56 protein-coding genes (1 of these 56 cut by a window edge) are annotated in these 57445 nt (G+C 58.3%); 10 read left to right on the top strand and 46 right to left on the bottom strand.

Annotated elements, in window-relative coordinates:
- Positions 1 to 64: the final stretch of a 30S ribosomal protein S20 gene (gene rpsT / locus VEG30_04415; protein HXZ79150.1), read on the top strand. The gene continues 206 nt to the left of window position 1, outside the view; 64 of the gene's 270 nt are visible here — the last part of the coding sequence; its start codon lies off the left edge, out of view; its stop codon occupies positions 62 to 64.
- A 179-nt stretch (positions 65 to 243) separates the two neighbouring features.
- On the opposite strand, the gene VEG30_04410 is transcribed toward rpsT, so the two are convergent.
- The 19 genes from VEG30_04410 to hemW all read right to left on the bottom strand — a co-directional run bounded on the left by VEG30_04410 (position 244) and on the right by hemW (position 15262).
- On the bottom strand, positions 244 to 1005 hold the full coding sequence (locus tag VEG30_04410) for an arylamine N-acetyltransferase (protein HXZ79149.1): 762 nt from the start codon (positions 1003 to 1005) through the stop codon (positions 244 to 246).
- A 45-nt stretch (positions 1006 to 1050) separates the two neighbouring features.
- Positions 1051 to 1563: a GNAT family N-acetyltransferase gene (locus tag VEG30_04405; GenBank protein ID HXZ79148.1), complete on the bottom strand. Its 513-nt coding sequence runs from the start codon at positions 1561 to 1563 to the stop codon at positions 1051 to 1053.
- Positions 1564 to 1824 carry a DUF1778 domain-containing protein gene (locus tag VEG30_04400; GenBank protein HXZ79147.1) on the bottom strand — a complete coding sequence of 87 codons (261 nt, stop codon included), beginning with the start codon at positions 1822 to 1824 and terminating at the stop codon, positions 1564 to 1566.
- 283 nt (positions 1825 to 2107) lie between these two features.
- A complete protein-coding gene (gene holA / locus VEG30_04395) occupies positions 2108 to 3241 on the bottom strand; it encodes a DNA polymerase III subunit delta (GenBank protein HXZ79146.1) in 1134 nt (377 codons plus the stop codon).
- The gene (locus VEG30_04390; GenBank protein HXZ79145.1) at positions 3242 to 3793 is read right to left on the bottom strand and encodes an LptE family protein; all 552 of its coding nucleotides are present in this window, start codon (positions 3791 to 3793) and stop codon (positions 3242 to 3244) included.
- The gene (locus VEG30_04385) at positions 3790 to 4866 is read right to left on the bottom strand and encodes an Asd/ArgC dimerization domain-containing protein (GenBank protein ID HXZ79144.1); all 1077 of its coding nucleotides are present in this window, start codon (positions 4864 to 4866) and stop codon (positions 3790 to 3792) included. The genes VEG30_04390 and VEG30_04385 overlap by 4 nt, the downstream gene beginning before the upstream one ends.
- The gene (locus VEG30_04380; GenBank protein ID HXZ79143.1) at positions 4863 to 5747 is read right to left on the bottom strand and encodes a phosphatidylcholine/phosphatidylserine synthase; all 885 of its coding nucleotides are present in this window, start codon (positions 5745 to 5747) and stop codon (positions 4863 to 4865) included. The genes VEG30_04385 and VEG30_04380 overlap by 4 nt, the downstream gene beginning before the upstream one ends.
- Entirely contained in the window at positions 5747 to 6430 is a 684-nt protein-coding gene (locus VEG30_04375; protein HXZ79142.1) for a phosphatidylserine decarboxylase, read from the bottom strand. Before VEG30_04375 ends, VEG30_04380 begins: the two co-directional genes overlap by 1 nt.
- Before the next feature lie 192 nt (positions 6431 to 6622).
- Positions 6623 to 6853: a DUF465 domain-containing protein gene (locus VEG30_04370; GenBank protein HXZ79141.1), complete on the bottom strand. Its 231-nt coding sequence runs from the start codon at positions 6851 to 6853 to the stop codon at positions 6623 to 6625.
- Between the two features lie 70 nt (positions 6854 to 6923).
- On the bottom strand, positions 6924 to 7637 hold the full coding sequence (locus VEG30_04365) for a GNAT family N-acetyltransferase (GenBank protein HXZ79140.1): 714 nt from the start codon (positions 7635 to 7637) through the stop codon (positions 6924 to 6926).
- 114 nt (positions 7638 to 7751) lie between these two features.
- Positions 7752 to 8495 carry a tRNA (adenosine(37)-N6)-threonylcarbamoyltransferase complex dimerization subunit type 1 TsaB gene (tsaB, locus tag VEG30_04360; GenBank protein ID HXZ79139.1) on the bottom strand — a complete coding sequence of 248 codons (744 nt, stop codon included), beginning with the start codon at positions 8493 to 8495 and terminating at the stop codon, positions 7752 to 7754.
- A complete protein-coding gene (gene mce / locus VEG30_04355) occupies positions 8495 to 8905 on the bottom strand; it encodes a methylmalonyl-CoA epimerase (protein ID HXZ79138.1) in 411 nt (136 codons plus the stop codon). Before mce ends, tsaB begins: the two co-directional genes overlap by 1 nt.
- Complete coding sequence (meaB, locus tag VEG30_04350; GenBank protein ID HXZ79137.1) at positions 8905 to 9897, bottom strand: methylmalonyl Co-A mutase-associated GTPase MeaB; 993 nt, start codon at positions 9895 to 9897, stop codon at positions 8905 to 8907. The genes mce and meaB overlap by 1 nt, the downstream gene beginning before the upstream one ends.
- A gap of 73 nt (positions 9898 to 9970) precedes the next feature.
- Positions 9971 to 11113 (bottom strand): acyl-CoA dehydrogenase, encoded by a 1143-nt coding sequence (locus VEG30_04345; GenBank protein HXZ79136.1) that lies wholly within the window; start codon positions 11111 to 11113, stop codon positions 9971 to 9973.
- 169 nt (positions 11114 to 11282) lie between these two features.
- On the bottom strand, positions 11283 to 11735 hold the full coding sequence (locus VEG30_04340) for an ester cyclase (GenBank protein HXZ79135.1): 453 nt from the start codon (positions 11733 to 11735) through the stop codon (positions 11283 to 11285).
- A gap of 85 nt (positions 11736 to 11820) precedes the next feature.
- Entirely contained in the window at positions 11821 to 11997 is a 177-nt protein-coding gene (locus tag VEG30_04335) for an Rdx family protein (protein ID HXZ79134.1), read from the bottom strand.
- 189 nt (positions 11998 to 12186) lie between these two features.
- Entirely contained in the window at positions 12187 to 12645 is a 459-nt protein-coding gene (locus VEG30_04330) for an SRPBCC family protein (GenBank protein HXZ79133.1), read from the bottom strand.
- 92 nt (positions 12646 to 12737) lie between these two features.
- Positions 12738 to 13844 carry a threonine aldolase family protein gene (locus VEG30_04325; GenBank protein HXZ79132.1) on the bottom strand — a complete coding sequence of 369 codons (1107 nt, stop codon included), beginning with the start codon at positions 13842 to 13844 and terminating at the stop codon, positions 12738 to 12740.
- A gap of 203 nt (positions 13845 to 14047) precedes the next feature.
- Complete coding sequence (gene hemW, locus VEG30_04320; GenBank protein ID HXZ79131.1) at positions 14048 to 15262, bottom strand: radical SAM family heme chaperone HemW; 1215 nt, start codon at positions 15260 to 15262, stop codon at positions 14048 to 14050.
- Positions 15263 to 15376: 114 nt separating this feature from the next.
- Between hemW and VEG30_04315 the strand changes: the two genes are divergently transcribed.
- The gene (locus VEG30_04315) at positions 15377 to 17326 is read left to right on the top strand and encodes an ABC transporter ATP-binding protein (protein ID HXZ79130.1); all 1950 of its coding nucleotides are present in this window, start codon (positions 15377 to 15379) and stop codon (positions 17324 to 17326) included.
- An 89-nt stretch (positions 17327 to 17415) separates the two neighbouring features.
- Here the strand turns inward: VEG30_04315 and VEG30_04310 are convergent, their stop codons facing one another.
- Positions 17416 to 18141 carry an SDR family oxidoreductase gene (locus tag VEG30_04310; GenBank protein HXZ79129.1) on the bottom strand — a complete coding sequence of 242 codons (726 nt, stop codon included), beginning with the start codon at positions 18139 to 18141 and terminating at the stop codon, positions 17416 to 17418.
- A 168-nt stretch (positions 18142 to 18309) separates the two neighbouring features.
- Here VEG30_04310 and lpxB point away from each other — a divergent pair, with 168 nt between their 5' ends.
- Both lpxB and VEG30_04300 read left to right on the top strand, forming a co-directional pair.
- On the top strand, positions 18310 to 19647 hold the full coding sequence (gene lpxB / locus VEG30_04305) for a lipid-A-disaccharide synthase (GenBank protein HXZ79128.1): 1338 nt from the start codon (positions 18310 to 18312) through the stop codon (positions 19645 to 19647).
- 63 nt (positions 19648 to 19710) lie between these two features.
- Complete coding sequence (locus VEG30_04300; protein HXZ79127.1) at positions 19711 to 21870, top strand: M1 family aminopeptidase; 2160 nt, start codon at positions 19711 to 19713, stop codon at positions 21868 to 21870.
- A 139-nt stretch (positions 21871 to 22009) separates the two neighbouring features.
- Here VEG30_04300 and VEG30_04295 read toward each other — a convergent pair whose 3' ends face one another.
- The 6 genes from VEG30_04295 to VEG30_04270 all read right to left on the bottom strand — a co-directional run bounded on the left by VEG30_04295 (position 22010) and on the right by VEG30_04270 (position 27402).
- The gene (locus tag VEG30_04295; GenBank protein HXZ79126.1) at positions 22010 to 23194 is read right to left on the bottom strand and encodes an SAM-dependent methyltransferase; all 1185 of its coding nucleotides are present in this window, start codon (positions 23192 to 23194) and stop codon (positions 22010 to 22012) included.
- 15 nt (positions 23195 to 23209) lie between these two features.
- Entirely contained in the window at positions 23210 to 23494 is a 285-nt protein-coding gene (locus VEG30_04290; protein ID HXZ79125.1) for a hypothetical protein, read from the bottom strand.
- 177 nt (positions 23495 to 23671) lie between these two features.
- Positions 23672 to 24913, bottom strand: a complete 1242-nt coding sequence (locus VEG30_04285; GenBank protein HXZ79124.1) for an ABC transporter permease — start codon at positions 24911 to 24913, stop codon at positions 23672 to 23674.
- Positions 24914 to 24940: 27 nt separating this feature from the next.
- Entirely contained in the window at positions 24941 to 26188 is a 1248-nt protein-coding gene (locus VEG30_04280) for an ABC transporter permease (protein HXZ79123.1), read from the bottom strand.
- 104 nt (positions 26189 to 26292) lie between these two features.
- A complete protein-coding gene (locus VEG30_04275; GenBank protein ID HXZ79122.1) occupies positions 26293 to 27216 on the bottom strand; it encodes a 3-hydroxyacyl-CoA dehydrogenase NAD-binding domain-containing protein in 924 nt (307 codons plus the stop codon).
- Entirely contained in the window at positions 27217 to 27402 is a 186-nt protein-coding gene (locus tag VEG30_04270; GenBank protein ID HXZ79121.1) for a hypothetical protein, read from the bottom strand. It abuts the gene before it with no gap.
- 142 nt (positions 27403 to 27544) lie between these two features.
- On the opposite strand from VEG30_04270, the gene VEG30_04265 reads away from it, so the two are divergent.
- Positions 27545 to 28039 carry a hemerythrin domain-containing protein gene (locus VEG30_04265; protein ID HXZ79120.1) on the top strand — a complete coding sequence of 165 codons (495 nt, stop codon included), beginning with the start codon at positions 27545 to 27547 and terminating at the stop codon, positions 28037 to 28039.
- A 3-nt stretch (positions 28040 to 28042) separates the two neighbouring features.
- Here VEG30_04265 and malQ read toward each other — a convergent pair whose 3' ends face one another.
- From malQ to cofG, 9 genes are all read right to left on the bottom strand, one after another.
- Entirely contained in the window at positions 28043 to 29593 is a 1551-nt protein-coding gene (gene malQ / locus VEG30_04260; protein HXZ79119.1) for a 4-alpha-glucanotransferase, read from the bottom strand.
- Between the two features lie 92 nt (positions 29594 to 29685).
- Complete coding sequence (locus VEG30_04255) at positions 29686 to 31671, bottom strand: peptidyl-prolyl cis-trans isomerase (protein ID HXZ79118.1); 1986 nt, start codon at positions 31669 to 31671, stop codon at positions 29686 to 29688.
- A 145-nt stretch (positions 31672 to 31816) separates the two neighbouring features.
- Positions 31817 to 32743 carry a diguanylate cyclase gene (locus VEG30_04250; protein ID HXZ79117.1) on the bottom strand — a complete coding sequence of 309 codons (927 nt, stop codon included), beginning with the start codon at positions 32741 to 32743 and terminating at the stop codon, positions 31817 to 31819.
- A 202-nt stretch (positions 32744 to 32945) separates the two neighbouring features.
- Positions 32946 to 33608, bottom strand: coding sequence for an NADPH-dependent F420 reductase (npdG, locus tag VEG30_04245; protein HXZ79116.1), 663 nt, complete (start codon positions 33606 to 33608; stop codon positions 32946 to 32948).
- Positions 33605 to 34831, bottom strand: coding sequence for a 5-amino-6-(D-ribitylamino)uracil--L-tyrosine 4-hydroxyphenyl transferase CofH (gene cofH / locus VEG30_04240; GenBank protein ID HXZ79115.1), 1227 nt, complete (start codon positions 34829 to 34831; stop codon positions 33605 to 33607). Before cofH ends, npdG begins: the two co-directional genes overlap by 4 nt.
- A gap of 6 nt (positions 34832 to 34837) precedes the next feature.
- Positions 34838 to 35590, bottom strand: a complete 753-nt coding sequence (gene cofE / locus VEG30_04235) for a coenzyme F420-0:L-glutamate ligase (protein HXZ79114.1) — start codon at positions 35588 to 35590, stop codon at positions 34838 to 34840.
- Positions 35583 to 36254, bottom strand: coding sequence for a 2-phospho-L-lactate guanylyltransferase (gene cofC / locus VEG30_04230; GenBank protein HXZ79113.1), 672 nt, complete (start codon positions 36252 to 36254; stop codon positions 35583 to 35585). The genes cofE and cofC overlap by 8 nt, the downstream gene beginning before the upstream one ends.
- Before the next feature lie 4 nt (positions 36255 to 36258).
- On the bottom strand, positions 36259 to 37215 hold the full coding sequence (gene cofD / locus VEG30_04225) for a 2-phospho-L-lactate transferase (GenBank protein ID HXZ79112.1): 957 nt from the start codon (positions 37213 to 37215) through the stop codon (positions 36259 to 36261).
- Entirely contained in the window at positions 37212 to 38498 is a 1287-nt protein-coding gene (cofG, locus tag VEG30_04220; protein HXZ79111.1) for a 7,8-didemethyl-8-hydroxy-5-deazariboflavin synthase CofG, read from the bottom strand. The genes cofD and cofG overlap by 4 nt, the downstream gene beginning before the upstream one ends.
- A 109-nt stretch (positions 38499 to 38607) precedes the next feature.
- On the opposite strand from cofG, the gene VEG30_04215 reads away from it, so the two are divergent.
- Positions 38608 to 39480, top strand: coding sequence for an XdhC/CoxI family protein (locus tag VEG30_04215; GenBank protein HXZ79110.1), 873 nt, complete (start codon positions 38608 to 38610; stop codon positions 39478 to 39480).
- A gap of 123 nt (positions 39481 to 39603) precedes the next feature.
- On the opposite strand, the gene VEG30_04210 is transcribed toward VEG30_04215, so the two are convergent.
- Together VEG30_04210 and VEG30_04205 are read right to left on the bottom strand one after the other, a co-directional pair.
- Complete coding sequence (locus VEG30_04210; protein HXZ79109.1) at positions 39604 to 40845, bottom strand: ABC transporter permease; 1242 nt, start codon at positions 40843 to 40845, stop codon at positions 39604 to 39606.
- Between the two features lies 1 nt (position 40846).
- Positions 40847 to 42094, bottom strand: coding sequence for an ABC transporter permease (locus tag VEG30_04205; protein ID HXZ79108.1), 1248 nt, complete (start codon positions 42092 to 42094; stop codon positions 40847 to 40849).
- Between the two features lie 355 nt (positions 42095 to 42449).
- Here VEG30_04205 and VEG30_04200 point away from each other — a divergent pair, with 355 nt between their 5' ends.
- Positions 42450 to 44372, top strand: coding sequence for a YCF48-related protein (locus tag VEG30_04200; protein HXZ79107.1), 1923 nt, complete (start codon positions 42450 to 42452; stop codon positions 44370 to 44372).
- Positions 44373 to 44452: 80 nt separating this feature from the next.
- A complete protein-coding gene (locus tag VEG30_04195) occupies positions 44453 to 44821 on the top strand; it encodes a PilZ domain-containing protein (GenBank protein ID HXZ79106.1) in 369 nt (122 codons plus the stop codon).
- A 71-nt stretch (positions 44822 to 44892) separates the two neighbouring features.
- Here the strand turns inward: VEG30_04195 and VEG30_04190 are convergent, their stop codons facing one another.
- The 3 genes from VEG30_04190 to VEG30_04180 form a co-directional block, all read right to left on the bottom strand.
- On the bottom strand, positions 44893 to 45474 hold the full coding sequence (locus VEG30_04190) for an elongation factor P (protein ID HXZ79105.1): 582 nt from the start codon (positions 45472 to 45474) through the stop codon (positions 44893 to 44895).
- A 25-nt stretch (positions 45475 to 45499) separates the two neighbouring features.
- Entirely contained in the window at positions 45500 to 46033 is a 534-nt protein-coding gene (locus tag VEG30_04185; protein ID HXZ79104.1) for a BON domain-containing protein, read from the bottom strand.
- 488 nt (positions 46034 to 46521) lie between these two features.
- The gene (locus VEG30_04180; protein HXZ79103.1) at positions 46522 to 48486 is read right to left on the bottom strand and encodes a sigma 54-interacting transcriptional regulator; all 1965 of its coding nucleotides are present in this window, start codon (positions 48484 to 48486) and stop codon (positions 46522 to 46524) included.
- Positions 48487 to 48865: 379 nt separating this feature from the next.
- Between VEG30_04180 and VEG30_04175 the strand changes: the two genes are divergently transcribed.
- Entirely contained in the window at positions 48866 to 49294 is a 429-nt protein-coding gene (locus tag VEG30_04175) for a hypothetical protein (GenBank protein ID HXZ79102.1), read from the top strand.
- A 159-nt stretch (positions 49295 to 49453) separates the two neighbouring features.
- On the opposite strand, the gene VEG30_04170 is transcribed toward VEG30_04175, so the two are convergent.
- Complete coding sequence (locus VEG30_04170) at positions 49454 to 51136, bottom strand: carboxypeptidase-like regulatory domain-containing protein (GenBank protein HXZ79101.1); 1683 nt, start codon at positions 51134 to 51136, stop codon at positions 49454 to 49456.
- Positions 51133 to 52767 carry a carboxypeptidase-like regulatory domain-containing protein gene (locus VEG30_04165; protein HXZ79100.1) on the bottom strand — a complete coding sequence of 545 codons (1635 nt, stop codon included), beginning with the start codon at positions 52765 to 52767 and terminating at the stop codon, positions 51133 to 51135. The genes VEG30_04170 and VEG30_04165 overlap by 4 nt, the downstream gene beginning before the upstream one ends.
- A 351-nt stretch (positions 52768 to 53118) precedes the next feature.
- On the opposite strand from VEG30_04165, the gene VEG30_04160 reads away from it, so the two are divergent.
- Positions 53119 to 55191: a TolC family protein gene (locus VEG30_04160; GenBank protein ID HXZ79099.1), complete on the top strand. Its 2073-nt coding sequence runs from the start codon at positions 53119 to 53121 to the stop codon at positions 55189 to 55191.
- A 47-nt stretch (positions 55192 to 55238) separates the two neighbouring features.
- On the opposite strand, the gene VEG30_04155 is transcribed toward VEG30_04160, so the two are convergent.
- The 4 genes from VEG30_04155 to VEG30_04140 form a co-directional block, all read right to left on the bottom strand.
- Complete coding sequence (locus VEG30_04155; protein ID HXZ79098.1) at positions 55239 to 55970, bottom strand: MIP/aquaporin family protein; 732 nt, start codon at positions 55968 to 55970, stop codon at positions 55239 to 55241.
- 148 nt (positions 55971 to 56118) lie between these two features.
- Positions 56119 to 56274 carry a hypothetical protein gene (locus VEG30_04150; GenBank protein ID HXZ79097.1) on the bottom strand — a complete coding sequence of 52 codons (156 nt, stop codon included), beginning with the start codon at positions 56272 to 56274 and terminating at the stop codon, positions 56119 to 56121.
- Between the two features lie 86 nt (positions 56275 to 56360).
- Positions 56361 to 56735 (bottom strand): hypothetical protein, encoded by a 375-nt coding sequence (locus VEG30_04145; protein ID HXZ79096.1) that lies wholly within the window; start codon positions 56733 to 56735, stop codon positions 56361 to 56363.
- 292 nt (positions 56736 to 57027) lie between these two features.
- Positions 57028 to 57445, bottom strand: a 418-nt coding sequence (locus tag VEG30_04140) for an aldo/keto reductase (protein ID HXZ79095.1), incomplete at its 5' end; no start/stop codon positions are given.

The raw sequence follows: 57445 nt of genomic DNA, 5'->3' as shown, positions 1-57445 counted from the left end.
AAATACCGCCTCGCGTTACAAGTCGCGCCTGAGCACTCGCCTCGCCGCCATGGCTGCCAAGTAGTTTTCTCGAACCAACTCTTCAAAAGAACGGAAGGCGAGCTACGAATCTTGAGGGTGCCCCACTCTGGCCATCTTTTGGCTAGGGTGGGAAGGTCGAGGCGCAGCCTCGACCTTCCGCAACTGTGTCTTAGTTGCTTCTCGGAAGGTCCTTCGGTTTCCGCATAAGCGACCAGAGGCGACTCAGTCTGGTTCTCTCAACTCAATCCCGAAGTGCTCCTTCAGCGCTCGCCGGTACTCCGCTTCCCCCGCCAATTCAGTTTCCGTACGCCTGCCCTTGGCAGTCACAATGAATCGAAGGTCCGAAAGAGTAACGCGGCCGTCCGGGGTCGCTCGCGAGCAGATCCGCTGACGCGTAAAGTGCGACTCAGGCGAAGTCTGCTGGTAGTGGCACATCGGGATGTACTCAGACAATTGCCGCGGGGTAAGGGTGAATTTGTACAGGCTTTTCCACTCTGCGTTCTCCTCCCTTCGCTGCAACAGCCAGTGTTCTCCGATCTGAAATGATCGATAACCAAACCCCTGCTGATGAAACTCGACATCGGGCACCAGCGGCAGAGGTTCCAGGAAGCAGTCGCCAAAGCCTACGTCGCAAAGCCAGGGCTCCGGCGTCTCGACCAGCAGCGTCATATGGTCGAAATCAGGACCAAAGCTGCCGTCCGCGCGCCCTACGCCCGCGGAAAGCTGGGTGACATGGAAATCCAGGCTGCGGAGCAGCGCGGAAAAACCGCCGTTCAGTTCGTAACAAAAGCCCCCACGATGCTGGCCCACGATTTTGTCGAGGATGCGCTCTTCATCAAGCACGATCGGGCGCTTGAGGTGGATATCGAGACTCTCGAAGGGAACGGTGAACAGGTGCGCGCGATGGATTTGGCGAAGGACATCGGGAGTAGGGTCGCGTGGGCCGTCGTAAGCGATTCGGTGGAGATAAGCGGACGGGTCCACGAAATTATTTTCTCATTCAGGACGCGCAAGGGCGCCATGGCTGCGTCAAGCCTGGAAATTCCGCTCGATTGTTTTCATGGGCAGGAACAGGCGATTGCCGCGCAATGGCAGGAAGCCGAACTTCTTATAGAAAGCGATTACATGTTCGCCCTTAGCATCCACTACTACCGCGTAAGACATGACCATTTTGCTGGCTTCCAGGCTGCGACGCAGCGCATCAACCAGGAGAAATGCCCCTAGTTTCTTACCGTGATGTTCCTTTGAGACCGCCAGTCGTCCAAGCAACGTCGCACCAATGCGCTTGTATCTTCCTGTCCGCTTCTTCAACTCCTCTGGAAACTCGCCAGCATCGATTTCCTGCGGCGACAAACTGTAGTAGCCGATGACCACGTCTGGTTCAGCTTCCGTCACCAGAATAAAGACCGCCGACAGCTTTTCTCTCACATCGCGAGATGCGCGCTCATGAAAGTAGGAGTCGAGTTCCTTATCCCCACAATAAAAAGCCGCTCGGTTTTCCTTCCCCAGCGGCTTTACGATGTATCTGGGAGTTTCGACCAATTAGGAAGCAACCATCTGTTTGTAACGCTTGGTGGCCAACTGCAGTGCTTCATTCGGGGCAGGGGGATTCAACAAAGCTTCAACAAAAATCTTCCGCTCGCTGATACCGAGGGTCAACACTTTATGTTCTTCAATGGTCTTCATGGCAGCTTCTCGCATCGAGTTAATCATGAACTCTGTCAGGCTCACGCCGCGGAGTGATGCTGCCCGCTTGAAAAATAGCTTCTGTTCCGCTGACACACGGGCCTCCAACCGCTCCATTGAAGCCGGCGCTACTCGCTGCTTCCGTAACTTTCGACGACTGTTTACCATGTAGTTCCTATTGTACGGCTGATAGCCGTACAAGTCAAAAAGAAGCTGGCACCGCTAATTAAGCGCTACCCAATTGCTCGCCTGCAGACCACGCGGACTAATATCCGCCTGTGATGACAATAACAACCGCAAGGTCCTTCGACTCGGACGGGGATCGGTGTACCCCGTCCTCGCTCAGGATGACACCCTAGGATGGATGTCACTATAGTGGGAACTGTTGTGGAGAAGCGCGTTACACCCCCAGCTCCTGCTGCTGGGAAGGTGACGCGCTTACTTCTACGGCCTGGGGCTCAGACGCCAGGTCCAGCACCAGGCGCTCCAGCACCAGGCGCTTGCTGGGAGGGCTCGAGCGCAGCGCCAGATCGGCGCGGGCGATCAGGCGCAACGCGCGCGTGAGTTCGCGCCGCGAGCGGTAGCGGCGCGCCTGCCGGATGATGTCTTCCGCCGCAAACGGCGGAACCCGAAACCCTTGCCACAGCGCTTGCCACAGCGCGCGTGAATCGCGCACTCGCTTTTCAAAAATCACCAGCATCTGGCGGAAGGTCTTGGCCAGCATATAGAGGTGACCAATCGCGGCCTCCTCGCCATCGCCGGTGGAGAGAATCGCATCCAGGATCTCCAGAGCGCGCAGCCGGTCCTTGGAAGAAATTGCATCCGTCAGTTCGTACAGTGTCCGCTGTTTGGCTGCAAGTACCGTTGTCTCCACGTCCCCCAGAGTGATTCGCTTTTTCTCCCCGGTGTAGAGAATCAATTTTTCCAGCTCGCTCGAAACCAGCATCATGTCGGCGCCCAGCGAATCGATGAGCTCATGCGCGGCATCGGGCTCAATGGTCACGCCCTCGGCAGCTGCGGTTTCCTTGGCCCAGCGCACGGCGTCGTCTTCCTGCACGCGCGCCAGCTCGACAATCGCGCAGTAGTCGCCCAGGGTGTCGCGAATTCGTTCGTACCGCTCGCGATCGACCATATCCATGCGCCGGGCATCCGCCGGAATGCTGATGTGGTCGGCTACAAAAACCAGCATGGCATCGGGATTGGGATTGGCGAAGTATTGCTTGATAGCCTCGAACTCGCTCTCATGTGAGCCGCGAGTGTAAAGCTGTTTAATGCTGCGGATGAAGAACACCTGGAACGGCGCCATCAGCGAAGGGGTGCGCGCGCGATCCAGAATTTCCACCAGCTCAGTTTCTGCCAGATCGAGATCATACAAGCTGAACTCGCGCAGATCGGAAGGGATCAGGTGACGAAGAATCGCATCGCGGCACCGTTTGCGAAAAAAAGCCTCGTCGCCGACGAACAGATAGCCGGGCTTGAGCTTGCGTTCTTTGATCTCGGCGACGAAGTGATCAGTTTGGGCGAAGGCTCTCACCTAGAAGGCCTCCAGGACATTGCTGATCAGGGTGCGGGCAAAATCGCGAGCGAGCCGGTCCATGGCCGGAGTTTCTTCGTCGAAGAAGCTGGAAAGCTCGCGCGACACCTGGTACTGCTCGCGAAACACGTAGTTGGGATTGTCGTAGAGCACACTGCCTTTGCGATCCACCAGCGAAACCCGCAGCGCAACCGTCACAATAGCGCTGGAAGCACGACCGGTCTGCGAGTCATAAGTCAAAGGCGCAGCCTGGGTCTGGATAACCGTGCCCCGAAGTGTGGCGTCCGCAGCGTCGCTGGTCTGGCTGAGCACGCGATAGCGCGTGCGGGTGTTGAATTCGCGGACCACCGCGGCTGTCAGGATCTGCTCCACCCGATACGACTGGCTCTGATTGACGAAAGCAGGAATGGCGATCGTGTGCACATCGGTCGGAAGGCGATCGCTGTGAGTGGTTGTGTGATAGCCGCAGCCCCCGAGAATGATGAACGTGCCTGCAAGTGCGCTCAGGACAAACCGGCAGAATTCTTTGCCCAAGGGGCGCCCAATCTTCACTGCACCTTCCCTCGAGGGCGTGAGCTGGCTAGCTGTTCGGCGCAGGCAACTGCGTTGAGCGCCGTTACCCGAAGATTGTCGGCCGCGGCCCATATCCAAACGCCATGATCGCGCAGTGGATCACGGCGCAGCGAAATCAGGATATCGTCCTGCCCGGCGGCGGTCACGCTGCTGGGGGCATCCTCCGCCGTGCGTGTCACCGAGACATGCTCTCCTGACAACGCTTGCGTGAAGTCCCCCAAGGCCAGCGGCTTCTCCAGTTCCAGATACAACGAGAAGGCGTAGGCATGGAAGATGGGGGCTTGCAGCAGCATGATCGAGGGCACTAGCACGCGCTCGCGGGTGATGCGGCGGAAGTGATCGAGCATACGGCGCTCCGCCGATTCCAGAGAGGCCACTGCCTTCTCCCCGTAACGCGAAACCGCGTTGAATGCTACCTGTACGTCAAAGACATCCTTAGGCAGCTGCTGGAAGGAGAGAATGCTCACGGTCTGGCCGTGTAGCTCATCCAGTCCGGGACGCCCACGTTCCGAAGCGGGCTCAAAAACCGTGACTACCGCCGTGCGCACGGGCACTGCTTTTTGCGCACGAAGCATCAGCAATCCCAGCACTGTGGCCGCAGGATGCGCCACTACCACCGGTGCCGGCTGCAGCTCTGGCGCCTGCACTTCACCCAGTTCGCGATCGATCCAGGGAGCGCGAACACTGGATCCCGCTTCCCCTTCCAGACCATATGAAAGATCGATGATCGCGCTTCCCGCCTGCCGGGCCATCTGCCAGTGACGCCGGGTGAATTTCTCTTCCGAAGCAAAGAAGGCGAAGTCCACGCTATCAAAATTGTCGCGGGTGACAGTCTGGAAGAAGGTCATTTCGTCGCCAACGGCTTCCAGTTGGCCGAGCGACTCGTCATCATCAAGCAGCTTGACGTCAACCGTAGGAATGTTGGTCTCGGGAAGGATCTCCGCCAGTTCCTTGCCCTTCAAGGTGCCGGCCCCAACGATGGCTACGCGATAGAGCCCCTGCGTAGCAGCCGCAGAACGCCCGGTCGCGGGTTTAGATTCGCGCCCGTTCATTGCGCCTCCGGCGCTTGCTTGTACTCTGGGGTCTTGTGATGACGAAGCAGGTACATCATACGAATGATCACGCCGGAAAGCATGTAGCCCACCGATAACACCAGCAGCAGCGGACGCGAGAAATACCAGATTCCAGCGACCAGAAGCCCAACCAGAATCACCACGCGGAATGGGTGAGGACTTCGCAGGTCAATATCTTTAAAGCTGTAGAAACGCCAGGTGCTTACCATCAGCAAAGCCGCACTGAAAACATAAATCGCCCACAGCATGGCGATCCACCAGGTGTCGATGGGGTCTCCTTCCCCGAAATGTACTACAGCCGCAATGCACCCCGCAGCAGCCGGTATCGGCAGGCCCACAAAGTAACGTTTGCCCGGGCGGCCAGGATTGGACGGCTGGGGGTTGCTCTGAATGTTGAATCGCGCTAACCGAGCAGCTCCTGCGATCAGGAAAGCAAAAGTCAGAATCGCACCGATCTGTGCGGTACGAGCAGCGATATCGTGACCCGTTATTGGACCTAGCTGCCGAAATCCCCACACCCAGGCAAGCATGGCGGGCGCCACGCCAAACGTAATGACGTCGGCCAAAGAATCCAGCTCACGGCCGAAATCGCTTGTGGTATTCGTCATGCGGGCGATGCGGCCATCGAGCCCATCCAGCACCACCGCGAAACCGATGGCCTTGGCGGCATTGTCATAGTGCCACGGTTCAGCCGGAGAACCGATAAAGGTGTGCCAGAGCGCATAGTAGCCGAAAGCGATGTTAAACGTAGTTGCCAACGATGGCAGGATGTAGATGCCTTTGCGGAAGCGACGTGGGCGGCGAAAGTCACTCTCCCGGCGGAACATCTCGGCCTGGCGCTCCGGCTGCTCCGACTCCATCACTTACCTCCACTGACGGGCGTAGCAACGGGGACCGGCGCGGAACCTGTAGCTCCCATGCCGCCCTCGCTGACCGGCGCCAGGGCAAGAATGGTTGAGCCTCCACGGACGCGATCCCCCAGCTTCACCTGGGGCGCGATTTGCGAGTCGAAGATCACGTCCACCCGCGAACCAAACTTGATCAGCCCAACCCGCTCTCCTCGTGCCACCACGTCTCCTTGCTTCTTGGTGAACACAATTCGCCGCGCGATCAAGCCGGCGATCTGCTTGAACGTGACCGTCTGACTCTCGCCTTCGACCGTAACGACATTCTGCTCATTGAACTCTGCCGATTCGCCCGCCAGGGCATTGCCAAATTTGCCCTGCCGATACTCGATGTACTTGATCGTGCCCGCAATCGGCGAGCGGTTGACGTGCACATCGAAAACATTCAGGAAGATGCTGATCCGGGTCTGGTTACGTCCTCCGGCCAGAAATGGGACAATGTCAGTGACCTTGCCATCCCCAGGGGACACAATCGCCCCCGCGACGGCGGGTATGATCCGCTCCGGATCTCGGAAAAACCACAGGCAAAATATCCCTGACAGCAGAGGCAGCAGGCTGAGCCACGGCGTGGTGAAGAAAACGAGCAGGACAGCCACTACCAGTGCCGCCGCCGCGTAATAAATGCCGTCTCGAACCATAGGGGAGCGCCCTGGAAATTATATCGCCGCAGCAAGTCGAGTCCGGGAGTATTTCGAGGAAAGGGCAAGGAAGATCAACAGCTTCGGCGAAACAAACTGCCTCAGCCATATTCTGCGAAAAGCACGCTTTCACGAGGTAGGCTTTACCCTCAGCCGCTTGAAGGCGTGCCAATTGAGAAGAAGACTAACTTACTACGCGACCATCCCGTGATCGCGACGAAACTTCTGTTCGATGCGCTCCATCTCGTCTTTCAGGCGCAACTTCAACTTCTTCAGACGTACCTCTTCCAGCTTCTCATCTTCTGAGAGGTAGCGTTTCTGAATCAGGGAATCCAGGCGCTGTGCGTACTGTTGGTGCTCTTGGACGAGACGGCGAAATTCGTCACTAGACTGAACTAGTTGCTCGCGTAGCTGAGCTGCCATCCAACCGACCTCCTAATTGGGTGAGAATTCAAAGCTACCACCCCTCGTGGGCGAGCTTCAACGGATTTTTTTAACCTGACTGTAACAGTCGAATAACGTAGGTAATTGCATCCTCTTCCGGCCGCCGGTAATAGGCTTTGCGGCGTCCGTTTTCCACAGCCCCGCAGCTCACATATAGCCGGCGGGCCGGGGCATTTGACTCCCGCACTTCCAGATGGACTGCGGCCGCACCCTGCCCCGCCGCTTCGGCGAGAAAATGGCGGAGCAGAGCGCTGCCGAGGCCGCGCCGTCTTGCACGCGGCGAAATCACGATGTTTTCAATTTCCCATTCTGGGCCAACTGGACGGGCAACCAGGAAGCCAACCACGCTTTCAGGGGACTGTTCAGAACCAAACTCACCAGCCGCACTGATAATCCAGACCCTCCGGACAGCGGCTCCGGGCTGGAATAGCTTCTGATACTCCGCCGCACTCCAATGAGCTGCAGTCTCCGATTCCTGTTCCAACTGTTGCAGCACGGGAACATCTTCTGCCCTGGCGGCACGAATAAGGATGTCGGCGGACGGAGGCAGGTTGCTCATCGGCTTAGAGGAGTGATAGGAGATCGGGATGGATTCTACTGCACCCTTTTCGGCGTGAGCGAGAGCTTCTAAGAGTGATTGGACGGGTGGCATATCCTTCCCGCAACCCGCGACACTGTGGGTGCCCCATCCTGAGCGCAGCGAAGGGTGGGTGGCAATCCTGTCCGTACCGCCCACCTTTGCGCCATGGAGTTTCCACACCACGCCCGTACTGCTCGTGATTGTCCCACCAGCAGCTGCACTTCAGGCAGAAAAGTAAATCCGTTACGAATCGCGGAACAATTCGGGGAAGGCGTTTGTTGCAGTTCTAGACCCCGTCTACCGCGATAATTTCGGCAGGGAGAATATCTCCGCATCCGAGGCGCGAATGTAGTTCGCTTCCAGCCGCTCCGGGCTGACGGTTTCTCCGCGCAGAATTTTCTCCAGTCCGATGCGGGCATAGAGGTCCGCTTTCGGCGCACAGACCAGCTGAAGAGCGCAGCCCCGTGCGGCGGCCACGGCCACGACATTTTCGTCCGGCGTAACGAATAAAGAGCCGTGCCTTCGCACCTCCGCGCCGGAATCCGAAACATTACCGATCCATTGCTCCAGCGGTACAAGCGACTCGCGCTTTTCGAGCGGCGAATAGTCATCGCCGAACTCATATTCGCCGACAAAAACCTGCGAGCGCCCGGCATCGAGCACTGAAACGACCCGGCCCACTCTCCCTGCCATGCGCGCAATCGCTTCCAGCACCGATACGGCCGCAATCGGCTTGTGCAGAATTTCCGCCAACCCTTTCACGGTCGAGAGCCCTACCCGCAACCCGGTAAACGATCCCGGTCCGGATGCTGCTACCAGCGCATCCAACGCATGCTTCTCGAGTTGCCGCCGCCCCAGTGCAGCCGTAAGTTGTGGGATGAGTTCGGCGGAATACATCCGCCCCGTGAGCGCGACCAGCTCAAGCAGATCGGATTTTTGCAGAATGGCCAGTCCGCCGGGCTCTGGGGAGGGGGCCAATTCCGCGTGAGCCAGCGCCAGGCTCCCCTCGCGCCCCGAGGTATCGATCGCGAGAACGAGCATCAGCCGACCCCGAGTGGCTCGTCCTGCACCAGCTCGAGCAGCACCCCGCCCGCGCTCGAGGGATGCACGAAAACGTAAAGGTGTCCGCCGGCCCCGATCTTGATATCTTCCGAAATCAGCCGCGTGCCGTTCTTCTTAAGCCTCTCTACGGTCGCTTCCAGATTGTCGACATGCAGCGCCACGTGGTGCAGACCTTCGCCGCGCTTGGCAAGGAACTTGGCAATTGTCGAGTCTTCCGAGGTGGGCTCCAGCAGCTCGATTCGGCTCTCGCCCACCGGCACCATCGCCACTCGCACCTTCTCCTGCGGCACGATTTCTTCGTCAAGCACTTCCAGGCCAAGACCGCGGTAGAACTGCGTGGCCTGCGCCAGCGATTTCACTGCAATTCCAAGATGATCGATGCTGAACATCACTTCTCCACTGTGCTGGTTGAATTGGAACTGAAGTCGGCCACGATCTGCTCCACCAAAGAGTAGGGATCGCGCTTGTGCTGGGCAACATCGGAGGCATAGCCGGCGATGGCATCCTCGCCGACATGGTCGAGAACCACGCGTTCGAGCAGCGAATCACGCAGCATTTCTACCAGGCGTCCCCGCCAGTTCTGCTCTTTCTTGCGATCTCCGGCGCCGCTCTCTGCGAGATATCCGACATACCGATTGATCGCTTCCGCCAGTTCGCCGATTCCGATGCCTTCGCTGGCAATCGTCTTTACGATGGGTGGAACCCAATCGTCGTGGCGCACGGCCAGTGCCTGCATGGCGCGGATCTCACGCTCCACGCGCTCGGCGCCTTCGCGATCGCTCTTGTTGATTACGAAAACATCGGCGATCTCCATGATGCCGGCCTTGATCGTCTGCACATCGTCGCCCATACCCGGCACCAGGATCACGATGGTGACATCGGCAAGGCGCACGATATCCACCTCGTCCTGGCCGACGCCAACGGTTTCGATCAACAGAATGTCGCGCCCGGCGGCATCGAGAACCGATGCTACATCCGCGGTTGTGCGAGCCAGGCCGCCAAGTGATCCACGTGTGGCCATGCTGCGGATGTAAATGCCGGGATCGGCATGGTGCGCCTGCATGCGAATCCGGTCGCCGAGGATCGCGCCGCCAGTATAGGGGCTGGTGGGATCGACAGCGATGATGCCGACCGTCTTTCCCTGTTTGCGATATTCGCGAGCCAATTGATCAACGAGCGTGCTCTTGCCCGACCCGGGAGCACCCGTCAGCCCGACGACCAGAGCCTTGCCCGTGTACGGAAAAAGCGCCTTCAGCAGAGCGGCGGAGTCGGAGTTGCGGTTTTCGACGGAGGTGATCGCGCGCGCCAGCGCCCGCGGACTACCCGCGCGGATCTGCTCAACGAGTGCCTGGAGCTGCGAGCTTTGAAGCTGCGAGTTCAAACTGTAAGTATCGGGCGGCGGGGATTGCTCTGGCAAGAAGGACCGTGTAGGACAGGCGATCTCGCCTGTCCCGCTAATCCTTCAGGATCTGCCGGGCGATCACCAGCCGCTGGATTTCGCTGGTGCCTTCGCCGATGGTGCACAGTTTGACGTCGCGGTAGAACTTTTCCGCCGGGTAGTCCTTGATGAAGCCGTAGCCGCCGTGGATCTGCAGGCCCTCGTTGGCGCAGCGCACCGCTACTTCGCTGGTGTAGAGCTTGGCCATGGAGGATTCCAGGGTGCTCTTCATGCCGTTGTCCTTCATCCAGGCAGCACGCATGGTGAGCATGCGGGCAGCCTCGATTTCAGTCGCCATGTCAGCCAGCTTCCACTGGATAGCCTGAAACTCGCTGATCGCTTTCCCAAACTGCTTGCGTTGCTTGGAATACTTCAGCGCCGCCTCGTAGGCTCCCTGGGCCATGCCCAGGCCGAGAGCGGCGATCGAGATGCGGCCCCCATCGAGCACGCGCATGGCATCGATGAAGCCGTCCCCTTCTTTGCCGAGAAGATTATCCAGGGGAATTTCGCAGTCTTCGAAGATCAGCTCCGCGGTGTCGCTGGCCCGCAAGCCCAGCTTGTTTTCCTTCTTGCCCGCGCGGAAGCCCTTCGTGCCCCTCTCGACAATGAACGCCGACAATCCATGGGTGTGGGCCGTCTTATCCGTCACCGCGATCACCACCACCACATCGGCATAGTGACCATTGGTACAAAAGGTCTTGGTGCCGTTGAGCACCCACTTGTTGCCCTTGCGAACCGCGGAGCAGCGCGCGCCACCCGCGTCGGAACCGCTGCCCGGCTCGGTGAGTCCCCAGGCGCCGATGAATTCGCCGGATGCCAGCTTCGGGATGTACTTGCGGCGTTGCTCCTCAGTCCCCGCTACAAAGATGTGATTGCTGCACAGCGAGGTATGCGCTGCCAGAATGATCCCTACCGAACCGTCAACCCGCGAAAGCTCTTCGATGGCGATCACGTACTCGATGTATCCCGCGCCGGCGCCACCGTACTCGACGGGGAAGATGGTCCCCATCAGGCCGAGGTGCCCCAGTTCCTTAATGGTTTGCAGGGGGAAGCACGATTGCTCGTCCCATTGCATGACGTGCGGGAGGATTTCGCTTTCGGCAAAATCGCGTACGGTGTTCCTTAAGTGCAACTGCTCATCGGTAAACTGAAAATCCAAGTCGAAGCCTCCAGGACTCTTGCCAGCTAGAGCCCCGGCCCTTGGCCCGAGAGCACTGCTCGCATCTGAGGAATACTTATATATAACATAAACTTTGGGGAGAGCAAAGAGGCGGTTATGCGGAGCCGCACACTGGTGTAATGCGGATCAGTTACGGGGGGAGAGCGCGCTAGGCCGCGCCCTTGACTAGCACCACTCCCGGCGAATTAAGCGCGCCGATGATCTGCATCATCGAGAGCTGATCCCAGTTGTCCCAGCCCTGGACTATGCGCCCGTTCTCGATGCGCACGATAGTGATCCCCGTAATATGGACTCGCTCACCGCTGGCAGGCACGCCCAGGTGATCGCCGCGGTGTGTCATATCGGCAGACCAGCGAACCGCCACCTTGTCGCCGGAGCCGAAGATATCCTCGACGTTGACCTTGAGGTCGGGGAAGGCGCCGCGAATCCGCTGCATGAAGGGAATGAAGTCGGCGGGCCCGTGAATCAGGGCATCGGGCTCACCCTGGCCCATGCCGACCGCATCGGGAGCAAGCAGTTCTTTCACCGCCGCCAGCGAACCCTGATTCCAGACTTCTTCAAACCATCGCCGCATCAGGGCAACGTTTTCGCGCTCTGCCATAAGTTGGACCTCGCTGTGGAAGGCCAGTCTGACATTTCTGAAGCCGCTGTCAATAGTTCGCGAAACGGTTTCGCCGACGGGCAAGTCAGCTTTGCAGTGATCGAACCAGGCCAAACATCTCCTGCGAACTGGGAAGACGTCCGCCCGGGCCCTTGGAATAAATCTTCCGGCCATCGACGTAAACATCCAGCGCGCCCGGCTTGCCGAGGCGCAGCCGCGTCTGGGTATGAAACTCGCGGTCGAGATCTTGTTTCAGGCTCACGGCCTGGGCCTTGATCTCGGCTCAGAAGAAACACCGCTTGATGTCGATTCGCATGGACCTGCCTGGCTGCCATTGTTTCACAACTTCCTAAAAAACCCCCCAACCTCGCCCTGCCGGCTCGATATCCCGAAACTAGAATCGGCGGAAGCAGGGCGGGGTTGAACCGGGCACCCTCAAGACTATCGGAAGTTAGCTCCGCGCATATTCTTCGCGAGCAATCTTCTCCGCCTCAGCTTTCAGCGAGTTGAGCCAATCCGCGTGCATATCGGTCAGCGATTTCCTGCGGCCCTCTCCCCACAAAAATGTCAGCAGACCCGAATCCTCTTCCCAGGTGTGCAGCAGGGTGTTGCCATCCGGCTGCGCCTTAAAGTCAAAGAAATGCTTGCCAGTGAAGCCGGGGACGCTACCCACCCAGGCAATTCTGCCGGGAGGCGCGGATTCGATAATCACCGGCTTGAAAGTCACCTTGACCGGGCGCACGATCTCCATCAGGAACTGGCTGTCGTTCTTCCAGGGTTCGCCCTTTAGCCAGGCAGTCTTTCCTACCACCGGGTTCCACCAGGCCCATTCCTCAAGCTTCGCGAACCTCTGCCAGACATGCTCAGGACGGCACTTGGCCGTCGTGGAGTATTCCAGCTTGATTGCCATCTAGCTTCTTATCCTCGCTCGTTAGAATTACACTTCTTCGATTCGTCAGAAAAAATATCGATTCGAACTCCCAAGCCTTCGAATATCCCTCCTCACGCTTGTGTGTCACCCTTCCCGCACACCTGGCTCACGACTTCCGCTGCACGCTCGCAGGCCGACCGGTCGACATCCATATGCGTCACAAAGCGCACGGTTTCGGGATTTACGCCACCTGCCAAAACATTGTGCTCGGCCAATTTGCGGCAGAACTCTGACGAGTTCATCCCCGTACCTTTGATATCGACCACCAGAATGTTCGTCTGAACCTTCGCCGGATCGATCTTGACCCCGGGAATTCGGGCCAGCCTCTCGGCGAGCAGGCGAGCATTGGCATGGTCCTCGCCCAGTCGAGCCGGCATCTTCTCCAACGCGATCAGCCCGGCTGCGGCCAGAATTCCCGCCTGCCGCATGCCTCCGCCCAGCGCCTTCCGGTATCTGCGTGCCTGATCGATGAACGCGCGGCTGCCCACCAGCATCGAGCCCACCGGAGCAGCAAGGGCTTTCGACAGGCAGAACATCACCGAATCAAATTTCCGTGTGAGCTCGGCCACCGGGCGGTTCAGGAACGCGCCGGCGTTGAAAATGCGCGCGCCATCCAGGTGAACAGGCAGACCGGCCTCATGAGCGCGATCGCAAATCTCTTCGGCCACAGCCGGCGGATACACCGTGCCTCCCCCCATGTTGTGCGTGTTTTCGAGCGAGATTAAGCCGGTCTGCGCTCGGTAGTAGATTTGGGGAGCGATGGCTTTACGGATTTCGTCCCAGCGCAGAATTCCGTCCTCGGCAACAATCGGCCGGACCAGGCAGCCGCTGAAGCTCGCCAGCGTGGCCATTTCATAGTTGAAGATGTGGCCGCGCGATTCGCAGATGATCTCCTGCCCATGCCGGGTGTGAACCTTGATGGCGATTGCGTTACCCATCGTCCCGCTGGGCACAAAGATGGCTGCCTCGCGCTGAAAAATCTCTGCCGCGCGTTGCTCCAGGCGGTTGACCGTGGGATCTTCGCCATAAACATCGTCGCCGACCTCTGCTTCAGCCATGGCACGGCGCATTTCCGGCGTCGGCTGCGTGACCGTGTCGCTGCGCAGATCAACCGTGGTCACGCGGCGTTGCGCCGTATTTTTCTCGTCAACTTCCTGAGACGTAGAAGTGCCGTACATATTTCGTGCTCCCCGATAGAAATCGGCCTTCGCCCACTCATCAATGAAAAACTATAGAGCAGGTGCCCCACCCTTCCGCCGTCTTTTGGCGGCGGGTGCGATCGGGAAAGGGCCGGATGCTCCCCCTGATCTTGCCATCACGAGCAGCCGCAGCCCGCGATGGGTCACGATAGCGCAAGCCCTCGCTTCATGCGGCAAGCCCGTCACAAAAGTGTAAATGATCTCCCCGATGGCGAGTCTGCCTCTGTCCTCAGGAACCTAGCGAACACCTCATTGGACAGCAGTCTGCCTCGGGGCGTGAGCCGTAGCCGTCCATCGATCAGCTCCAGCAAATTCTCGCTGCAAAGCTCGGCAATCTCCTCGCGAAACACCGAAGTGGCGCCGGTGCCGTAGCGCTCTGCTAGTTCGGCCAGGTCAATCCCCGCCGTCAAACGCAGTCCCAGAAAGAATGCTTCTTCCAATGCGGACGACCAACTCACGGGTGTGCGGGAGAGTGCCGCGCCCCACGAATACTGCTCCAGCGAGTCCGGCGTTGAAAAGCGGACGGATTCCAGTTCAGATCCGATGGGAGCCGGCAACATGGAATGCGCATCCACACCGAACCCAATATACGGCTGGCGCGTCCAGTACTTTAAATTATGCCGGGAGGCGTAGCCGGGCCGCGCCAAGTTGGATATCTCGTATTGCGAGATTCCGGCAGCCTCGAGGCGTTCGCCAGCGTGCAGATAGAGATCGGCAGTCAGGTCTTCGTCAGGAACAAAGTGGGCATGGTAGCGGGTGCCGCCTGCGATCAATTCCCGCCCCAGGCGCGAATCCTCGTCCACTTCCAGCATATAAACGCTGACGTGAGGCACGCCGCTGTCGATCGCCTGCTGAAGCGACTCCTCCCAAGTCGATTCCGTCTGGTGAGGAAGGCCGGCGATCAAATCAATATTGATGTTGTCGATCCCCGCCGCACGCAGCTGCTTGATGTCGCCCAGAACCGTCTGCCGGTTGTGCAGGCGGGCGACGCTGGCCGCCTCTTCATCCACAAACGATTGCACCCCGAGACTGACGCGGTTTACTCCGCAATCAACCAGCGTCTCCAGCGTGGCGGACTTGAGCGTTCCCGGGGCGCACTCCACAGTGACCTCCGCCCCCGCCCAGACCCGGAAACTGTTTCGCAGGCTCTGGAAGATTCGCTCCAGTTGCTCGCCCCCGAGCAGCGTGGGTGTTCCGCCACCCAGATAAATCGAATCAACTTCCGCCTCCAGCACGCCACCCATCCCGGCTGCAATTTCAACCGCGCCCTCGATATCGGCGCACAGCCGGTCCACATAGCGGCCGAATAGAGCTTTCGAAAACACCCCCGATGAAAAATTGCAGTAGCTGCACTTGCTGCGGCAGAACGGAACCGAGATGTAAATCCCCAGAGGCATTTGGATTCATTATGTACCATCCGCGCCCATTCCCAGGCAGCGTCAAAAGCCGCGACAAATAGAGATTTTCAATCCCGCCGCCGGTACAAATCGTCTGATAATCTGAAGCAAACCATGGCCGCCCAAGAGGAAGAGGTACTAGGTAAGGCATATGACAGCCGGCTGATGAAGCGCCTGCTGGGCTACCTGTCACCCTACAAGTGGCAGGTAGTGATCGCCCTGGGCGCCATCGTCTTGAAATCTGTTGCTGATGTCCTCGGCCCCTACCTCACGAAGGTGGCCATCGATAAATACCTGGTCCGTTCGCCGCAGGCCCGATCCCTTGGCCTGCTCGATCGCTGGTTGAGCCCGCAGCCGCTTACCGGTATCGCGCAAATCGCCTCGCTATACGTGGCCCTGCTCGGCTTCAGTTTCTTTCTGGAATTCCTGCAGACCTACTTCATGCAATGGACTGGGCAGAAGGTGATGTTCGACCTGCGCAGTCAGATCTTCCGCCACCTGCAGCACATGCACGTGGGATTCTTCGACAAGAATCCTGTCGGCCGGCTGGTTACGCGCGTGACCACCGACGTGGATGCGCTGAACGAGATGTTCACCGCAGGCGTGGTCTCGATCTTTGAAGATGTCTTCGTCCTGGCTGGAATCGTGGCCATCATGCTGCGCATGGATTGGCGGCTGGCGCTGATCACCTTCGCGGTCCTGCCACTGATCTTCGTCGCCACCATGGTCTTCCGCAAACGGGTTCGCGATTCCTACCGGCGGATCCGGGTGGCGATCGCCCGTATCAACGCCTACCTGCAGGAACACGTCAGCGGCATGGTGGTGCTGCAGCTCTTCAACCGCGAGAAGCGCGCTTACGAGCGTTTCAAGGAAATCAATGCCACGCACATGCGCGCCTTCAAAGACGCCATCCTGGCCTACGCACTCTACTACCCAGTAGTGGAAATTCTGTCGGCAGCGGCGATCGCTTGCGTAATCTGGTTCGGTGGCCACCACGTGTTGGCCAGCATAACCACCCTGGGCGTGCTGGTCGCGTTCATGCAATATGCCCAGCGCTTTTTCCGCCCTATCCAGGATTTGAGCGAGAAGTACAACATCCTGCAGTCGGCGATGGCCGCCAGCGAGCGCATTTTCAAGCTGCTGGATACCCCGGCGGAAATCACTTCACCACAGCAACCGGTGAGAGCCGAAGGGCCGGGGCGCATCGAATTCGACCACGTCTGGTTTGCCTATCGGACTGTTCCCGTCGATGGTGAAGAGAAAACCGCTCACCCTGGAAAGGCTAGCCCTGGTCGAGATGGCGGAGGTCCCGCTGAGCCGGATTGGGTGTTGCGCGATGTTTCCTTCACCGTCGATCCTGGCGAGACCGTGGCCATCGTCGGTCACACTGGGGCGGGCAAGACTACGCTGATGTCACTGCTCATGCGCTTTTACGATGTTCGAAAAGGGGCCATCATGCTTGATGGCGTGGACATTCGCGCCATGAATCTCAACCACCTGCGACGCCGCTTCGGCGTAGTGATGCAGGATCCATTTCTGTTCACTGGAACCGTGGATCACAACATACGGCTGGGATCCGATTGGATCAGCGACGAGGCGGTAGAGCAGGCTGCCGAAGACGTGAATATCGCCGATTTCATCCGCAGCCTGCCGAACCAATTCAAAGAGGCTGTTCATGAACGCGGCAGCACGCTCTCGACCGGGCAGAAGCAACTTATCTCATTCGCGCGCGCCTTGGCACATGACCCGAAAATCCTGATTCTCGACGAAGCCACCTCCAGCGTGGACACGGAAACAGAATTGCGAGTGCGCCAGGCACTCACCAAGCTCGTCGAGGGCAGAACCTCGCTGGTGATCGCGCACCGGCTGTCCACCATTCAACGCGCGGACAAGATCGTAGTTATGCATAAAGGCCGGGTGCGCGAAATGGGGACGCACCAGCAACTGCTGGCGCAACGAGGGATTTACTACAAGCTGTACCAGTTGCAATACAAAGATCAGGAAGTCCCTGCCCCCTCTTCGATCTCGGCTTCCTCCCAGGTCCCAGCCGCGGGTGACGACTAACAGGTTGGTAAGAAAGTCGCTTCTCCGGACACACAAGCTTCCCTCAGCCGCGCAGCCGGCACATTTTTTCGGCACTCATGGCTCGGCCATTAGTATCGCGCTCGGCCGCCTGACATGTCGAACACAGCCCCAGTGTTGAAGGTGCTCGCAGCGGAGCAAAGCCATAACACCATTCCTGCGACCTCATCCACGTTTCCCAGACGCTTCAGCGGGCTCGCTGCGATCATTCCATTCACCACCTCGGCTCCTAATCTTCGAATTAGCTCGGTATCGATAGGACCGGGTGCAACGCAGTTTACCCGAATGTCGGCATCACAGACCTCGCGAGAGAGGGCTTTTGTAAACGCGATTACGCCTGCGCTTGCAGCCGAGTATGCTGCGAGGTTTGGTAAACCTTCCTTGCCTGCGAGTGACCCCATGTTGACTATCCTTCCACGTCCAGCACGACGCATCATGGGGAGAACTTGGCGGGTGACCTCGAACACACCAATCAGGTTTACACGAAGGATGCGTTCCCATTCCTCTCTGTCAAATTGCTCGAAAGGGAGGTAGCTGCCGAGATACCCGGCATTGTTGACAAGGATGTTGATACGCGGTGACTGACTGACGACATTCTCGAGGGCTTTTGTGATCTGGTCGGCCTTAGTGACATCGACCTTCAGTGATTGCGCACCGCTGAGCTTGATCGGATCCACATCCCAAATCCAGACCTGAGCGCCAGATCGCGCGAACTGTGCTGCGATGGCCCTGCCAATGCCGCGGGAACCACCTGTGACGATGGCTGTTTGGCCAGCAAAATCGAATGAGACTGACATGAGCCTTCCCGTTCAGTTGCTTAGCGAAACCTGCAGACTTAACTACCCAATACCCGAAAAATGTCGCTGCCGATCTTAACTCTGTTGATAAGCCGGGGCCATCCAGCTCATCCTGGTTGTCAAAACCAGTTCCGAGAGACCCTCGTCTTTCGCGGCTACAATGTCTCCGTGCCCCTCAAATTCCTGATCTCCTCCGGCGAAGCGTCCGGCGAGTTCTACGGCGCGCAACTCATTGAGGCGCTCCGCCGCCGCATGCCTGGGGCGGAATTCTTCGGCGTGGGCGGAGACAAGATGCGCGCCGCCGGATGCGACACCGTAGTCGACGCGCATGAGATCGCGGTGGTGGGACTGGCCGAGGTGGTCCGTCATCTGCCGAGAATCTACGGCGAGTTCCAAAAGCTGCTGCGAGTTGTGGATGCGCGGCAGCCGGACGCGGCCATCCTCATCGACTTTCCCGACTTCAACCTCCGACTTGCGAAACAGCTCCACCAGCGCGGAATTCCGGTGATCTACTACGTGAGTCCGCAGCTCTGGGCATGGCGGTCCGGCCGGGTGAAGCAAGTCCGAAAGCACGTACGCAAGATGTTGGTCATCTTCCCGTTCGAAGAGGCGTTTTATCGCAGCCAGGAAGTTGAAGTGGAGTATGTCGGGCATCCTCTGGCGGAGATGTCCACTCCCGAGATCTCACGGGCAGACTTTGCAAAAGCTCACGGACTTGACCCGTCAAAGACGTGGATTGCTCTGCTGCCTGGCAGCCGCAAGAAGGAAGTCGAGCTGAATCTGCGGGCGATGTTGGGTGCCGCTAAGCGTCTCACGCTGCCGCACCTCGGAGCAGCGTCGCCGCGAGTTCGCCCTCTTCCGGGCGACTCGCTCGCAACCCTCGAGACGGCCGTTGCGGCCGAAGCAGCTATCAGTCGGGAAATCGGAAAACGCGATCTGCTGGAAGTCCTGGATTCTGCCGCAGCCGCAGGCTCATATCAGTTCCTGCTGCCAGTAGCCTCCAGCCTGTCGTCCCAATGGCTGGAAGCAGAGGTTTCACGCTATGGCTTAAATGTAGTCCTGACCCCCGATGCTCGCGCTACGCTAGTCCATAGTCGCGCTGCAGTGGTGGCAAGCGGTACTGCCACCCTGGAGGCAGCCCTGATTGGAACACCTTTCGTCATGGTGTACCGGGTGGCCGCGCTCACCTGGATTCTGGGCAAGCCTTTGGTCAGGGTGAAACATTACGCCATGCCGAACCTGATCGCCGCCCAACAGATTGTCCCCGAGTTGGTGCAGGCAGACTTCACTGCGGAAAACGTTGCCGCCAAGCTCCGCGAAATCATTGCCGAAGGCCCCATTCGAGACAAGATGTTGGCCGGGCTGGCGCAAGTGAGGCGCATACTGGCGTGCGAACCCGGCACTGCGGGAACCGCCGCCGAGCGTGCAGCCGCCGCAGTTCTGGGGACCATCGGCAGTGAACGTCGAGATAGACCAGAGCCCAGGCAAAAGAGTGTAAGCTATTGAAGGTACGCATCCATTGATGTCAATCTGACATCCAAACAAGTATTGCCTCTCTGGAGATCGGTGATGCGATCTGTACGACGTCCGCTGCGGCAGGCTGCGGCGATATTCTGTCTCCTCCTGGCCCTTCCCGCACTGGCGGCCGAAAAGACCCGCATTCATGTGGACGATTACCAGATCGAAGCTGAAATTGTTCCCCGCTGGCACCGGCTGATCGGCAAAGCGCGAATCAAATTCACAGCCCTGGAAGACGTCAGCCTGGTGTCATTCGAACTGCACAACGGGTTGCGTCCAACCAAGGTCGTCGATGACAGTGGGCGCGCGCTCTCCGCCGAGCGCGTAACCCAGGATTCCAGTGTCCGCGTAGTACTGCCGAATGGCCTTTCCAAAGGCGCTAGCATGACTTTGACGATCGACTATGACGGCACCCTGCAATCGGCTGACGACAGCCCAGTACAGGGACTAAAGCTGGCTTCCATCGGCGAGGATGAAGCCTACCTGCTGTATGCGGGACGTTGGTTCCCGATGGTAGGGTACGGAACCAACCGCTTCACGGCGACTATGAATATCACGGTTCCCGCTAACTGGATCGTGATCGGCTCTGGCCGCGAAAGCACGGGTGTAGGCGTGGCCATGGCCTCGGCAGCCGAACCTCCGCAGCGAGCCGAAAGCAGCAACGAACCTCCGCCGCTGAAACGAACCCCTGGTGCTGTAACACCGCCGCGTGCAGCTACGCGGCCCGCCCCGAAGCCCACCAAACCGACTACCTCTGTGCCCAGAACCACTGACAAAAATCTGAAGACTTATACCTTCGTGTGGGACCAGCCCAGCTTTCCAGGGACCATCATCGCCGGCGTTTTTCAGCAGAGCACCAGCAACGAAGCGGGAATCGATCTGAAGGCTTACTACAAGCCTGACAAACAGCAATACATCGGGAATTACGTCGAAACTGCGGTCAAAGAATTTACCTTCTTCACCACTCTATGGGGTCCACCGCTGAGCAACAAGCTCACGCTGGTGCAACTGCCCGACGACACTCTGGCCGCAGCCTGGGCGCCGGAAATCGCGGCGCTTGGCGGCCGCTCGATTGCCGGGAAAATCAACTACCGCCTGTTGGCAAACACCATCGCCCATCAGTGGTGGGGAGTGAGCATAAGCCCGGCAAGCAAGAGCGACTGGTGGATCAGTGATGGCTTCGCCCGTTATGCCGAAGCACGCTATGTAGGAAATGTCGCCGGTCCGGCGGCCTACGAAGAGGTCACTAAGGACATGGAGGTCGGCGCCCTCGCCTACGACACCGTCCCGCTCTCAAATATCGGGCGCATGGATCCATTCTCCCCGGAATTCCAGTCCTTGGTGACCGACAAGGGCGCAATTATCTTGAACATGCTGAACTGGGTCATCGGCGACCAGGCATTTGATAAGACCATGCGCGCCTTCGCCGCTCAGTTTCGTAGCAAACCCACCAGCCTGGATGATTTCCGCGCTGTGGCTGAACAGAATTCCGGTCAGAAGCTGACCTGGTTTTTCTCGCAGTGGCTGGATTCCACGGGCGCGCCTGAGTTCAAAACCAAGTACACCGTGTATCGGCTGGGAAAGTCTTGTAACGACCCTGCCAAGTGCAAAGGCTTCCGCATCGTGGGAGAAATCTCGCAGGATCTGGACCTGTTCCGCATGCCAGTGGACGTCCGCGTAGATACCGACGGGAAGAGCGAAGAATCCAAGATCGACGTCGTCGGGACGAACTCTGCTTTCACCATCGAAACCTTCGGGCGGCCGCGGCGCATCGTGGTCGATCCTGAAAACCGCGTCCTGAAGAATGCTTCCGACGTGAAGATTCGGGCGGCGATTTTGCGCGGACAGGGGTTGGTGCAGCAAAACGATCTTGCCGGCGCTTTGGATCAATTCCAGAAGGCGCTGGAGTTAAACAAGAACAGTTCCCTGGCGCACTATCGCGTGGCCGAGGTTTTCTTCCTGCAGCACAATTATCAGGCGGCAGCCAACGCCTATCGCGACGCTCTCAATGGGGATGGGGAGCCGCGCTGGACCGAAGTCTGGAGCCACATCCGCCTGGGCAACATTTTCGATATCACGGGGCAGCGCGAGCGCGCTACCAACGAGTACCGGCAGGCAATTCAGACCAACGACGATACCCAGGGAGCCTTGGAAGAAGCCCGCAAATACCTGCAACAGCCCTTCTCCGGAGAGAAGGAGAAAAACGGGTGAGGGGAACTGAAGAGCACCTTGGTAATCACGCGTTCGCCTGCGGTTGTTGCAACCTGTCATCTCGACCATCCAACCTGCCATCCCGACCAAGCTCGGGATGACAAGCGCTGCTTCGCGACTGATCTCAGCCCGCGATGACTCAAATCTGCAGATCTCCAGGACGAACAAATGCCAGGCCGCTCAATCGAGCGGCCTTTTCCTTTTCTATTCCAGTAGACAGCACCAGAACCTGAAAGCTTTCTCCCATACCCTCCGGCGTAATCAGGTGCTTGAGCTGTAAAGCCACTTTGGTCTGCTCCTGCGGTGATCGGCAACACTCAAACACGTCAGCGAACTGCGTCTGCTCGCCTATGCCCATCAGAAATTGCGATTGCGTGACCAGCGCCAGTGCATCGAGTCCACTCCCGCGTGCTACATCTGCCAGCGCGGTGAAATTCACGTGCGCAGTGATGTCCTGCTCGCCGGGAGCATCGTAGGGTGTGTTCACGATGGAGTGGCGGCGGAAACTGGTCACCGTACCGCGATGCCTTCCCGCAAGCATTTCCTCGCGGGTATACCCGTAATCGATGAAAACCAGGAATCCGCGCGGCTGAGACCTCCCGCTTCTCTTCAGCGTCCGGACGATTTCCTGAATGGAGTCCTGGGCGGCCAGAGGGGCCTCCACCCGCTCGTTTTCCTCGGGATGGACAGCATAGCGCTCCACGAAATCCAAAACTTCTGCTGAGGGACGCGTGAACTGCTCGACAAACCTGCCGTCTTCTACCCCCACGCGCAGTTCGCCGCGATTGTCCAGGACTTCCACCGGCAATGCGTCGAAGAACTCGTTGGCAAATACGATGAAGTTGCTGAGGTCTTCGCGTTCCAGTTCGCTAAGGGAGCGATAGACTGCGACGCGTCGCTCGACGATGTGCTCTCGCAGGCGCTCCTCTAATCGCACGCGCAGTGCCAACGACGTCTCGACCAGCACATAACGCAAAACCGAGATAAATTCCGGAAATGTCTGCTGTGCCCAGTCGAGGATGTCCTGCGCGAACAGTCCTCGTCCCGGTCCCAGTTCGATCAGAGTGAGGGGGCGCGGCGAACCGAGAATCCGCCACATCTCATCGAACTGGCGGGCCAGCAGACGTCCGAAGACAGCATGTACGTCGCTCGAAGTGTAGAAGTCACCGGACTTCCCAAACTGCTCGCGTGCCTGCGCGTAGTAGCCCTGAGGCTGGCCCTCCGCCGCAGAATCTGGCCCATACAGGCAAAGCTTCATGTAGCGTGAAAACGGGATGGGGCCGCGTTCGCGAATTTCTTGTTCGATGTATTCGCGCAGGGTCACGCGCAATTCTAACCGCTAGCTCTTCGTGTGCGGAGCCCGCGTAAACATTTCGATCAGATAATCATGCAGGCAATCGTAAAGCTGGCGCTCAAATGTCCAGGCGAACTGAGGGTGATCGAGATCGCGCGGATGCAGATCGAAGTAGTAAGTGTGAACAGGCACAGTCACATTCTTTATCTGAATGATGACTTGCACAGCATCGCCGTTCGGGCGGGCATCGAAGTCGAGCAGCGGATGCTCGAATTTGGCCAGCATTTCCCGTACTCGCTCCAGACGAGAGTTTCCTGACTGCGTCTCCATTGCTCGATTCTATTGCGGCACACAGGTGGGCAACAAACGGGCCAAAACACGTTGGGCCAAACCCGACACTCCTGAGGGTGCCCCGTTCAAGCGCAGCTTGGCGGGGTTTTTCCTGCGTTTTGGAACCGGAGTGGGGGTTGGATGGGATTGTGTTCGCGAGTCTTAGGAGCCTCGCCGCTATTCGTAGCGCAGCGCTTCCACCGGGTCCAGACCCGCAGCCTTAATCGCGGGCAGCATGCCGCTGACGATTCCAACCACGGCCAGAATCACCGTCGCCGTAACGAGAATTGCCGGATCGATGCGCAGGCGAATGTCTCCTTCCTGGGCATTCTGCGCCAAAGCACTGAACAGGGTGAGTGAGCCGACTGTCCAGGAGACGAGATACGCGATCACCACTCCGGCCACTCCCCCGATGGCGGTGATAGCCAACGCTTCGGAAAGAAACTGCGCGAGGATATGGCGTTTGCACGCTCCCAGTGCCTTTTCGACACCGATCTCACGGGTGCGTTGCGTGACCGCCACCAGCATGATGTTCATCAGGCCTATTCCACCAATGCCAAGCGTGAGGAAGCCGATGAAGGTCAGGAGAATCTTGATGCCGGTGGTGATGATGCGGAATTCGGCAATGTCCTCCATCAGGTTCCAGACATACACTGCCTGTTTGTCGTCGGGCTGAAAACTGTGGTGATTGCCGAGCGTAGTTCGAACCGCCTTGGCGATCTTCAAGTGCTCGTTGCCTTCGTACTCTATAAACAGGCCTTGCAGGTAACGGATATCTTTCAAATCGCCCATGGTGGTGAAGGGGATGATGAGCATGCGATTGTCGTTGTCGTCGCCATCCTGAACTTTGTGCTTCATCACGCCAATCACGCGGAAGCTGATTCCGTCCAGATGGATGGCATCGCCCACAGCGTTTTGCCCGGAAAATAATTTGCGCTTGGCCTCATCGCCGATCACGACTACCCGCGCCTTGGTGGACTCGTCTTCGTCGTTCATGAGGCGGCCTTCCTCGACCTCAATGCGGCGAATGTCCTGCCAGCCTGGATAGACGCCAACTGCGCGGAAGGTAAAGGCACGGTCGTCGTGGCGAGCGCCAACTTGCTTATCCACCATGGGAGAAGTGCGCTTAAGCAGAGGAACTTCGTTGTTGATGTACTCCAGATCCTGAAGCGTAAAGCGCACCTGCGTTCCTGCCTTGACCCCACCAGCCTGGTGCGATGTCCGGCCGGGAAACACGCCAATCATGCGCGAACCAAAGGAGCTGAACATGGTCATGATGGCGCGCTCAAACCCGGTGCCGTACGCCAGCAAAAGCACCACGGTGGCGATGCCCCAGGCCATGCCCAGCATGGTAAGCGCCGCGCGGCGGCGATTGTGTTTGAGAGCGCTGACGGCCTGGCCGAAGACGTCGCGGATCATATTCGCTCCTGAGTTACTCGTTATTCGTCATTCCTGGCGCAGCGCCTCGACCGGCTCGAGCATTGCCGCCTTGCGTGCCGGATACAGGCCGGAAATGATTCCCGCCAACGAAAGACAGACAATCGCAACCACCGCCGATTGCGGCACGATGCGAGGAGGATCGAATCCCTCGGGAATCGGCACACGCTTCAGCAGGCTCATGAAACCGCTGATCACGGCTACACCGATTGCCCCGCTGAGCAGGGTTAGAAAAGCGCCTTCCAGGAAGAATTGCGCCAGGATGTTGCGATTCGTCGCGCCCAGCGCCTTGCGCAGCCCGATCTCACGCGTGCGCTCGCTCACCGATACCAGCATGATGTTGATGATGCCGATGGCCCCCAGCGCCAGCGTAACCAGGCCAACCGCGCCGAGGAATATATCCATGGCGTCGAAGATCAGTCCGACTCGCCGCTCACTTTCAACCGTGTCCCATTCGTCGAAAACGTCCTGGGCGTTGGGATCGAACCCATGAAGCCGCGCAATAATGCTGTGCACTTGCTGTTTCGCTGCGTCGTGTTCGTCGCGGGTCAGCGGCTGGTAGTTGAGAAAGGAAATTTTCTCCTCGGAGTTGGCTTCTTTGAGCGGAAAGAGTTCGCGCATGGTGCTGATGGGAACAAAAATCCGGATGTTCGTGCCGTTGAAGTTTTCCTTACCAATTTTCGGCAGCACCCCGATCACGTCAAAGGGAACGCCATTGAGCAGGATGTGCGTGCCCACGGCGGCACGGCCGGAGTAGAGGTTTGTCATCATTTCTTTTCCCAACACTGCCACGCGCCGGCTGTTCAATTCGTCGCCTTCACTGATCCAGCGGCCGGTCATGATGGGCAGGGTGCGGATCAGGTTGTAGGAGGCGGCTACTCCAAAGACCTGGCCGTTGGTGCTGTTGTACTCGCTGACGGCACGAATGTCCTCGCGGTTTACAACCGGGGAGACGTGGCGTACCAGGGTGGCCTCGTTTTTCACAGCTACGTAGTCGGCATACGTGAGCTTGTACGGCCGCATGGAGTTGAGGCTGCCTTCCACCGCGGGCAGGCGTCCGCCAAAGAGAAACATGATGTCCGGCCCGAGACTGTCGAGCTGCTTGCGATTTCCGGACCGGAAGCCCTCGCCCAGTCCAACCAGCAGCAGCAGCGACCCCACTCCCCACGCAATGCCGAACATGGTCAGGAAAGAGCGAAGCTTGTGCGCCCACAGGGTGCTGAGCGATTGCCGCACGATGTCGAAAATCCTGTGCATACGGACGCCCTGCGGTCAGCTGTCACCCGGGGAGGAGGCGCTCTCTCAGGCGTACTCCAGCCCTCCCTCGCGCGTGGTGGTTAGACTGCGGCAGTATGCTTTGGTTATCGTGATTTTGGGGAATCTGAGGTAATCACAGCGGCTTGGGACGGGACGGCCTGAGACGAATTGCCGGCAGCCGGATACTCATATACGCCTCTTCCCGCCTTTCGTCCCAGACGCCCTGCTTTCACGTATTGCGTCAGCAGTGGGGCGGGGCGGTATTTCTCGCCGAGCGTTTTGTGTAGGTATTCCAGGATGTGCAGCCGCGTATCCAGCCCTACCAGATCTACCAGCTCAAAGGGCCCCATGGGATGGTTCAATCCCAGCTTCACGGCCTTGTCGATGTCTTCGGCTGAAGCAATGCCCTCCTGCAGCATGTAAAACGCTTCGTTGCCGATCAGCGCGTTAATCCGGCTGGTGATAAAGCCCGGAGACTCCTTGATCACCACCACTTCTTTCCGCATGCGCCGGCCGACTTCCGCCGCGGTCTGGATAGTGTCGTCGTCGGTCTCCAGTGCGCGCACGACTTCCAGCAGCTTCATCTTGTGCACCGGGTTAAAGAAGTGCATGCCCACGCACCGGGGAGCGCGATACGTAACCGAGGCAATCTCCGTGACGCTGAGGGAAGAAGTATTGGAGGCCAGAATGGTCTGAGGGCGGCTGAACTTGTCGAGTTGGGTGAAAATCTCGATTTTGGATTCCATTTCCTCGGGCACCGCCTCGATGACGAGGTCAGCGTTGCGGGCGGCGTCCTCAACTCCGCTGGCGAACTCGATCCGACGGTAAGCGCCCTCGGCTTCATCGGGCGATAGCTTGCCCAATTCGACGCCCTGATCCAGGTTGGAACGGATCTCGTCGGAGGCGCGGCGCAATGCCGCCGGCAGAATATCCTCCAATATGGTGCGATACCCGCCAAGCGCCGCCACATGAGCGATGCCCCGGCCCATGATGCCCGCGCCAATCACCGCGATGGTGCGAACCTCCATCTACTTGCTCGAGTCCAGACGTTGCAGAATGTCCTGTACGCCGGGCTGGGCTTTGCGGATGTATTCGGCCAGGCGGCGCTTCTCTTCGTCGGTCATGGTTGGAATCTGAGCATTGATGCGGCGCAGGGTAGCAGAAATCTCGTCAACATAATTCATCAGGCGGATCAATTCGCCGGTAACCACCATGAAATCTCCTTAGTTGTGCCTGCCCTACTCCGACATCAGGTCAGAGCCGGCCTTGCGAGATAAGTAAGAATGAGAAGGCTGAAGCAAACTCATCATTGTCTTAGGTTGGGCAGGATTAGTAAAGCGGAGCGATAATGAGTCGATGCTTCGCAACAAAAATCTGGTTCCACTCTCGCACCAGCACCAACACGCGCTCGCTTTGTGCGTTCGCATCGACCGCGCTCTCAACAATGAATCCCACGACCTGGAGCACTGGCAATCCGAAGTCGAGCGCCATTTTCAGGACGAGATCCGCTACCACTTTGAGGTAGAAGAGAAATACCTGTTTCCAAAAGCACAGTTGTTCCCTGATCTGTCAGATCTGGTCGAGGAATTGCTGCGTGACCATGCTTCGCTTCGCCGCGCATTCGAGCGCGCAAAGGCACGCACGATGGACTCGCCGGACCTGCAGAGATTCGTGGTGGCGCTTAGCGAGCACATCCGCAAAGAGGAGCGGCAACTCTTCGAAGCGCTCCAGCAGAAGCTAAGCGAAGAAGATTTGCAGCTGCTTGGCACTCGAATCAACGAATACTTCCAAACCAGCGGAATGCCTGGAGCCACCTGTGATATTCCCAATCGTCCCGCTGCTGCCGAATAAAATTCAGGCGACAGGCTCTTCCCGCTTTTCCTGCTTTTCTGGACTTTCGGGCTCCTTCTCAGCTCGCTCGGCCAACCGATCAGAAACCTCAGTGATAGCTGCCAGCTTGGCGGCCAGCTCCGCCGTCAGCGCATCAGGCGCATAGCGCCAGGTCCAGTTGCCCTCCGGAACGCTGGGCATGTTCATGCGGCAATCACTTCCCAGCCCAAGCACATCTTGCAGCGGGACCAGCGCCATACGCGCCACAGAAGTCAGTGCAGCACGAATCATTGCCCAGTGGATGCCATCCATTTCCGGACCAAAATAGGTTCCCGCGGCATGCCGCTCGGCCTCACTGGCGTGATCCCACCAGCCCACTGTGGTGTCATTGTCATGGGTGCCGGTGTAAACCACCGTGTCTTCCACAAAACGGTGTGGCAAATAAATGCGAGCACCAGTATCACCAAAACCGAACTGCAATACCTTCATCCCCGGAAGCTGCTGTTGTTCGCGGAGGGCTTCCACTTCCGGCGTAATAAGTCCCAGATCCTCGGCAATCAGCGGCACGTCGCCGAGTTCGCGGCGAAGCGTGTTGAACAGGTCTCCTCCCGGCCCTTTCACCCAGCGTCCGTTCACTGCAGTGGGCTCATCGGCAGGAATTTCCCAACAGGCTTCGAACCCGCGAAAGTGATCGATCCGCGCCAGATCGCAGTTTCCGAGCGTCCAGCGCAGACGATTCACCCACCAGTCATATCCGCGCTGCTTCAGAACATCCCAGCGATAGAGAGGATTACCCCAACGCTGTCCGGTTTCGCTGAAAGCATCCGGGGGAACGCCAGACACCACCTCGGGCTCAAGCTCTTCGTTCAGGTAGAAGATGTCCGGATGCGTCCACACGTCGGCACTGTCGAAGTTCAGGAAGATCGCCACATCACCCATGATGCGCACGCCGCGGCGGGCACACTCCTTGTGCAGCGCCTTCCATTGCTCGAAAAAAGCAAACTGGATCACGCGCTCCATCTCGATCTGCTGCGCAAATTGCTTGCGCGCCCCAGCCACAGCATCGGGCCGCCGTTGCGCAAGCCCTTTTGGCCACTGGTTCCACGCTTCCAGGTGGTAATGCGGCCGCAAAACAGCGAACAGGGCGTAGTCGTCAAGCCACCAGCTATTCTTCGTACAAAATGCGCCATAACCCGCACGCATCGACTCAGGAGCCAATCGCGCAAAATTCAAAGCGGCTTCGCGCAACAGCGGTATTTTGGCAGCAACCACCTGATCGAAATCTACTGGACCCGTCTCCGGCGGGAGCGACTCCAGACGCCGTTTTTCGATCCACCCGCGCTCCGCCAGGTCATCCAGGCTGATTAGTAGCGGATTTCCCGCAAATGCAGAAACCGTGGAGTAGGGAGAGTTCCCGAGACCCGTGGGACCCAGAGGCAGCACCTGCCAGATCGACTGTCCCGCGGCGGTCAGAAAATCGAGAAAGGAATATGCGGCAGGACCCAGGTCACCGATGCCGCCACGCGATGGCAGCGACGTGATATGCAAAAGAATTCCGGAGGCGCGCTGTTGCATGCTCGTGTCAGATCGCGAAGGGCTTGGAGTAAAACCACTTTAATCAGGTTGCATCGCGTGGCTGAAGATTAATTCCCGACTCGCGCCGATCACTAGCTGCCCGGTTCCGAGCGCGCCCCCTGCGTGATCCGCTCCCACTCCTGCTTGTTGATCTTAATCTTGCCTTCCTTCTCCATTCGCTGCCGCAAGTCAGAGACAAACAGCCCCATGGCCTCTTCCCGCTTTCGCTGCAGCAAGGACTCGCGCACCTGGGCCGAGGCCTTGGCCAATTCTTCCCCCGAAGCCTCCTGCTTCTCCAACACGCTGAGCACTACTCCATTTCGTCCGGTATTCAGCGGACCGCTGATTTCTCCAGGTTTCATCGTGAACACCACCGACGCGGGCCCGCTCATGACTCCAATCTCTGGAACCTGGCTGCTCTCGGTGACCAATTCGCTGGTCCTAAGTTCGGCGCCAAGTTGCTGTGCGGCCTTCTTCAGGTCGTGATCAGCCTTGGCGCGATCCGCGACTTCCTGGGTCCTTTGCCCTAGCATTGCATTAGCTCGCTCGCTTTTGAAGTCCTGTTCCACGCGCGTCTTGATGTCCTCGAACGAAGGCGTGGCAGGGGGCTTGATCTCGGTAACCTGGTAGATCACATTGCTTTGCGGAGTATGCGCAACTTCCGGCGGAGCTTTCGCCGGCGAGCTAAAAATCGCCGACATCACCTCCGGGGCGGTCCCGATTCCCGGCAGTGTGTCGTTGCGCGTGACGAATGCGCTGGTCAGCACTTCCTGCCCCTTCGCCTTGGCTGCCTTTTCCAGGTCGCCGCTGTGCCCCTGCGATTCGATCGCATTCGCCACATTTTCCGCGAGCCGCTGCGCTTTATCCCGCCGAATGATGGGTTCGATTTGCGACTTCACTTCCTCGGGCGTCTTCAGATGCGCCTGCTGCTTGTCATCGACATGCAGGATATGAAACCCGATGCTGCTCTGCACCACTCCGCTGCTCTGTCCCTTGGCCAGCGAAAACGCCTGATTCTCGATCTCCGGCAGTCGGCCACGGGCTACCCAACCGACCAGGCCACCCTCCTTGGCCGATTCACCGTCATCGGAGTACTTCTTGGCCAGATCGGCGAAATTGGCTCCTCCCTGCAGCTTCTTGGCAATGTCCTCGGCCTTGGCTCTGGCTTCCTGCACCGCCTTGGGATCAACCTTGCCGTCCGGACCCGCTAGTGGCACTCGCACCACGATCTGGCGCAGAAGAATCTGCTCGGGGACGCGGAACTCGCCTTCGTGGTCGTGATAGTAGCGTTGCAGATCCTGCGGCGTCACCTGCACCTGGCTCTCCAGCTTACTGGGATCGATGACCACGTAACGCACTTGCCGCTTTTCAGGAATTGAGTTCACGTAGCGAGCCTTGTTCTGCTCGTAGAAAGCCTTCAGCTCCGTCTCCGTCGCCTTGATCTGCTTCATCAGTTCGTCGGGTGAAATTACGGCATAAAGGATCTTGACCTTGGTGTTCTGCTGTCGGGCTTCGGCTTCCACCTCTTGCGGCGAAACCACGATGGGACCCTGCACTGCGGCCATCAGTTTGTGCAGCGTCAGATCGTCCTTCATCGCCTGCTCGAACTGGGGCACGCTCATGTTGATGCGCTGGTTCACGAAGCTCTCATAGGCATCAGCTCCGATAAAGTTGCCATTGGGGAAGAAATACGGAGCGAAGCTGCCATGCTGCAGCTCATCCTGCAGGTCGGCATCAGTAGCTCTCAGCCCCATGCGGTCGGCCAGGCTGAGCAGCGCCTTCTGCTGGATCAGGCTCTCGGCCGCCCTCTGCCGCAAAAATGGCATCAATCCGGCAGGGACATTTCCCTGAAAATTGCGCCGGGCAACTTGCCGGGCCTGCTGTTCTACTTCCTGCATGCCGATCTCGCGGTCGCCGACTTTGGCCAATACGCCCTTGGGGACCGCGCTGAATCCGAACGCGTCGCCTAGAATTCCTCCCGGAACGAGAGTGATCACCATGGCGCCACAAATAATCACCAGCAAGCCTCCCAGAACGATCTTCTTGGCTTTGCCGGGCGTCTGAAGAAACCTGATCATGTGCTTGAAACTCCAGAATTTATGAGGCGAATAGCTGGATTATAAACTACGGTGGCATGCGGACACTCTTATCCGCGGTCTTTCGCTTCCTCTAAGCCTATGCAGCTCAGAATCGTTAGGACTGCTGTTCCCAAATACCTTCAGCTTACCGAAGCGCGGTCTGGCCACTGGCTTTACACGTATACATGTGCTCATCAGCCCGTTTTATAAGGGTCTCGGGCGTATCATCGGGACTCGCCAGCGTCCCGCCAATCGAGACGGAGACGGATCCGCGCTTTTCATCATTCAGCGCAAAAGAGGTTCGTGTGATGAGCACACGACATCTCTCGCAGATGCTGCTTAATATTGCACTGTCGGCATGCCACACGATCGCCAAAAACTCGTCGCCGCCCCAGCGGCCCACGATATCCGTTGGTCGTAATGCTCCTGCCAAGGTCTTTGCAACTTCACGGAGAGCGCGGTCGCCGGCGGGGTGACCGTATGTGTCGTTGATCTTCTTCAACTCGTCGATGTCGACGACGATCAATCCAAACGGATCTTTGTGTACCTCGTATTCGCAAGATGCTGTCTGCAGCGACATCTCCAGATAACGTCGATTGGGCAGCTGCGTTAGCTGGTCGAGAAACGCCAGCCGCTCCAATTCCTCACCCTTTCGCTGCGCCCTGTACTCTGCCGTCCAGTCGCTGAAGACTTCCACTGCCCCGACGATGGTCCCCTCGGGACCGTAAATCGGTTGCACCCGTATGCGCACCGGCAGCCGCCGCCCTCGCTTATGGCGGAGAAAAATCTGCGCCTCGCGTGGTATCCCATCGATTACCGTGGCCGCCAGAGGGCAACCTTCTTTGCACAACTCCCGTCCCTGCGAATCCACGTCACACAACGTATCATTCTGACAGTACTTCCCCACTATTTCCTCGGATTTGTAGCCCGTCAGCCTGAACGCCCCTTCGTTCCAATAGAGGATTTGCCGGTCCCGGTCCACGAAGTAAACCCCATCACTCATGTGGTCGAGCAGTTCCTTGTAGAAGCGGGGGTCCGTGGGGGTAGCGATGCTTCTAACCGGCTCGGTCATCTTCACTCCTCACATCACATTTAATGATCGGCAGAAAATGGGGCTCACTTTACGGAGCCTTTTTATGGGGTCTTTCAGCGGAAAGTTAGACCCTGCAGGCGAACCAGCAGCAGGCTGGAGTTTCTCGGTTAAGCAGGCCTGCGAACACCAAACCGCCGCGGCATTTCTGGCGCGAACACTTTTGTCCGCGGATTTCCCGTTTCTATATCCCAGTGATGCGTATCCCCGCTCCGTGCCCTTTCCGCCGCACATTGATGGTGATCAGCAGCGCCGTGATCTGCTCGACGATACGCGCATTCTCCAGTTTTCCCCCGTCAACTGCTCGCAATCCCGGAATTGCGTGAACCAGTTCAAAGGCCACCGATCGCGCGCGGTCATCGTCGCTGCACACGATCACATCACAATCGATTGGCCCCTCGTGAGCGAGTAGCTCGTGTGAAACATTCTGGAATGCTGCCGCCACCGCTACACCCTCCGGCACTAGCTCGGCGGTTTGCTGCGCAGCCGATCCCTGCCACACCAGCAAAGTTCGTGTGAGGCGGCCGCCGACCGCCGCCGCCAGCGGCACGGTGTTATCGATCAAGACCGTACCCGGCTTCAGCGACGCCTTGATCTGCTTGAGCATCCCCACCTGGCTTTCAAAGGGCACGGTCAAAACCACGACGTCGGCCTGCTGCACGGCTTCCTGGTTCTCGGCGCCGCTGATCGTGCCCTTCCCTGGCACCGTGGCAGCAATCTTTTCGGCTGCAGCTTGGCCTCGCTTCTCATCACGCGAGCCGATAATGACGTCCAGACCTGCCAGAAACCAGCGCCGCGCCAGCCCCGAACCCTCCGCGCCCGTACCGCCGACCACGGCGATCTTCACTGCCAGGCCTCCATCGGTTCGGCCTCGCTGAGCATTTCCGGGAACACGCGCAGGCGGATGGAGCTGTAGGTCGTGCTGCGCTGCGCCGGGATGCGGCCCAGCTCGCAGATGCGCTCGTCCAATTGATCCGGACTTAAGTACTGGCCCGAGGTCGCGCCCGCCAGCCGCGAAATGTTTTCTTCCATCAGCGTGCCGCCATAGTCATTGGCCCCCGCCTTCATGCATAACTGCGCCACCGGACGGCTCAGCTTCACCCACGACACCTGAATATTGGAAATTGCTCCCGCGAGCATAATCCGCGCCAGCGCATGGATCTTGAGGTGTTCTTCCAATGTGGGCCCGGGACGGGCATGGCCTTCGTGATAAAGCCGCGTGTTCTGATGCACAAAGCCTAGCGGAACAAATTCCGTGAAGCCCCCGGTGTCAGCCTGAATGCGCCGGAAGAGCAGCAACTGATTCACCCAGTGCTGTGGCTTCTCCACGTGCCCGTACATCAGTGTCGAGGTGGTGCGAATGCCGCAGCGGTGCGCGGAACGGATAATCTCGTCCCAGAGAGCGGTATTGAGCTTATAGCGCGAGATCACCGCCCGCACCTCATCGTCGAGAATCTCGGCTGCGGTTCCGGGCAGCGTGCCCAGTCCATTCTCCTTCAGCATGGTGAGATAGTCGGCGATCGACATCCCCGTGAGTTCTACCCCATAAGCAACTTCCATGGGAGAAAAGGCATGGATGTGCATTTCCGGCACCGCCCTCTTCACCGCGCGCAGGATGTCGCGGTAGAAAGAAGGAGGAAGATCGCGGGGCAAGCCGCCCTGTATGCAGACTTCAGTAGCCCCTAGCTGCCATGCCTCGCGCGCTTTTTCCGCAACCCGGTCGAGGGAATCGAAATTGGCATCGGGATCGAGCGGCCCACGGCTGAACGCGCAAAACTTGCACCCGACGAAACAGATATTGGTGAAATTGATGTTGCGATTCACGACGTAGGTAACGATGTCGCCCACAACTTGCCGCCGAAGCTGATCCGCGGCTGCGATTAACCCGAGCAGATCCTCGCCTTCCGCCATTGCCAGGCGTAGACATTCTTCGTTGCTGAGGCAGCCGCCATCTTCGGTAGCAAGGACCCGCTCCAATGCTTCCCGAACGGACGGAGAAACGCGGTATGCAATTTCATCCCAGCTGTGATCAATGAAGCTGGCGAATCGGCCGAAATCCAGGCTTTCCATATCTCCTCAGCGAAACAGATCCCGCTTAGCAGGACGGATCAGATCGCGCCCACTTCCCCGTCCCCGCTGGTAAGGATATCCGCGAATGATACACGCTGGGGCACGCGACAGCTTTCCACAAGCCAGACCCGCCATACAGGCGAGTTCGTCGGCGATGGCATCCACCGTAACACGTAAGCGATAACCGTGCGCGTCACGCTGCCCGCGGTAATCGCGAAGCGGCTTCATTCCCGCCACACCGATGGCAACTTCGGTCAGACCCTCCCGCCATGGCCGCCCGAAGCTGTCGGTTAGGATGACCGGGACCGAAAAACCGACGCGGCTTTTTATTCGCCGATGAATCTGGCGTGCCGAACCATCGGGATCTCGCGGAAGCAGGACCGCGCTTTGTCCGCCATCGACGTTAGAAGCATCCACACCGGCATTCGCGCAGACAAAGCCGTGGCGGGTTTCGGCGATCGTAATGCCATTGCGGCGTCGAACGATTCGCCGACTCTCATTTAAACCCAACTGCACCACGCGCGCATCCAGCTTGAACTTCTTGGCCCAGCGCTGTGTCGCGGGACTGGGCTTCACGCTGCTCAGCGGGATGATCTGGCCTTCCGCCTTGGAGACGACTTTATGGGTGATGATCAGAATGTCGCCCGGCTGGAGCTTTTGACGCTTCTTTCGCGTTGCCTGTAGCACCAGTTCAGATATATCCACACCGGGACGCACTTCACCGACGCCCTCGAGTGGGATGGCGCGGATTTCAGGCATGTGCCGGACGAGCTTGCCATGCCTGCTGCAGGCGCTCCGACAGATTCCAGGCTGCAAGCAGCCGCTGGGTCCGAGTCCTGATGGGAGCGGTAATTAGCTGCGCCAGATCGTCCGCACGATCGATATCCAGTGCGATGCCTGGGAGCTCCAGCACCACTACTGGTTTACCGCTGGCTTGCGCCGAAGCAAGATGGGGTTGAAAGCTGTCGTTGCCGAACCGCAGAGGGAAAAGATTTAGGGGACTCTTCACGATCGCATTCGTGCCACGGCGGTCGGCAGCCGGCACCAGCACGCTTCCCTCCTGCGGTGCTCGCGCCAGCACAGTATCAACTTCGGCTGCCGTCATCAGGGGGATGTCAGCAGGAACCACCATCACGAATTTCACTCCCTGGGATTCACAAACCGCGCTGGCCATGGCGATGGCGTCGGTCTCGCTGCGATTTTCGCGTTCCTCGATGATCGAGAAACCGTGGGCTTCGGCCACTCTGCGCGCATGCGAATCACCAGTCACCACCGACACCTCAGGCCTGCTCTGGCATTGCGCTAAAGTCGCCAGTACATCCTCGAACATCGCCTTCGCGAGCGCGGTGCGTTCCCTAGCCTCCAGCACCGGGGACAGCCGCTGCTTGGCATTTGCGAAATTCTTCACCGGAACCAGGATCATGCGGTTAACCAGCTCGTGGAATAGAAACACGCTCGCGAAGCGGAGCGATCACTTCAAGCGCGAATCGCGCCAGCGCAGCTTTATCTTCGTCCGAGCGCATGATGGTTTGCGTGAACCGAACCGGAACGGCAGAAATCTCAGCCTGCACTGAAACGCGATCCATTTGGTCAGCAATCAGCACAGCAAGAAAGTCGTTGTAGATTTCCGCAATCCCTGCAACCGAAACGGAAAAACCCTTAAGTCTCATCATCTCGCCCGCCGGACCGCTGACCGCTGCTCCTCCGACAATCGGGCTGATCGCAGCTACCGGAGCACGAGTCTCTCGCAAGGCCGCGCGAATTCCTGGCACTGCGAGGATAGGGCCGATGCTGGTGATCGGATTACTCGGCGCAATAAAAACCGCATCGGCCTCGCGGATCGCCGCGATCACCCCGGGAGCAGGTTTCGCGCCCTCTGCCCCTGCAAAGCGAACCCCACGCACTGGAACCCGGTAGCGCTCACGCACGAAATATTCCTGAAAGCTGAGTTCGCCACTGTCAGTCAACACACGCGTCTCCACCGGATCATCGGTCATGGGCAGCACAATTGATCGCACGCCCATCGTTGACGCCAATTCAGCCGTAGCTTGGCTAAGCGTTTTGCCGTCCGCAAGCAGCTGTGTTCGGCGAAGATGAGTTGCCAGGTCGCAATCTCCCAGCTGAAACCACCCAGGCACGCCCAACTCGCGCATCCGTTCGAGGCAACGGAAGGAATCTCCTTCGAATCCCCAGCCTCGCTCTTTACTCAGAACACCCGCCAACGCGTAGGTGATCGAATCAACGTCGGGCGAGACATGCAGGCCCCACCAGCGCAGGTCATCGCCGGTGTTGACTATGACTGTCAGATCTTCGGCGCGCACGACCTGCTTGAGCCCGGCCACAAACTTCGCGCCGCCGGTTCCACCGCTGAGGACGACAATCATGCCGGTACTCCAGCTGCGGGTCGCGAATCCCCCTCGGGGACGGACGGTTCCACATAACGCGGAGCAGCGTAGCCGTGGGGGTCTGCCGCGCTGCGCAACCGCTCCGCCCCCAGCCCGCCGCCCCGTTGCGCAGCCGCGACAAATTCCGGGTACACCGGTAGCCGCTGCTCAAGAACGAACCCAGCATCTGCCGTCTGGCGCTCCAGTTCTCTTAGGTGCGGCCAGGGAGCCTCGGGATTAATGAAATCAGGCGTCAGCGGCGAGATTCCGCCCCAATCGTTAATGCCCGCGCCGAGAAGGTTCTCGTAATTCGGCGCGGAGAGATTCGGCGGCGCCTGCACGTTCATATCCCCCAAAATCAATCGCGCTGTGGCGACGGTGCGCAGCATATCCGTTAGGCTCGGCTCCGGCCGGCGTTGCATGGGGATGCCAGGCTTCACGCGAAAGTTCTGAATGATAACTTCCTGGATGTGCCCGTAGCGATCATGCATCTCCCGCAAGCGGAACAGCGAATCGACTCGGTCTTCCAGGGTTTCCCCAATACCGATCAGAATTCCCGTAGTGAAAGGAATTCCCTGCTCTCCCGCCTCTTCAATAACTTTCGTCCGCCGCGATGGCACTTTGTCGGGAGCGCCATCATGTGCGGCGCCGGACTTCATCAAAGCCCCGCTGGTAGTCTCCAGCATGAGCCCCAGGCTTGGAGAAACTGCTCGTAGCCGCGCCAGCCATTCTGCGCTCATGAGCCCCGGGTTCGCATGTGGGATCAGCTGCGTCTCGCGGAGCACCAGTTCGCACATCGCTTCCAAGTAATGCAGGGTGGACTTGTAACCGAGATGCCGCAGAGTCTCGCGCATCTCAGGAAACGTCAATTCCGGCTTGTCGCCGAGACTGAACAACGCTTCCGTGCAGCCGAGCTTTTCCCCTTCATGAGCTACCTGGAGAACTTCCTCCGGAGTCATCGTATGAGCGCCAGCCTGGCCGGGATCGCGCCGAAAAATGCAGTATCCGCAGTAATCGCGGCACAAATTGGTCAGGGGAAGGAAGACCTTGCGGGAGTAGGTGACAACCTCGGACTTGAACTTCCGGCGAAGGGCTACGGCGGTTGTCAAAAGAGCAGGCAACTCGTCGGGCCTGCACTCCAACAGCCTCAACGCGGCTGCTTTCGAGGGTGGAGCACCCGCCACGACCTCAGCCAGCAGGTCCTGAACGGATGGGCCACCATTATCCCAGGCAGAGACCGGATTCTCTCGTCGTATTCGGACCGATTGCGAGCAATGGCTCATGCCGCCATCTCACCCCAACAAAGGTCGGCATCCAGATTACATCAAAATCGTGATTGTCATCCGGGCGCTTCTTTGACTTGCCCATCATCATCCAACATACTTGACTGCGATGGACCTCTACGAGCAGCTCGTCGAGCTTCGCCGCCAGGGACGCCGCGGCGCTCTGGCCACCATTATCAATGTGCGCGGATCGATCCCGTCGTTCAACACCGCAAAAATGCTGGTGCGCGATGACGGCTCCATCGTGGGCACCATCGGCGGCGGCTGCGTGGAGGCTGAGGTGTGGCAAGCCGCGCGCGAGGTCATGGAGCAAGAAAAGCCGCGCACGCTTACCTTCAATCTCAATCAGAATCCCCGTTACGACACCGGCCTGGTCTGCGGGGGCACACTTGAAGTGTATGTCGAGCCGGTGATGCCGATCTCTCATGTCTATGTGTTTGGCGCGGGCCATGTGGCGGCCAGCGTCTACAAAATGGCACGGCTCGCCGGATTCGATGTCAGCGTCGTCGACGATCGCGAGGCTTACGCCAATCGTGAGCGTTTTCCCGACGCGCGCGAAATCATTGCGGAAGATTTCGAACAGGCCATGGCGCGGATTACGCCCAACGAATCGACCTATCTCGTAATCGTCACCCGCGGGCATCGCGACGATATGCGGGTTCTGCGCTGGGCCATCGGCACCTCGGCTCACTACATCGGAATGATTGGCTCCAAGCGCAAAGTGCTTTCCATCTACAAGGAACTCGAGAAGGAAGGGTTCACCCCAGAACAGTTCCAACGCGTGATGGCCCCCATTGGGCTGGAGATCGGGGCGGTAACTCCGGAAGAAATCGCCATCTCAATCGTAGCTGAGATAATTGCGGCTAAACGCAATGCCGAGGGAACGCTCGCCCACAAGCGCTATTCACGATCTCGCGCCGCTTTGGAAGAGACCTCGCAGGCGGATCACAAAGGATCTGCGAGTTCCAGCACCGGGGAATAACTCCGTCCGATCCCCCGCCTGACTTTCCGAAGGGTGGAGCAGGGCTTCAGCCCTGCATTTATGCGGCAGCGAGGATTCCGGCTTCAGCCGCTGAGGGACATTCTGTGTGCACGTGCTTCCCGCCTACTCGTAGCGCAAGGCTTCGATCGGATCCAGATTGGAAGCTTTGATGGCCGGCAACATTCCGCTGATCAATCCCACCAGGGCAAGAATTATCGTTGCGATCACCAGCGTGCTGCTGTTAATGATGAGGCGGATATCGCCTGCCTCGGCGTTCTTCGCCAGGGCGCTATAAAGCGTGATCCTGCCGATGCCAAACGAAACGCCGTAGGAAAGGATCACCCCTAACACCCCTCCAGCGAAGGTGATGATCAAAGCCTCCGCCAGAAATTGAAACAGAATGTGGCCGCGGCGTGCGCCCAGCGCTTTTTCGACTCCAATTTCGGTTGTGCGCTGAGTCACCGAAACCAGCATGATATTCATCAGGCCGATGCCACCGATTCCCAGAGTGATCGTACCAATAAATGCCAGCAGGATCTTCAAACCCATCGTGATGATGTGGAATTGCGTCACTTGCTTCATGGCGTTGAAAGCCATCACCGCGCGCCGGTCATCGGCGCGGAAGCCGTGATAAAAGGAGAGGGTTTCGCGCACCGCGCGTTCCACGTTCTCATAGTCCATCACCTCATAGTCCAGCCAGATTCCGTCGAGATAACGGATATCCTTCAGGTCGCTGAACGTGGTGAAGGGGACATAAAGCTTGCGGTTGACGTCGTCGTTTCCCTCCTGCATTTTCGGCGCCGCAATGCCAACGATCTGATAACTGATGCCGTCGATACGAATTTTCTCGCCCAGGGCATATCGACCGGAGAACAGCTTAGTCTTGGCCTCTGAACCAATCACCACCACCCGGGCGCGATTCGAAATGTCTTCGTCATTGATCTGCCGCCCCTCGTCCACCGGGAGGTTCAGAATGCGATGCAATGAGGGATAGATTCCCTGCACCTCGAACTGGAATGAACGGGTGTCGTTCTGCACCGTGCAGGTCTTGAACATGATGGGAGAAATGTGCTTTACGACCGGAACGTTGTTCTGAATACGATCGACATCGTCGAGCGTCAGACGCACCTGCACCCCTGCCTTGGACCCTCCGGCCTGCAGCGAGGTTCGGCCGGGGAAGAAGCCGACGATCTTTGCGCCCCAGTTGCTGAAGATACTGTCGATGGCTCGCCCGAAGCCATCCCCGTAGGCCAGCAGCAGAACCACCGTGGCGATCCCCCAGGCCATGCCCAGCATGGTAAGAGCGGTGCGACGAGCGTTGAAGCGCATCGCAGCGTAGGCTTGGCCGAGCAGATCTTTGATCACGTCAATCCTTCCTGAGAGCTTCCACCGGCTCCAGCAGCGCTGCCTTGCGCGCCGGATAGAGGCCGGCAACAATGCCGGCCAGAGAAAGCGACGTCACGGCAAGCATGGCCGACGAAGCCACCAGTTTGGGGGTGTCGAAACCTTCGGGCGCGGGTAACAATCCCAGCGCGCCCATAATTCCTGCCGCGGCACCAATACCGATGCCGCCACTCAGCAACGTCAGAAAAGCTCCTTCCAGAAAGAACTGGGTCAGGATCACGCGATTGGTAGCGCCCAAAGCCTTGCGCAATCCGATCTCTTTGGTGCGCTCGCTGACCGAGACCAGCATGATGTTGATGATTCCGATCGCGCCCAGCGCCAGCGTCACCAGGCCGACACCCCCGAGAAACATGTTCATGGCGTCGAAGATCTTGCCCACCATCTGCTCCATCATGATGGTGTCCCAGTCCTCGAAGGCCTGCTCGTCACGCCAGTCGAACCCATGCTGGCGAGCGATGATTTTGCGCACCTCCATCTTCGCCAACTCGTGCTCATCCCGGGTGCGTGGTCGAAAATTGATGAATGAAACCGAGTTCTCCTTGTTCTCTCCCTTCAGCGGAAAATACTGGTGCATGGTGTGGTAGGGAACGAACACTCGGAAGTTTGTGGTGTTGTTTTCATTTTTTCCGACACTACTCAGCACGCCCACAACCTGAAAACGGATTCCATTCAGCAGAATGGTACTGCCCACAGCCGGACGGCCAGGAAAAAGATTGCGATTCATTTCATCCCCGATGACCGCAACCGTGTTCTTCTGCTGATCGTCGAGCTCGTTCAACCACCGTCCCGTATCCATCGGCAGATAACGAATATCGGCAAAGTTCGGTGTGGTTCCAGTGACCTGCCCGTTGGTGTTGTTGAAATCGCTTACCACCCGAATATCCGACCGCATCAGGACGGGAGCTACATCCCGGATGTATTTGGCCTCGTTGCGGATGGCCACGTAGTCATCGAACGTCAACATGTAAGGCCTCATCCCGGTGTGACTGCCGGGCGCTGCCGGGACCCTGCCGGGGAAAATGAACATGATGTTCTGGCCCATGGTCGAGAGCTGCTTGCGTTGTCCGGCGCGAAAACCCTCTCCTAAGCCGACCAGCAGCAGCAGCGATCCAACTCCCCAGGCAATCCCGAACATCGTCAAAAAAGAGCGCATTTTGTGCGCCCATAGCGTGCGCAGGGTCTGCCCGAAGATGTCCACCAGCATTCGCATTGCTAACTAGTTACGGATTTTGAACGAAATTTGTTCTGTGAGTCGCTGCCTCTATTCTAGAAGACGCCTGAGCACATAATTCTTAAACAACCACTTATTCCGCGTTTCAATACTCTTGGATCGATTTCGGGAACGGCCTCCCCGCAAACCAGCGAAGCCCACGCCTCGGCGGAAAGGCGTTGCAATAGCCTGTTCTTCCCAATGCTGCCAATTAACGGTGGGAATTCTCCTCCAAATCCCTGCGGACGTGCCCCCACGGACATGACCCCCGCCGCTTAGGTAATCTGGCCCAATTCTTCAACCACTGGCACTTTAGCAGGGTACCTCCCCCGAGCACTTTTCCGCTGGAGGGTACATGTCTTTTCGTTTGTGCAAACTGAGTCAACTTTTGTTGTTTGTTTTGCTTGCAGTTGCCGTGGTAACTGCCGGGCAAAACCCCGAGCCCAGGATTCTGGGTCCGGATGGTGGTGACGTCCGCCGGCTGGCGTATGTTCCCGAAAACCCTAACCGCATCTTTCTCAGCACCAGTTCCGGACGCCTCTACGTATCCGAAGACGGTGGGCACAACTGGTCTCACTTCGCCCATCTGGGCAGCGGCTTCGACTACGTTTTGGACAGCATCGTGATCAGCCCTGCCGATTCCCGCATCATGTACGTGGCGGGCTGGAGCATCGAGCGCAACAGCGGAGAATTGTTCCGCACCAAGGATGGCGGCAAGACCTGGACCTCGCTGCCCGGAATGCAGGGCAAGTCCATCCGGTCGCTGACCATCTCCGAATCGGACCCCAACACGCTGGTGGCGGGAACCCTGGAAAACGTTTTCCGCAGCGATAATGGCGGCGATTCCTGGAAGCGAATTTCACCCGAGAACCATCCCGACATCAAGACCATCCAGTCGGTTGCCATCGACCCCAAGAACCCGGATGTCATTTATGCCGGCACCTGGCACCTGGCTTGGAAGACCAACGATGGCGGAGCCAACTGGCACAAGATTAATCGCGGCATGATCGACGACTCCGACGTGTTCTCGATCGTCGTCGACAAGAAACGGCCCAGCCTGGTTTACGCCAGCGCCTGTTCCGGTATCTACCGCAGCGAGGCCGAGGGTGAACAGTTTCAGAAGATTCAGGGCATTCCTTTCTCCGCGCGCCGCACACGCGTGCTGAAACAGGATCCCAGTGATCCTTCGATCGTCTATGCCGGCACTACCGAAGGTCTCTACAAGACCGTAGATGCCGGCCGCTCCTGGAAGCGGGTCTCTTCTTCCGCCAACCTGGTGATCAACGACGTGCTGGTCAGCCCGACGGATTCGAAAATCGTTCTGCTGGCGACGGACCGCTTGGGCGTGCTCTACAGCACCAATGGAGGCGCCACCTTCACCCCGGCGAATCACGGCTTCACCCATCGCCAGGTGAATTCGATTCTGGTGGATAACCACAATCCCAGCGTCATCTACGCCGGCCTGCTGAACGGCCAGGATTCCGGTGGCATCTTCGTTTCACGGGATGAGGGTGCGCACTGGGCGCAGATGAGCGCCGGCCTGGGCGGCCACGATGTGTTCGTCGTACGTCAGGACAGCAAAGGCAACCTGTTCGCCGCGACCAACGGCGGCTTGTTCCACTTCAGCGAAAAGAGCCACATCTGGATGAAGGTGCCGCTGGTGCATGGCAACCTGCATGTCCCGGATGTCTCGCTTGAGGGCAACCACTGGTTCGCGGCGACCTCACTGGGTCTCTTCCGCAGCCAGAACTCTGGAGCCACCTGGATGCTGCAGACCGGTGTGCCGCACGAGGATTTCATTGCGGTTCACCGCAGCGGCGAGAGGATCGCGGCCATCACCCACACCAAGCTGTTCGTCTCCGAGGACAACGGAACGAAATGGCAGCAGGCGCGCATTCCGTTGGTGGCGTTTGTCAGCGGCATGACCATGGATGCCAAGGGCGCCATCTGGCTCAACAGCCCGCAAGGTGTGTACCGCCAAGAAGCTGGGCATGACTGGGCCTTGGTGCCATCAACCCCTGATGGGAAGATTGCCTCATTGGTTTTCGATTCTCATGCCAACAGTGTGCTGGCGATAACCAACACGGCTCATGCAGTGTACGCCTCTGCCGATGGAACCAAGTGGCAGAAAGTCCAGCAGATCGGCTTGCCGATTCGCACTGTAACCCTGTCCAACGGCCACTTGCTGGCGGCAACCTCGTTTGACGGCGTTGTTTCTGTGAACGTCGCCGACAAGTACCAGGGTTCCAGCCCGGTGCAGTCGGGCGGCGGAAATTAGCTGGTGCTGGAAATCAGAGACCGGCGGTCTCCGCCGGTCTCGCTCCACCCTCAGCCTTCGATGAGGAACAGGTCGTAGCAATGGCAACCGAAGTGGTAGGAGCGCATACGGGTTTTACCAACACACGTCGTTGGCCGCGTTACAAACTCAATGTGCCTTTGCGGGTGATCGTACAGACGGATGAGAAAGTGCGTATCGTTGAGGGACGCGGCACAGAACTGAATGAGGGTGGGATGGCAATGTTTGCCGGTGTCGAACTCAAAGATGGCCATGTGGTGGAGGTAGAGTTCACGCCGCCTTATTCCGGACCGGTCCGTGTACGTTGCGAGATTCGCGACCGCAGTGGCTATAACTACGGCGTGGAGTTTCTGCGGGAAAATCCAGACGATTGCATGAAAGTCGAGCAGATTCGCGCCGCCCTGCAAGGTTTTGGCTCCGCCATCGTGTGATCACCAGGTGGTCCACACGTTGATCACCTCTTGCTACTTCAAACTTCACACTTCGTACTTCGTACTGCAGCTCAGGCACCCTTCTTCCGCTCCAAACGCACCCGCTCCAGATATCGCCCGCTCTTCACATCCACTCGCACCAGCTCACCGCGCGCGATGAACAGCGGAACGTGAATCTGCACTCCATTCTCCAGCCTCGCCTCCTTCCAGGTATTGTCCTGGCCGGTGTGAACAGGGTCGGCAGTATCCGCAATACGGATTTCCACCACCTCGGGTAAAACCACGCGAATCGGACGTCCCTCGAAGAACTCCACAGGGACGGTCGTGCCGGCCTGCAGAAAGCTCTGCGCCTCGCCCAGCGCACGCCGCGGAACCTCCACCTGCTCGAACGATTGGGGATGCATGAAGATGCAGTTCTCGTCGTCGCTGTACAGGAACTCCATATTCTGGCGATCAACTTCGAGTTCTTCCAAACGCTCCTCGGGACGAAAGTGAGAATCCCAAAAGCGCCCGCTGATCAGGTTGCGCAACTTCGTCTTAACTACTCCGCCCAGTTGGCCACCGCCGGCCTTGGCCGCGCTTTCCAGCACTTCGTAGATCTGTCCTTCGATGCGCACTGCCATGCCCGGCCGAAGTTGCGATGCCGTGATCATACGGGCCTCCTCAGATGGATAAATTTTAGGAGGGCGCCACTACCAGGTTGTTCTTGACGGAGAAAACCCCGGAAACGCCGTTAGCACGGATTCCGGCAGTGTTTTTGTCCGCCTGGTTGTCCACCACCCCTTCCAGGCTGACGTGGCCATTCTTGACGATGATACGGATGGGCTTGATGGTCCCCATATCGTATTTCTGCAAGGACGGGTAGAAGTAGATAGCGCGAAACAGCTGGCGGCGTAACCTGTCATCGTTCGGCGATGTGGGCAGAACCTCAATCTGGTTATCAACGTTCTCCACCCCTTCTATCCCCTTTACTACCTTTTCCGCGTCGCTTTTGAGCGTAGGGCGGCTCACCTGCCCATAGAGCGTCACGTTGTAACCTTGAACTTTGTAAGCGATGTTATCGAAGACACCGAAATACGGCAGCATCAGGATCTCGTGTCGGACCTCTTTCGTAATGCGCGCCTCTGCCTTCGGCGAAACGTCGCGTTGTTGTGCCAGAGCAGGAAGAATAATCACCAGCAGCGCCGCGGCGATAAGCAGTCTGTATCGCATCTTCCGTCGTCCTCCGTTACTTGAGATAGCGAAATGTCGCTGGGAAACACCGTGCACCGCTCCCAGGGCTGTGCGGCGCGAGCTTCCCCACCCCAGGCGGGCAGAAAGTATACTGCTCCACCTCAGCGGCGGTGAAGTTTTGGAATTTGGAAGCGCAGATTTGCCTGGAAGCACTACAATCATTCACGCGCGCTAAGATCGTCACCTGGTCTCCTCGTCATCCTGCCTGCCGGAGGCTGCATATGGTGGAACTTAAGACACTGATTTCCGCCTGGCTGGCGCCACTCTTCGTGCTCGTTGTTGTGGCAGCTTTTGTCTTAGCGGCTCTTGCGATCTTTCTTGGCCCCGCGCAGTGAGATTGCGCACGCCCATTTTCACCTGTCATCCTGAGCTAGGACGGGGCACACCGGCCCCAGTCCGAGTCGAAGCACCTCGCGTTTTGCTTTCTACCCGAGAACTGCCAACCGGAGCAGTGTTCCCCGCTTGCTTCATTGCTGTGCTCCGCCGGTTCTCAGCTGGTCTCCCGGTCTCGGCATCGCTCCTGCTTCCCGCTCTTCCATCTTTTCCAGGAGCGGCCTCAGTTCCAGATTGCGAATCAGGCGGTGGAGATAGTTGGGATGCAGGCCTAGCAGCCGCGCAGCTTCTGTGAAGTTACCTCCAGCCTTGTCTACCGCTTTAAGGATCAAATCCTTCTTCAGCCGGGTGACGGATTCGTGATAACCAAGGCCGCAAGGAGTGCCGCTGGTAGCCGGAGCATTCTCCAGCAACTCCTCCGGAAGGTCTTCCGCCAGGATCATCGGTGTGGAGCCGAGCACGACGGCGCGCTCGATCACGTTTTGCAACTCCCGCACATTCCCCGGCCAGGAATACCGCGCCAGCGCTTCTATTGCCTCACGTGAAATTCCCTGTACCTGACGCTTGCATCTCTCGGCATACAACTTGCGGAAGTGATCCGCCAACAGCGGCAGGTCTTCCTGGCGCTGCCTCAAAGCCGGCATGTTGATGGTGATCACCTTGATGCGATAGAAGAGATCTTGCCGAAACTTCCCCGCAGCCACAGCGACGGCGAGATCGCAATTGCTGGCAGCGATCAGGCGTACATTAACCTTGATGGGCTTGGTTCCTCCGACTCTTGTGAGTTCGCGCTCCTGCAACACCCGCAACAGCTTGGCCTGAAGACCGAGGGCCATCTCGGAAATTTCATCCAGAAACACCGTGCCGTCGTGAGCGGCCTCCATCAATCCTTTCTTTTGCGCGACTGCCCCGGTGAAAGCGCCCTTCTCATATCCAAATAATTCGCTCTCCAGCAATGTCTCAGTCAATGCGGCGCAGTTGATGGCCACAAAGGGCTCATCCGCGCGCGGGCTGTTGCGATGGATGGCGCGGGCCGCCAGCTCTTTTCCGGTCCCACTCTCGCCGGAAATCAGCACCGATGAGTCAGTGCCGGCGACCTTTGAGATCGCGCGATACACCTCCTGCATGCGCGGGCTGTCCCCGATCATGTTGTGCTCGAGATCCGCCAATTCCCGCAATTGCTGATTTTCAGTTTCCAGAGTTTCGATTCGCCGCAGACTCTCGATCGCTAAAGCGGCCACGCCCGCTATCGCGCTCAGCAGCTCCAGGTGACCGTCATCGAAGCCGGCGGCCGGATGGGAGGAGTCCAGATAGATCAGCCCCATCACCCGCTCCCCAACCATGAGCGGAACGCACATGACTGAAACCACTTGCCTTTCCGCGAGGCTGGTGACCTTCGAATATTCGCCGTTCAGAATCTTGTTGGCGAGCACCGGGGCATGATTTCGGATCACCTGCTGCGCGATCGTGCGGCTGACATGGACCGGTTCAGCAGGTCCCAGCATTTTGTTCCAGGCTACGACAGACTCGTACTCGCCTTCTATGCCGGAAAGCAGCAAGATCGCGCCCCGGTCCGCCGGTACCAGGTCGAAAATCATTCCCAGCAGTTGCCACTCGAGAGATTCAAGATCGCGGATGGCATTGATGCGGCTCGCGATTTTGACCAGAGCGCCTAATTCACGCGATGTACGGACCGCAGCTATCGTGCTCGGTTGCAATGCAGACGTCTCGTCCATCTCAACTTCCGCGCTGGGCACGCGGAGCTTGGGACCAAACTCCTCCGGCAGGCTGTGCGTAGAGTCCACTTCCCCTATGGCAGCGACAAACACACAAGGCCCGACTGAGATCTGATCGCCATTCTGCAAAATGCAACGTTGAGTCCGCGCCCCATTCACCAGAGTCCCGTTATGGCTGTTGAGATCGAGAAGAACGAAATCCTGGTTATCGCGCTGTATCTTGCAATGCCGGCGGGATATCTGAGGATCGGCAATAGCAATGGTGTTTTCCGCGTCGCGCCCCAGACTGGCTTCAGTATCGACTGTGAATGTCTGGTTCCACACCGGTCCGGCAATCCCGATTAATTTGGCCTGCAACGGCATAGCGGCACTACCTTTAGCACACTCATGATCGCCTGTATATGGTACCGGGAACCAGCCACGCGGGCGCAATCAGTTCTATCAGACCGGCCCCTCCCTATCTTCTCAGATAGTGCACTATCCGTTTCGCGAGCCTTTTCAGGCTTGAATGCCGAGCCAATCCGCGCGTCAAAAATTGGTCTCCCACTCCTTAAGACATTCTGTTGATTGATCTTCGCCTTTCCCCCAAACGCCGGCGCGCAGGCGTTCAGGGTTTGGCTACCCACCTGCTCTATCTCAGGGCGTTCAGGGTAGAAGGCCCTGGGCCGGATCGAGAGCGACGGAAGACGGGAATGAGCTTCCTCCGCTGCTACGACGGCCACCGAAAGGATGAGGAGGAGTTATGAAAAAGCACACTCTGCTGACGCTGCTGGCCTGTGGCCTGGTGACCCTGTTGAGTGTTTCGACCGGGTTTGCGCAGATCACTCACTCTGCCAAGGCCAATATCCCGTTCGATTTCACCGTTGGTGACAAGAACCTGTCGGCTGGTCCTTACGTGGTAAGCGCGCCGTCGCAGGGTATCCTGTGGGTTGCCAACACTCAAGAAAATGACCGCGCCGGAATCACCACCCATGCCCTCTACGATGACGCTACTGGGCAATCGAAGCTGGTGTTCCACAAGGTTGGCGAGCGCTATTTCCTGTCCCAGGTCTGGATGGACAATGGCGGAACCCAGCTCCCCATGAGCCGCGAGGAAAAGGGACTGCTGGCGAAGAATGGCAAAGGCTCGAGCTATGCAGTGATGACGGTGGCCCTGTCTGCGATCCGGTAACCGGACCCAACCCAGACGCACCGGACATCAAAGACCCGAACCTAGCGTTCGGGTCTTTTCTTTTTTCTTCAAAATCTTTCCCTTCAAAGGCTGCCGATGTGAACGCCTTTTCACGTTCAGCGTAGGGCGACATGAAACTATCCTTCCCCCGGACTGGAGTTACTGCCTTCGGTCCCCGCGGAGTGGTTGCACTTTGACCTTGACGTTGTATTTTCCGTTCGCCTCCACCCGGATGCTCTCTCCCTGGTCCAGGTAAGGACGAACCACATCAAGCTTGGTCCATTCCAGATCCCAACCGTTCTCAATCGCCAATACGGTGTACTTGCCCGGGACAACCGAGCCCAGGGTAAAGGTGCCGTCGCTGTCGCTCTGATCGCGGCGAAAAAGCGGGCCATGATTCTCCGGATCGTGGGGAATCAGCACCACCATGACGCCTCCCTGCGGCTTATCGTCACGCATAACGACGCCATCGATGCGGCCCACGCCCTTTGATAACACCAATGCCAGTTGGACATTCTCCGAGCTGCCAATCTCGATGGCCCTGCCCCGCACCTTGGCGCCAGTTGCAGTCAAGCTCTTCAAGAACCATCCCTGAGGGTTGGGAAGGAAAATCTCATATACCCCCGGCGGCAAGGGTTGAAATTCCACTTGTCCGTTTGGCGAAATCGGGCTGCCAAACCGTCCCTGCGTCAGCTTGGGATTTGTCAGGCCAACAACTAACTGTGGCGGTGAATCACCTTCAAAAGACACCGTCCCGCTGACGCTCACCGATGGCGAACTCTCCGCCGCATCCACTTCAGCATTGCTTGAGATATCGACCTCGCGCTGGCGCACAGTGGGCGGAGCATTCGGATTGAAAGACTGCAGCGACATCACGAAGTGCCCAGGAGGAATGCCGGAAATCTCAGTCTCGCCATTTCCCAGTCCTCTCGTTCCGTTCGTCATCACCTGAACTTCGAACCCATCAAAGAGAATCTGTTTGAGGCCGGGCGAAACAGGCTGCGAAGGATCAGAGGCGCTTTGGTGTACTCGCAGAGAAAGGCCCGGCACTGGCGTGAGAGCTATATCTGCTGATACCCGTGCTCCGGGGCTGAGGACGATTGGCGTCGCCGCCGAGGAATCGGTCGTGTTGTTGTAGTACGTGATGGGATAGGCAACGTTGAGACTGGAGTTCGGGTCAGGCTCTTCACCCCCACTTGTTTGTATCGCCCCGGTAGCGTCCCGCCAACGCCTGATCCCTCGCTGTGGGATAAATTGCGCATACCAGGGACGACCCGAAACCGCGATAAAGAACTTTCCCGGCGTGAGATGGCCGAAATGGTAATAGCCTCGGTCGTCCGTGTTGTTCTGCATGGAGATGTGCGTGCTCTGATGTCCATTCTCTGATCCGGAGTGAAACAGCATCACCTGAGCGTTGCGCACCGGGTCACCATGTTCATCCGTCACGACACCTGAAATTGAACCATCGGGGCGCAGGCGAAAGATCAAGCCTGTCGATTCAAGGTCAGGCCCAACCGCGATTGCCGTCGAAAATGCGCCTTCATGTTCTTCATAAAATTGACGCCGGAATCCTCGCCGTTCCGCCATCAGCGAATACTTGCCCGGCGCCAGATTCTCAAACAGGAATCCTCCATCTCTCCCGCTGAGCACGCTCTGGGAAACATTGGGAGACGAAGCCGGCGCGATTGTTACTTCTGTCTGCCCCAGCGGATCGCCACCTATCGCGTTCACGACTCTGCCGCCGATCTGAAATGACTGGCGCGCCGGAACCGGCTTCTGCTGGCCCGCGCAGATTCCGACGGCAAAAACGACCAGAGAGACGGCACAACCGAACCGCTTCACGGCTCACCTCGGTGGATCAGTTCCAGGTGGACACTGGCGCGGTCGTTCGCCTGCAGCGTGATCCGCGCAGATTTCGGAAAATACTCGCGCATGACGTCCGCGTTCATGTACTCCAGTCCGCTGATGTCATCGAACGCGAAGACGCGGTAATCACCCGGCGCAAGTCCGCCAAATCGGCCAACATCACCCATTCGGGCGTTACGGAGCTGCGGAGGAGCTAAACGACGGTCGGGAACGATCAGCACCGTCCCCTGGGTTTCTGATTCGTCAGACTGCAGACTCACATCCAGTGATGCGGCATCGTCGCGCACGACGACCTCCAGCGGCTGCGATGCCCCCGGATAAATCACCAAATCTTCATGCGCGAGATCGGTTCCTCCAAACTGCGCCGAGGCCACATACCAGGGACCATTGGGCGTGATTTCCACCCGGTATTTCCCCGGCTCAGCATCCGCCAAGACAAACGGGGAGGTTTCCGGAGGACCATTAAAACGCGCGAACACGTCGGAATTCCGGCGGTCCAGAGACAAGAGCCGGACCGACACCAGCTGAGCTTGTCTCAACTTGGCCGAAACCCCCTCCGGACGCTCCTGGGAGTTAGTGAATTCCTGCCGCACTACAACCGGAATCATCGGGGCAGGCTGAAGCACCAGGTGGACATTACTGACGTCTCCTCGGATCTGCAGCGGCAACTCCGCCAGAAGCGACTGCCCAGGGTCGTGAGACCACCGGCCGGAAGGACGCGAGGCGAACGCCCGAAGGATATAACTGCCTGCCGGGACCATGCTGGCTTCGAACGCGCCGCTAGGGGGATCTAAGTTGATGTCCATTGGAACCTCATCTCCCGACGGAGTTTTCAACTGCAGGCTTACTCCCTGCCCCAAATCGTAACCGGAAATTCTTCCTGAGACGCGAAAGGTCCGTTCGATTTGAAGCGACAGGCTGACGTCAGCCCTTGCGCCCGGCTGAATCACAATAGGCGTCGCCGATGCCAGATCCGGAGCGGCCGAATAAAACACCGGCGCGTAACCCTCATCCGACTGGCGAGGCTGTCTTCCCCGCACAACGCGCTTTGGCTGTGGCCGTGCTGAAAGAAAATAAGTTCCCGGCAGAAGGTTAGCTATACGGAACTCGCCATCTTCATTGCTGGTGGTCGCCTGCCCGAACTCCCACTGCCGCCGCCCATTCATGATTTGCTGAAAATGTGGCACCAGCGTCACGCCTTCCACTGGCTCCCCGTCGGTTCCGGTAACAACCCCGGAAACGACCCCCTCGGGGAGCAGCTTGAGAATGACTGGTTGCGTGTCGGGTCCTAACTTTACGGTCTTGTCTTGACGCCACGACCCACCGCTCCGGTCGGCTCGTTCTTGTGCATTGAAAAACCCCGGTTTGCGGGCGTATGGCGTTACCTCGGCTGCCGGAAGCCCCTCAAATCGAAACTCCCCCTCCGGTCCCGTCAACTGCGCTCGATCCATCACCTGCACCAATGCATACGGAACGCCGTCTCCCGTGACGGAGTTAATCACCGTCCCGCTGAGCGTGTAGCTGGCCGCAGGCGGACCGCCCGGGCCCCCCGCCAAATACACTTGCCCGGAAGCACGCGGCAGCATCGCGACGAAAAGAAACAGCATTAGCGCCGTTTTAGTCAGCCCAGAAGGGCGGCTCCGCAGGCTATCCCTCCCTGGCGGTGCAATGCCATTCGAAGCCCTTCCGGCTGGCAAGTGTGGCCTCCAAAAACACGAAGCGAGGGAAAAATGTTGGACAGTTCCTCGATTTTACGAGTGCTGAACACTCATATTGATTGCAAGTTTGTAAAATTCCGCTTTCTGGAACCCGCTGGAGTCATCTTCCAGTTCGTCGCCAGAAACTAGCTCGATATAGCTTTTGACAACTAAGACGCAAAAAGTGTTCCCTGCATGCTCCAGCTTCTTTGGCATTCGGCATCACAGCAGGCACAACTGGCAATCTTTCGGAGGACCGCAATGGATGTTTTCCGCCGCTCTATGACTGGGCATTGGCTGATCATCGCTCTAGCCATTCAATGCTTCTTACCCGCCTGGGCTCAGCAACAGGACTATTCGAAGTCAGTCCCAATTTTCCCCAACGTGCTCAAGCCCTACTCGCCACGGCACGTACCGGAACCCAATTTTGCCAACACGGCGCGCATCGATCAGGTGCTCAAAGACGGCAAGATGATGCTCTCTCTCAACGATGCCATTGCCCTCGCTCTGGAGAATAACCTCGACTTGGTCATCGCCCGTTACAACCTGCCGATCGCCGACACTGATATTCTGCGCGCACACTCCGGCGCCAACGTTCGCGGTGTGAACACCGGGATTGTTTCCGGCACTCCTGGCGGAGGTGTCGGCTCGATCGGCAATGCCGGAGCAACCGGCGGTGGCGCTGGCGGAACTGCCGCCGCTGCCGGCGGCGCAGGCACCGGAACCGCGGGAATCGTGTCCTCCACCCTGGGCGTGGGACCGCCCATCGACTCGTTCGATCCCCTGGTCAGCGCTGCGCTGGGCATCCAACACACAGATACCCCAGAGTCCAACACGGTGTTCACTGGCGTGCCTTCTTTTCAGCAGAATACCGGGTCCGGTAACTTCACCTATACCCAGGGCTTCGCCAGCGGGACACTGTTAACCGTCAATTTCAACAATTCACGCGTCACTACCAACAGCACCCGTACCTTCCTGGTACCGCAGTTGAATTCCAACTTCCTGGTTCAGTTCCGCCAGCACTTGCTGCAGGGTTTCGGCATGGCCCCTAATAAGCGTTTCATCGTGATCGCCCGCAACAACCGCGAAATCTCCGACATCGCTTTTCGTCAGCAGGTGATCTTCACCGTCACCCAGATCGAGAACCTCTACTGGAACCTGGTAAGTGCGTACGAGGACCTGCAAGCCAAAGAGCGCGCTTTGAAGCTGGCAAGTGAACTGGAGACCAACAATCGCCGCCAGGTGAAGGCGGGGACGTTGGCAGCGATTGAGATCGTCAATGCGCAGGCACAGGTAGCGAGCAGCCGGCAGGCGCTGATTGCTTCGCAAACTAATCTGCAGTTGCAGCAACTCCTGATGAAGAACGCCATCACCAGGAACGCGGCGGATCCGGTACTGGCGGCAGCCCCGGTCATCCCTACCGATCGCATGGAACTCCCGCCCAGCGAAGAAGTAGTACCCATTCAGGATCTGATCAACGAAGCCCTCCAGCGGCGGCCGGAACTGGCGCAGTCACGGGTCGATTTGACCAATCGCGCCATCAGTAAGAATTCCGCGCGCAACGCAATGTTTCCCGCCGTGGATTTCGTCGCCAACTATGGGGGCACAGGCCTGGGCGGACTTCAGAATCCCAACTTTATCTCTGCGACAACTCCGCCGGCATCTGTCTCCAACAGCGGCTTTTGGGACGCAGTCAGCTCGGTCGCGGATCATCCCACCTACTTTGTGGGATTCAATGTCAACATTCCCATTCGCAACCGCGCCGCGCAAGCCGACCAGGTGCGCTCGGAACTGGAATATCGCCAGGCTCAGGCTCGTTTGCAGCAACTGCAGAATGCGATTGGCATTGACGTTCGCAATGCCCAATTCGCTGTGCAACAAAACCGGGCGCAGGTGGAAGCTGCCATCAGCGGACGCGAGTACGCGTACCAGAGTCTGGTGGCGGAAGAAAAGAAGCTGCAGTTCGGCACCAGCACGACCTATAACGTGCTGCAGACCATGACCAATCTGGCTACGGCGGAATCCAATCTGGTCAACGCCATGACTGCTTACGAAGAGTCCAAAGTTCAGCTCGACGTGGTCACTGGACTTACACTGGAGCACCTCGGCATCGATATGGGGGAATCGGAGAGCGGTAAAGTCACGCATCTGCCGCACGTGCCCAACGTTGTACCCTCAGAGAACGCGACCATCAAGCCGATCGCGCCGGCGCCGATGCCCGCTCCCGCACCGCCCCAGGTTCCGCAGACTCAACCCTTGCCGCAGACCTACCCTCCCTTGCAGCCGCCACCGCAGGCTCAGCCTCAGGACCAGCCCAAGCCGCCGGGCCAGTGATCTAGCCGGGAGGTGTGATCCAGGAATGTCAAAGTCGAGCGCACGCTTCACAAGAAATGAACCATGCGAATTATGACTCCCGCGATCACCCCTCCCATAAGCGGTCCTGCAACAGGAATGAGCGCATAGCCCCAATCGGAATCACCTTTGTTCGCAATGGGCCAGACAGCATGCGCGATTCTCGGGCCCAGGTCTCGCGCGGGATTGATCGCGTATCCCGTCGTGCCACCCAGCGACAGACCGATGCCCCACACTAGGCTCGCCACCAGGTACGGTCCCAAACCAGCGACAGGTCCAGTTTCTGCCACGCCTTTCGAGAAGATCGCTCCTGCCACCAGGACCAGCACAAACGTCCCTATGATTTCACTGGCGAGATTAGTTGCCGGATTCCTGATAGCTGGACTTGTACAAAAGCAGGCGCGCTTCAATTCTGGATCGGCAGTTTCTTGCCAATGCGGAAAAAAATGCAGCCACACCAGGGTGGCGCCAACAAAAGCGCCGAGAATCTCCGCTCCCGCGTAAGGCACGACCTTGCCGAAATTCCCCGAGTTGATGGCGAAACCCAGAGCAACTGCCGGATTCAGATATGCGTCGCTGCTGCCGCAGGCCACTGCCGTGAAGATCCCGGCCATCACCGCAAACGCCCAACCGCTGGTGATCACCATCCAGCCCGAGCCCTCCGCCTTGGAACGCTTCAACAGCACATTGGCCACGACTCCGTCGCCCAACACGATCAGCACGAGCGTTCCCATGAACTCCCCAAACAATGGTGAAGACATTGGCGTCACCCCCTCCGGCGGGCATGGCGGAGTGCGCACTCTAGCATACGTTTGCCTCTGCGCCGCAATCTGCGGTCGCCGCTGGCTGAGATCAGCTTGGAATTCTCAGATTTCTGGGAGGGGAGTTGGCAACTGTAACCTGGAGAGATCAGAGTAGTGACTGTTCATCGCCTAGCCCGGTAACGTTCCTGGCTGACTCGCGCATGGCATCGCGAGTACGGTCATTGCTGAGCGATCGAACATTCAAAAGAACCGTCAAAGCCCCTATCACACCCACCATCCTAAGCAGAGCCAGGTAGCCCATGGAAATCTCCTTTCAACAAAATGCCGCGGCAAAATCAGGTGCGGGAGGAAGCGCCACGGACGCTTCCCCGCACGCAAAAAACATGCTCATTGGCCGCCGCTGGGTGCCGCTGCCTGGGTAAACACCAGTGAGCGATTCTTTAAATCGATCGCATTGATGACGCGGGAAGAGTCATCGTTTCCTGTGGTTTCAATTGCACCGTAATACGGGTTGGATTGCTGCACCAGCTTTGCCGGTGCCGTGGCAACCGTGTTCTTGCCTTGCAGGAAGCTGACCTGAACGTCCGGCCCCGTGCCATCCCACTCTACTTTGTAGTCGCCCGGCTTGAGCTGTGTGTCACCAACCTTCGCAGTGTTGGGAATGTTCACGCTCGCGCTATTCTTACCCGCCGCCATCGAAACTGCAGTCAGCGCAAAGACCAGTGTCAGCAGCACAGTTATCTGAGCAAATTTTGTTTTCATGCCATCTCCTATTTTCATTGATCTCCACTTCGTTAGATGCCCTTGGCCATCCCAATTGGGGCTTGTCTGATGAAGGAACAACCCCACACCACTCATCCCTGCAAGCCGACGGCCAATGAGAGCGGTGAATCAGAGCGCTGGACTGATGCTTGAAAATCAACCAGATATGACGCCTTAATCAGAGACAGTGCACAGTCACTGCCGATCATGTGTCGAAAAATCGACAGGCTTCGACGGCCCGTTGTCACAACCAGCTGCCCATCGACAGTTCGCTGCAGAAAAATTTTCGTTCTCACTCGCAGCCCGACTTGGCTTCCGCGAATTCCAGTTGCAATGCCTCGTCAATTTCCTCGACCTCTTTCCTGGTCAGGCGGAAATCTGCTGCTCCCACAATTCCTGACACTTGCTTTGGATTCCGCACCCCTACGATCGCAGCCGTAACGGCGCGGTTTCGCAATGTCCAGGCAATCGCTACCTCACCGGCGGTGCGGCCGTAACGACCGCCAATATCGCGCAACAAGCACGCCAAACGTAGATTGCGGGTCAGGAGAGGTTCCTGAAAATTCGGGTCGCGGCGGCGCCAGTCATCTGCCGCAAATCGCGACACCCGCTCTCGCGTCATGGCGCCACTCAACAGGCCGGAATACATGGGCGAATAAACGATCACTCCGATATTGTTCCTCTCCGCATACGGGAGAATCTCATCCTCT

This window comes from Terriglobales bacterium (assembly GCA_035624455.1).
Taxonomy (GTDB): domain Bacteria; phylum Acidobacteriota; class Terriglobia; order Terriglobales; family Acidobacteriaceae; genus DASPRM01.
This window is presented reverse-complemented; position numbering and strand designations above follow the sequence as displayed.

What these genes read in the sequence shown, in the direction of transcription:
- VEG30_04370 (HXZ79141.1), bottom strand. Translation starts at nt 6,853, where the DNA reads ATGGCAGCTCAGCTACGCGAGCAACTAGTTCAGTCTAGTGACGAATTT.
- VEG30_04310 (HXZ79129.1), bottom strand. Translation starts at nt 18,141, where the DNA reads ATGTCAGTCTCATTCGATTTTGCTGGCCAAACAGCCATCGTCACAGGT.
- VEG30_04155 (HXZ79098.1), bottom strand. Translation starts at nt 55,970, where the DNA reads ATGTCTTCACCATTGTTTGGGGAGTTCATGGGAACGCTCGTGCTGATC.
- VEG30_04200 (HXZ79107.1), top strand. Translation starts at nt 42,450, where the DNA reads ATGTCTTTTCGTTTGTGCAAACTGAGTCAACTTTTGTTGTTTGTTTTG.
- VEG30_04190 (HXZ79105.1), bottom strand. Translation starts at nt 45,474, where the DNA reads ATGATCACGGCATCGCAACTTCGGCCGGGCATGGCAGTGCGCATCGAA.
- VEG30_04145 (HXZ79096.1), bottom strand. Translation starts at nt 56,735, where the DNA reads ATGAAAACAAAATTTGCTCAGATAACTGTGCTGCTGACACTGGTCTTT.
- cofH (HXZ79115.1), bottom strand. Translation starts at nt 34,831, where the DNA reads ATGGAAAGCCTGGATTTCGGCCGATTCGCCAGCTTCATTGATCACAGC.
- cofG (HXZ79111.1), bottom strand. Translation starts at nt 38,498, where the DNA reads ATGAGCCATTGCTCGCAATCGGTCCGAATACGACGAGAGAATCCGGTC.
- tsaB (HXZ79139.1), bottom strand. Translation starts at nt 8,495, where the DNA reads ATGCTCGTTCTCGCGATCGATACCTCGGGGCGCGAGGGGAGCCTGGCG.
- VEG30_04280 (HXZ79123.1), bottom strand. Translation starts at nt 26,188, where the DNA reads ATGCACAGGATTTTCGACATCGTGCGGCAATCGCTCAGCACCCTGTGG.
- VEG30_04315 (HXZ79130.1), top strand. Translation starts at nt 15,377, where the DNA reads ATGGCCGCCCAAGAGGAAGAGGTACTAGGTAAGGCATATGACAGCCGG.
- VEG30_04375 (HXZ79142.1), bottom strand. Translation starts at nt 6,430, where the DNA reads ATGGTTCGAGACGGCATTTATTACGCGGCGGCGGCACTGGTAGTGGCT.
- VEG30_04275 (HXZ79122.1), bottom strand. Translation starts at nt 27,216, where the DNA reads ATGGAGGTTCGCACCATCGCGGTGATTGGCGCGGGCATCATGGGCCGG.
- VEG30_04255 (HXZ79118.1), bottom strand. Translation starts at nt 31,671, where the DNA reads ATGATCAGGTTTCTTCAGACGCCCGGCAAAGCCAAGAAGATCGTTCTG.
- VEG30_04265 (HXZ79120.1), top strand. Translation starts at nt 27,545, where the DNA reads ATGCTTCGCAACAAAAATCTGGTTCCACTCTCGCACCAGCACCAACAC.
- VEG30_04400 (HXZ79147.1), bottom strand. Translation starts at nt 1,824, where the DNA reads ATGGAGCGGTTGGAGGCCCGTGTGTCAGCGGAACAGAAGCTATTTTTC.
- VEG30_04160 (HXZ79099.1), top strand. Translation starts at nt 53,119, where the DNA reads ATGGATGTTTTCCGCCGCTCTATGACTGGGCATTGGCTGATCATCGCT.
- VEG30_04165 (HXZ79100.1), bottom strand. Translation starts at nt 52,767, where the DNA reads ATGCTGTTTCTTTTCGTCGCGATGCTGCCGCGTGCTTCCGGGCAAGTG.
- VEG30_04205 (HXZ79108.1), bottom strand. Translation starts at nt 42,094, where the DNA reads ATGCGAATGCTGGTGGACATCTTCGGGCAGACCCTGCGCACGCTATGG.
- VEG30_04285 (HXZ79124.1), bottom strand. Translation starts at nt 24,913, where the DNA reads ATGATCCGCGACGTCTTCGGCCAGGCCGTCAGCGCTCTCAAACACAAT.
- VEG30_04300 (HXZ79127.1), top strand. Translation starts at nt 19,711, where the DNA reads ATGCGATCTGTACGACGTCCGCTGCGGCAGGCTGCGGCGATATTCTGT.
- VEG30_04385 (HXZ79144.1), bottom strand. Translation starts at nt 4,866, where the DNA reads ATGAACGGGCGCGAATCTAAACCCGCGACCGGGCGTTCTGCGGCTGCT.
- VEG30_04250 (HXZ79117.1), bottom strand. Translation starts at nt 32,743, where the DNA reads ATGACCGAGCCGGTTAGAAGCATCGCTACCCCCACGGACCCCCGCTTC.
- cofC (HXZ79113.1), bottom strand. Translation starts at nt 36,254, where the DNA reads ATGATCCTGGTTCCGGTGAAGAATTTCGCAAATGCCAAGCAGCGGCTG.
- VEG30_04380 (HXZ79143.1), bottom strand. Translation starts at nt 5,747, where the DNA reads ATGGAGTCGGAGCAGCCGGAGCGCCAGGCCGAGATGTTCCGCCGGGAG.
- VEG30_04195 (HXZ79106.1), top strand. Translation starts at nt 44,453, where the DNA reads ATGGCAACCGAAGTGGTAGGAGCGCATACGGGTTTTACCAACACACGT.
- VEG30_04340 (HXZ79135.1), bottom strand. Translation starts at nt 11,735, where the DNA reads ATGGCAGAGCGCGAAAACGTTGCCCTGATGCGGCGATGGTTTGAAGAA.
- hemW (HXZ79131.1), bottom strand. Translation starts at nt 15,262, where the DNA reads ATGCCTCTGGGGATTTACATCTCGGTTCCGTTCTGCCGCAGCAAGTGC.
- malQ (HXZ79119.1), bottom strand. Translation starts at nt 29,593, where the DNA reads ATGCAACAGCGCGCCTCCGGAATTCTTTTGCATATCACGTCGCTGCCA.
- VEG30_04215 (HXZ79110.1), top strand. Translation starts at nt 38,608, where the DNA reads ATGGACCTCTACGAGCAGCTCGTCGAGCTTCGCCGCCAGGGACGCCGC.
- VEG30_04325 (HXZ79132.1), bottom strand. Translation starts at nt 13,844, where the DNA reads ATGTACGGCACTTCTACGTCTCAGGAAGTTGACGAGAAAAATACGGCG.
- VEG30_04185 (HXZ79104.1), bottom strand. Translation starts at nt 46,033, where the DNA reads ATGCGATACAGACTGCTTATCGCCGCGGCGCTGCTGGTGATTATTCTT.
- VEG30_04270 (HXZ79121.1), bottom strand. Translation starts at nt 27,402, where the DNA reads ATGGTGGTTACCGGCGAATTGATCCGCCTGATGAATTATGTTGACGAG.
- cofD (HXZ79112.1), bottom strand. Translation starts at nt 37,215, where the DNA reads ATGATTGTCGTCCTCAGCGGTGGAACCGGCGGCGCGAAGTTTGTGGCC.
- VEG30_04330 (HXZ79133.1), bottom strand. Translation starts at nt 12,645, where the DNA reads ATGGCAATCAAGCTGGAATACTCCACGACGGCCAAGTGCCGTCCTGAG.
- mce (HXZ79138.1), bottom strand. Translation starts at nt 8,905, where the DNA reads ATGTTCAGCATCGATCATCTTGGAATTGCAGTGAAATCGCTGGCGCAG.
- VEG30_04150 (HXZ79097.1), bottom strand. Translation starts at nt 56,274, where the DNA reads ATGGGCTACCTGGCTCTGCTTAGGATGGTGGGTGTGATAGGGGCTTTG.
- VEG30_04175 (HXZ79102.1), top strand. Translation starts at nt 48,866, where the DNA reads ATGAAAAAGCACACTCTGCTGACGCTGCTGGCCTGTGGCCTGGTGACC.
- VEG30_04180 (HXZ79103.1), bottom strand. Translation starts at nt 48,486, where the DNA reads ATGCCGTTGCAGGCCAAATTAATCGGGATTGCCGGACCGGTGTGGAAC.
- VEG30_04290 (HXZ79125.1), bottom strand. Translation starts at nt 23,494, where the DNA reads ATGGAGACGCAGTCAGGAAACTCTCGTCTGGAGCGAGTACGGGAAATG.
- cofE (HXZ79114.1), bottom strand. Translation starts at nt 35,590, where the DNA reads ATGCCTGAAATCCGCGCCATCCCACTCGAGGGCGTCGGTGAAGTGCGT.